Source organism: Ruegeria sp. F11, assembly GCF_056533855.1.
Genome location: NZ_JBQFOW010000017.1, coordinates 1 through 57671, shown reverse-complemented (window position 1 = coordinate 57671; position 57671 = coordinate 1). Strand labels below are relative to the sequence as shown.

Genomic DNA, 57671 nt, shown 5'->3' with positions numbered 1-57671 from the left:
AGTTCCACCTGTTCCAGCACAGTGCCTGACAGATCGACATAGCTGAGGTTTGGGCGCATCGTTGGCAGGTTCAGTTTGGTGCGGCCGCTGTCGGGGTGGGTCTCGATCCCGCCATTGGCGATCACCAGCGTCTGGCCATCGGGCATCAGGCGGATGTCATGGGGACCGATGCCGCCGGAGGAAAACTCGCCCAGACGTTCGAAACTGTTCGCGTCCCAGATGCTGATCAGGCCTTGCCCGGCTTCATAGTCGTTTTCCGTTGCGTAGAACCGGGACCCGTCCGCCGAGAACGTGCCGTGGCCATAGAAATGCCGCCCGGCGGGGGCCTGAAGGCGGGCCAGTTCCGTGCCGTCGGCGCAGTCGATCACGACGGCATAAGTGCCGGGGCGGCGGGCGAAGGCGATGGCTTGAGCCCGGAACGGATGAGCGGCGGCGGCATGTCCACGCGTGGGTAAGGGGAGGGTGAACAGGATATCGCCATGCGGGTCCAGTCCCGCCAATCTATATGTCCCATCGGGGAACAGGGCGGCGGCCAGAAACGCGGGCGCGCCGACGGAGGCCCAGCCCCGCAAGGGTGTCAGGGATGAGGCTGCGAGACCGGCCAGAAAGCTGCGGCGGCTTGTCATGGGTCAGTCCCCGTCCAGCGAGTTGAAGCCCGCGCTGATCCCCAAGGTCGGGCCCAGCTCGATTGCTGTAACCTCGCGGATATCGTTGATCGCCTGTTGCAGCGCTTCGATGCGAAAGCGACTTTGGGGCGAGGCGACCCCGGCCAAAGCAGGATCATCAATTGACCGGGCGCTGTCGACGGCGCGGGCAAACCCCGCATCCAGATCGGCTGCGATCTCTGGGTGGTCTACGGACAGCCGCTCGGCCAGATCGCGCAGCGCAATCAGGGATAACTCCACATGCCGCAGAGACCGCTCGGACCGCCGCGCCTCAGCCCGGTTGGGGCGGGGCCGGTCGAACGTTCCAAGCGGGCGGCCCAACCGGGTTTCGGCGGTGAATTCAAGACCAGTGGACAGGGCCCGGAACAGTTCCTGCATCGCCTCGTCCTGTGTGCGATAGGGGCTGCCCTCGCCCGGTTGCATTAGGGTGGACGCGTAGGATTGCCAATCCACGTGGATGTTACCTGCGTTGCGGTCGATATCGGTGGCAATGGCCTGGATCAGCGCGCAGCGATAATCGGCGTCGCCCTGATCCGCAAAAGCCGGGTCGAACAGCATCCGTTCCAGCGCAAAGAACCCGCGCCCGGCGATGGAGGTCTGGGCGAACGCCTCGGGGTCATCGACCGCCGTATCTTCGGCGGCGATAAGTTGGGACAGGGCTTTCGGCGTGAACCCCTTGGTGTCAGGCCAGAAGGCCAGTGCAAAGGCGCGGTCCTCGGCTTCGGTCGGGCCGAACCTGAGATGGCTGGAGGAAATCCAGGCGTCAAAGGCGGTGCCATAAGCGGTGCGGAGGGTGCCAGACCCGGCCGTGCAATCGGCCTGAGCCGCTGTCACCAGGGTTTCGGTCGCCTGCGCCAGATCGTCGAAGCGGGGCAGGATATGGGCCCCGGTCACATCCGCAAGAACAGTCGTGCGATCCTGTGCCTGTGTGGCCAATGGCAGGAATAGTGCAACGAAAAGAGTGGACAGACGCATAGTTTACAGGCTTTCCAGAAATCGGATCAGGGCATCCCGGTCGGCTTTGGGCATGGAGACGGCCGTATCACGGGCAGGCTGGGCCTCACCCCCGTGCCACAGGATCGCTTCGAGCAGAGTGCGCGCCCGACCGTCATGCAGAAACTGGGTGTGCCCCGAGACGCGTTCGGTCAGGCCAACACCCCAGAGCGGCGGCGTGCGCCATTCCTGGCCGGTTGCGCGGGCCTCGGGGCGGTTGTCGGCCAGACCCTCACCCATGTCATGCAGCAGCAGATCGGTATAGGGCCAGATCAGTTGGAAACTGTGCTCGGGCCGATCCTCCATGCGGTGGGTGACATGGGAGGGCGTGTGACACGCGGCGCAGCCGGTTGTGTGAAAGACTTCTTTGCCCCGCAGCACCTGCGGGTCGTCTATATCGCGGCGACCGGGGACGCCCAGATTGCGGCTGTAAAAGGCGACAAGGTCCATGCCGGTCTGATCGATCTCGAACGCGCGCACGTCGTTGTCCCCATGGGGGGCTTGCAGGCAATTGGCCTGCGCATCGGTGCAATCCCCATGCGGTGCCGGGTAGAGCGGGCTGGAGATGCCTATATCCCCGGCAAAAGCCGCCGAAGATTGCTCCATGATGGTCGGCATACCCGCCTTGTGGCCGAACCGGCCCATCATCGGCACGCCGTATTCAAGCGACCATACGATATTGGCCCGCCCCGAGATGCCATCGCCATCCGCATCATCGGGGTCGGCTCGGGCCAGCAGATCCTCGACCGGGATCGCCTCTAGCAGACCAAGCCCGATCATCTGCGGTGCAACACGCGGGCTGAGCATCGCGTCCGGGTGCAGTGGCCCGTAGCCCAGGTCAGCCGCTTCGTAAGTCGGGCGTCGCAGGGATGCGGTTTCGCCGTCGGAGAGTGCGACAGGTATTTCTTCGTAGGTGATGTCCAGCCGGTATTCCGCCGGGTGCCCGGCCAGCGCGAAATCCTGCATTTGGCCGCCATAGTTTGGCTCGGGCAGGGTGGCGATGTAATCGGCGATTTCTGCGTGCCCGTCCTCGGCTCCGCCGGGAATGGACACCCTAAGAAACATCGAAACCGCGCTATCGCCCGGCCCGTTTGGCGTATGGCCGCGCCCGTCCTTGATGTGGCACCTCTGGCAGGACCGCGCGTTGTACAAAGGGCCCAACCCGTCCGAGGCCAATGTCGAGGACGGGGACGAGACCCAGATTTTCTTGAACAACCCGTTGCCGACTTTGAAATCCAGTTCCTGCTCGAAACTCAGATTGCCCGAGGGCTGCGAGAATGCATCTGCATCATTGCGCACGCGGACGGTTGCGGCCCCGGCGGATAGCTCTTCGAACGGTTGCGGTGCATAGAAGTCCTGCGGCGGCGCGGTCACAGCGGCGATGCGGGCGCGTTCGTCTTCGGTGCGGGGAAGGGAGTTCAGGTGCAGGTCCTGCAGCTCGGCTGACAGGGTGGGGGTGGCCACAAACGCGGCCACCGTCAGGGCGAAGAACCTATTCTTCCCCGTCCATTTTCGATGCATTGAGTTGCGCATAATTGGCTTCGCCAATCCTTTCATACAGGTCGAGCTGCGTTTCGAGGAAGTCGATATGGTCCTCTTCATCGGACATCAACTGTTCAAACAGGCCCATCGAGACGAAATCACCCGCCTCGCGGCAATACTCGCGGGCTTCCTTGTACAGCGCGCGGGCGTCGATCTCGGCGGCCAGATCGCATTCCAGTGTTTCCTTGGGGGTTTGGCCGATGCGCAGCGGGTCCAGTTTCTGCAGGTTGGGATGGCCTTCCAGAAAGATGATACGTTCGATCAGCTTGTCCGCGTGCTCCATCTCTTCGATGGATTCCTCGCGGCTTTTCTTGGCCATATGGCCAAGGCCCCAATCCTCTTGCAGCCGGTAGTGCAGCCAGTACTGGCTGACCGCAGTCAGTTCATGCCGCAGAGATTTGTTGAGATATTCGATGACCTTCGGATCGCCCTTCATCTGACTTCTCCTGTGTTACTCCGGCACGTAAGGCCCGGAGTTGCATTGGGACTTCCAGATTATCGGAAGACCGCATTGTGTCTAGAAAAAGAGGCATGCACCCGCCGCAATCCGCCGATTTTCCAAGGGCATGGTATATCTTGCCGGGGGTGATCACCGCATGCGGATCCGCAGCCCGCATCCAGTCGATCGCCGCGCGAATTTCGTGGTCCGAGATGTGTGTGCAGTGGCAGACAATCATGGTTTTGACCGGTGTTTTTGTTTTCTTAGTTATTTTGTAGGGTATCTATCCCGGATGCGGTTTGGGATGCAACTTCTCAGGGTTAGTAAAGCCAGAGGCATGTTGTCGCGCACGCCTCTGGCCCCGGGGGTCAGAGCCTACTGGAAGACCGCGTTCGGGTTGTCCAGGCTGTCAGAGCCTTCGAATTCGAGCTGGTCGAGTTCCAGTGCCGTCACAATCCGCTCGATGGTCTTGGTCTGGTCAATCAGGCCGTTGACGCCGCCCATGATCAGCAACTCACCACCCTCGTTGCCACGTTCCAGCATCTGGTCATAGGCAAACCCGGCCTCAGCTGTGGATTTGATACGGCCCAGAGCCTGCATCGTGTTTGCCAGCTTGACCTTCATTTCCGCGTCCAGCGCGGGGTCGGTTGCGATGACCAGATCAGCCAGCGATGCGCCGGACACAGGCGTGCCGTCGATGCGGGTATAGCTGCCCAGGTACACGTTCTGGATGCCCAACCCGTCATAATAATGGCTGTTATGGGTGTTGTCCGAGAAGCAGTCATGTTCCTCTTCGGGGTCATTCAGCATCAGGCCAAGGCGCATCCGCTCACCGGCCTGTTCGCCGTAAGAAAGCGAGCCCATGCCGGTCAGGATGGCGCTGACCCCTGCATCCTCGTTCTCGGTCAGGGCCGCGCGGGCTGCGCCGCCTTGTTTCCACTGTTCGGCCATCCATTCCAGATCGCTGACCAGCAGATCGGTCGCGGCGCTCAGATACTGCGCGCGGCGGTCGCAATTGCCGCCAGTGCAGGCATCACCCGACGCATAGTCGCTGGCCGGGCGGTTGCCCGCGCCTGCACCGTGGCCGTTCATGTCCTGACCCCACAGCAGGAATTCGATGGCGTGGTAGCCTGTGGCGACATTGGCCTCGATCCCGTCGGCCTCGTGCAGGGTGTCGCTCAGCAGTTCGGGGGTGATTTCGCTGGCGTCGATAGTATTGCCCGATAGCTCAAAGCTGGGGTTGGCAATAACGTTCAGAACGGCAAATTCGTTTTCGTCGGTCGCACCGCCATAGGCCGCGTCGACATAGTCGATCAGGCCTTCATCCAGCGGCCATGCGTTCACCTTGCCTTCCCAGTCATCGACGATGGCGTTGCCGAACCGGTAAACCTCGGTCTGCTGATAGGGCACGCGCGCCGCAATCCAAGCGGCACGGGCGGCGTTTAGAGTGGCGTCCGACGGGTCGGCGATCAGGGCGTTGACGGCGGCCTGCAGGGATTGGGCGGCGATCAGGCTGTCTTCGAACTTGGCTTCGGCGATATTGGCATAGGTCTCAAGCACATCGGACTTCGCGGGGGCATCGGCGGCGAGGGCCGAGGTGGCAATGCACAAGGTCAGCGTACTGGCGGCGGTAAAGAGCTTGGTCATGGAACGCAGGTCTTTCTTGTCAGGATGGGGGGCTTAGCCCAGGATTTTGATTTGACAGATAACTGAGTGATTTACTCACCTATGTCAATCTGAGTTTTATTGTCGGAAATGCTGATGTTCTCAGACCCGCGAGATTTGGCTAGGCAAATTCCGCCGATACCGGGCAGATGGGTAAAGTTGCATGACTGCCGAATCGGCATAGACTGATATCGATGATTCGTCTTTTGTGGTGACTGGTTAATGAGGAAAGTGTTTCTTGCTTTGGCCCTGTGCGTTTCGGCGCATGCCGTTCAGGCCACGCAAACGGAACCCCAGCATCAACACGGGACCGGCACGCTTCATATCGCCTTTTCCGGGGCTGAATATGCATTGTCGCTGGTTGCTCCGGGATTTGATGTCGTTGGATTTGAACATGCCGCCGCCAATGATGACGACCGCGCATCGGTTGCAGTTGCCATCTCGGACCTTTCGAAACCGCTTGAGCTGTTCCTTGCCCCTGCCGAGGCCGGATGCTTTGCCATGTCCGCGAATGTGACCTTGGTCGCTGACAGCGTGGCCAGCGATGAGGTATCACCCACCCAACAGAGTGATCCGGAAGCCTCGGCTCATTCGGAATTTCAGGCAGACTACGTGATCCAATGTCAGGATATCGGCGCGCTGGACACTATTGAGTTTGCTTATTTTGATCGATTTGAACGTGCGGAAAAACTGGATGTTAGGGTGGAACTGGCTGGCGATGAACAAAGGTTCGAAATGACGCGGGAACGGCGGCTATTGGACGTAGCAGCACTGCGCTGAACATGCTTAGACGGCTGACCTTTGGGGTTGTAAATTAAGCAGAAAACCCTGTTTCGAACCTTAGCGTAACGTCGGCTCGATCCGCTAAAGTAAATAGTTCGCAAGCCCGGTCAGACATGTTAGCGTCTGGGCCGACGGCAAAACCCGGTCTTAATTTGAGACGAGACGGCGATATGGTTGGTGAAGGTACAAAAACGGTAACGGCGTTGTTCGCGGATATCTGCGGTTACACGACCATTATCGAACGCGACGAAGCCAGGGCCGTCCGGCGCACCCAGCGCGCGATCGAACTGATCTCATCCCTGATTGTGGATTACGGTGGGTCGGTCGAACATATCGCCGGCGACGGTGTGCTGGCCTTTTTCGAAAGCGCTGATGACGCTTTGAATCTGGCGGTGTCTGTTCAGCGGGAAATGAGCAATGACAGCGTCTGGAACTGCGGAGAGTCCCCGATTGCTTTTCGCATCGGTTTGAGTTTCGGTGATCTTCTGCAGACCCGAAATGGCTTGCTGGGCCATCAGTTGAACATCGCGGCGCGCCTGCAAAGTCTGGCACCGCCGGGCGGTATTCTGATCAGTGAAGATGTGAAGGCGCAGATCAACGACAGTTCGGATGTTCGGTTGCGCCCGCTGGGTAAAAAGAAGCTGAAGAACCTCAAGCAATTCGTGAATGTTTTCGAGGTCGCGCTGGACGTTCCTGCCACGTCCTCAGGCATTCAGTTGCGGGAATGGGAAAGAAACTCACCACCGCCCTCGCCGAACTCGGTTGCCGTACTGGATCTTCAAAATACATCAGGTGACACCGCGAATATCCATCTCTGTTCGGGCATCACGGCGGATATCATCTCGAACCTGACGCGGTTTCACGACCTGCACGTCATTGCGCATCGGTCTTCGTCTATGTTCGACCAGTCCGCCCAGACCACATCCGAAATCGCCGAAAGCCTGGGCGTCACCTATCTGATCGCTGGCAGCCTGTTGCGCAGTGACCGGCGGATCATGGTGCATGTCGAACTTTTGGACGCCACCACGGGCCAGTCGCTTTGGGGTGAGCGGTTCGATGGTGTGATCGAAGACGTGTTCTCGATCCGCACGGAACTGACCTCGCTTATCGCCGCGCGCCTGTCGCAGGAGGTCACAAGCGCCGAGATACGCCGCTCGGTCAGTGCGGGTGAGGATCAGTTGCAGGCCTATGGTCTGTTGTTGCGTGGCCGGTCGGTCTATGGCCGACCGTCGCGTCTGAACAACGTGCATGCGCGCGGGCTGTTCGAACAGGCGCGCAAGGCCGACCCTACCTTTTCCCGCAGCTATGTCGGTATTTCCCGAACTCTGAACGACGCTTGGCGTTTTCATTGGATTGATCCGCCAGACGCCGCCCTTCGGGACGCGCTGGCTCAGGCGGAGCGCGCCGTGAAGCTGGACCAGACCGATGCAAGAGGGCACGCAGCCGTGGGTAGTGCGCTGATCTACCTGCGCGAATACGACCAGTCACTTGGAGCCTACGAGCGCGCCATCAAATTGAACCCGAACGATGCCGATGTGCTTGCGGAAATGGGGCATTCGGTCTGCGTCTGCGGCAATCCGGACCGGGCTATTGAACTGATCAAAAAGGCGATGTCGCTGAACCCTCATTACCCGGACTGGTATCTGTGGCATTTGGGCGAGGCTCATTTCGACAAATCCGACTATGCCGAGGCGATCCGTATCCTCAGCCAAATGAGCGACCGGACCGAGGCACATCGGATGCTGACCGCAAGCTATGCCTTGATGGGCGAGAACCAGCTTGCGATACGCTCGGCCCGCGAATTGCTGGCCAGTCACCCCGAATTCTCACTCGATCACTGGAGCAAGGTCCCGCCGGACAAAAATCCCGAACCCAGAGAACGTCTTATGGCCGGGCTGAAATTGGCGGGGCTGAAATGAAAACACCTTTTCAAGCCGAGCCCTTTTCGGTGGCGCTCAACAGCCGCGCGGCCTGCGTTGATCTGCGCCCGGGCGCTTTGGCCGACCGCGCCTTTTGTCATCAGTTGTATCTGGCCTGCATGAAGCCGCTGCTGACCGAGTTGGGCGCGTGGGATGCCAAACGGGTCGATGCGACGTTCGACCGGTATTTCGACGCCGAGGAAATCAGCGTCGCCCGTCTGGATTGCAAGGATATCGGGTATTTGCAGGTCACGATTGCAGACGGCGCGATGCATCTGGATCAATTCCACCTGTTGGCACAGTATCACCGCCGCGGCATCGGCACCCGTCTGCTGCGCAATGTGATCGCCGAAGCCCGGACGCGTGCGCTACCGCTTCGACTGGATTTGATCCGTGGAAACCCTGCGCGCAGTCTTTACACGCGCGAAGGGTTTAAGATCACCCATTCGGACGAGACGAAGCATTATATGACTTTGAGTCACGACCTGTGAGGGTGACTAAAGAGAACCGACCGCGCCCGTCAGAAGGGCGGTCTGTTCGAGATTTTGAAGAAAACCGCTTTCTTTGAATCTGGCTTGCCGTTAACGGTCTGCGTGATCTCAAGCTTTAGTTCGCTGTTATCGGTTGCGCCGGTGTCGCTTTTGACCGCTTGTATGTTGCCAATCGTCTCAACCGTGACAATCAGTTGTCCGTCGTCAATCAGTTTGGGATCAATAGTGACCGTGGCCCCGGAGAAATCGGAGTTGTCTTTTCTCAGAATCTTTCCGGTGGTGGTGGAGTCCTCCCTTTGAAAGGCACCTTTGACTGTGTAGTCCCGCACGGTTGCAATTTTCTGGGGGTCGGGTTCGTTTGGGTCGATTATGGAAACCAGACGTTCCAGATTGGGTGGCCGCCGCCGTTTGACTGTCACCGGTTGCAGATTGCGTGAAATCTGCCTGAGGAACATTTCAATGTTTTGAAAAACCTTAACATCCTGAGAGCTTTCCGCTTCCGACGCTGTTTCAGTTGCGCCAGAATCAGGGGTCGGTACGTCAGTATCTGTCATAATAAATCCAACCTGTTTATGAAGTTGAAAAATCTAGCTGGTCATCAAGTTCAGTCGCTGTTTCCGCCGTAGGCCTTGCCGCCGCTATAAGCTTTGCCGCCGCTATAGGCTTTGCCGCCGCTATACGCTTTGCCGCCGCTATAGGCCTTACCACCGCTATACGCTTTGCCGCCGCTATAGGCCTTGCCGCCGCTATAGGCCGAGGCCGGATCGTTTACTTCCGCAGCGAGCAGAATGTCTTCCAGCGGGCCCGCGCTTGGATCAAGGCGGATAGAATAGTCGCCTTTGTCGAAAGCCCAAGCTCTCATGTCATCCGCGAAGGTCCAGCCTCGGGCATCGACACCGGTTCGGTCCACAGGGCCCGAGGTGCGTGCAAAACGGGTTGCTGCGTCGCCTTCGGGGCCTTCGACAAGCGTGCCCTTACCGTGCACCAGGAAAATCTGGGGACGCGCAAGCTCATAAAGGTGCGACTCGTAGCTGTAGCAGTAAATCCGCGCAAATCGCGCAAGCCGCTTGTCCTGCCCGTGATAGCGGAACAACTGTTGGGCCAGAAAACTGTTCCCGCCCAGAAGTGGCGGCTTGCCCTCTTCGTCCAGATCGTCAGGGTGTTGATCGTCATCCAGAGGCTGCTCGGCTATCTTGAACTCAAGGTCGGTAACAACCCGGCCGAACAGGACGACTTTGGAAAGACTAAGTAAGCTCTCGGTCATTGTGATAACCCCCCATTATCAATTTGAAAAAATGTTAACCTTGGTAACAGTGGCGACAGCCTGAGGCAGTTTCGATTCAGAAACAAGGTTTTTCCTGCATTTTCGCCCCTTTAGCCACCGCGCGCCAGCATGTAACGGGTTCGGTAGGGTGTGCATTTATGTGGGCGAAATGATGTATTTTCAGGGACATAGGTTCGGTCGGAAAAGGCGTGGCTTTCTTCGTCGGGCGGCGTCTGCCTTGGGCCAGCAGAAACGATACCGATTCCGCGTCGGGCCATGTTCACTTCGATGATTCGGCCAAAACGGCCCCCCGTCAGCGTTTCATCCGCCCCGGTCATGACGTGCCGGAAATCCGCGTAAGTCGGGACGCCAGGCAGGCGTACCCATGTCAGGGCCAGCACGTGTCCCAGATAGTCCCGCGCGCGGTCCAGAGCCTCGGCAAACCCCTCGGGCGATTTGGCATAGCTGGCGTCGAACATCGGCTGCAAGATCTCGTGATAGTTGGGATCATCCTCAAGCCGGTCCGACAGATCTTCAAGCTCTTCGGCCATCAGACCGGCTGCCAGCAATTCCTCGTGAAACACATCGACGAGAATGTCGAAGAACGCTGCCGTCAAGGGTTGGGACAGGTCATGTTCGCTGGTCCAGCCCTGCTCGAACTGCCACATGTTGGAATCGTTCGACACCAGGCGTAGCTGTTCGAAATCCGAAACCTCGGCAAAGCGATTGAGTTGGTTGAAGGAGTAGAGGTTGCCTTTGCTCTTCTCCAAAAGATCGTCGCGCGCGGATTCGAAATGCATCAGCGCGATCAGAGACACCATGTCTGCCGCAGATTCGTGGAACCCGAACTGTTCGCCATCCATATCCGAGGTGTCGGGCATACCCACGGCGCTGTAGACGATCAGGTGCCCAAGCTCATGCGCGATCACATCGAAGCTAAGCGCGAAATCCATAAAGTCGCCATTCTCGCGCGTGTAGGACCCAAGCTCGATCGAGCCGTACCCGGCATAGGCATTGTCGAGCCCCTTGAGGAGAACGATTTCCAACTGGTCGTATTCCGCGCGGAAGTGAAACGGGATTTGGCCACCGAAATACTCCTCCCAGATGTCCAGCGCGAAGCGGACGCTGCCAAAGGCATGGGCCTGTTCGAATTCGCGTGTTTGAAAGTCAATGTGATCGAAATGCCCCTGCGCGTCCGGCAGGGCGGGTGAATGTGATTGGCCGTCCCATGGGGGTTTGTAATGATCCGGCAGCCCGTTTGGGCCGGGGTAGAAGCCATAGGGCAGTTGCTTGTCGATCGGATAAACGGCGTAGAGCCGGTCATCCGCCGGGCCCGGCCCAACGGAACCCGCGGGCGAGGACACCCAGACCGTTTCGGCGAACCGCCCCTCTTGCGTGGTGGGCAGTTGCGGGAACAGCAGGAAACGCGTGCCGGGATGGTGATCCATTCAATTCAGCCCTTCAATAAAACACGTGCTAAAAATCCTTTGGCGCGGATGTGCTGTCGTCAGTATCTCCGGTTTTGCGCAATTTACGAAACAGAAATTCATCGGCGATCAGTCGGTGCAGTGTTTCAACATCCGGCAGGGCCAGTGCTTTTGCCAGTATTTGAGGCTGTTCCGGGTCGAACGCCGCGCGGGTTTCACGGATGAACCAGTCCAGCAGCATGGCGGGGCCGGGCGCGCTCGCGTGCGTCGATTGATCGGATGCCAAAACCTCGCGTTTTGCCTCAGCGCGCTTTGACAACGCCGCAAATTGGCCTGCGCGTTTTAATTCGCCGATCAGCGCGTCGTCCAGCGCGGTGCCTGCGGCCTCTTCTGCCGCATCCAGTGCGCTGTCGGTGGCCAGCAGCCGTTCCAGCCCGTCCGAGGTCAACGCGTTGACCGCCATCCAGCTTTCCAGCGCGGATAGCGAAAACAACCCCTGTTCCCGGCGCAGTTTGCTGAGCATAGCGGACATATCTCCGCCCGACGTGGACCCGACAGTCGTCCCGTCCGAGGCCAGCACCCGCGCCAGCGCCCGGCGGCGCATGTTTGCGAACCTGTCCGGGGATAGGCGCAGTTCATCCAGAACGCCAGTGTGATCAGTGTGGGTTTCTTCGCGCCATTGCAGCGCTTTGTCCCACATCACGGTCCATTGCATGTGACAATTGGGCTCGCTGACCGCGTCGGCCTGTGTCATCGCCCGCAACATCTCGAATGCGTCGCGTTTCTTTTGGTCGATCTTGTTGTCGGCCAGCCATGTGGACAGGCGCTCGGCTTGGCCGTTTTGGGCGGCGCGGTCCAGCAGGTTTGCCCAGGTACGGTTCGGAAAATGCAGGGCTTTGCAGTCATCGGTCAGCGTCCTCCCGACCTCGGGCGACAGAACACCATCTTCGACCGCTTTGGCGAGCGTCAGCCGGATATTCACCATCGGTTCAGACAAGGACTGGTACCCAAGTTCGGCTGGGCCGTGAACAAGGGCGACCTCGTCATCGTCTTCCAACTCGCCCTCGGCATAGGCCGAAAATATCTCACCCACGCCGATCATGCCGAACTGATACAGCTCGGCGGCGCGCAACGCGCCGATACTGGCCGCGCCGAAAACGGTGACGCCCTGGTCAATCGCCCACAGGACCTCTTTGTGCCAGACCGAGGGCTGGCCTTCGAAATAGCCGTCGATGATGCCGATCCGGGTGAAGCCACGCTTGACCGCCGCGATCACGTCGCCCATCGCGGCGGGGGGCAGCACCTCGGCATCAGACACCGCTGTGATCTCATTGGCGGACAGGGTGGGGCCAGAGAACACACAGGCGGTCATGCCGGTTGCCCCCGTTGGGCCAACGACCGGCGGCCCGGCGTGTAATCGGGGTGGTCATCGGGGCCTTCGAGCCCAGGTATCACGATACGCACCACGCCCAGGCCGAACTCGGGTTTGCTTAGGTCCACGCAGGCGACGCGGTCCAAACCGGCGCCCGAGAGTTGGGCCAGCATGGTCTCAAGGTCCGCGTCCAGCGTGTTGTTCTGCCAGCTTGCAACGGAGCCCAGATCGCGTGGCGCTCTGGTCGGCAGGCTTATCAGCCATTCGGCCCTGTCCCGCTTGGCCTGCTGACTGTCCTGGCCGTATTCGTCAGGCAGTAGATCGTCGCGCGCCCCGGCAATGTAGTTGCAGCGCACCTGAACCGCCTCGGTGATTGCGCGCGCCATTGCGACATCGGCAGAGGTATGGCATCCCGCGCCCGCACCCGAATGCCCGTTGCGGCGCTCAGCATCCACGATCAGGCAGTAAAAGGCCGGAAGCCCTACATCGCTGGTGATGTCCCAGACCGCGACTTTGAAGTTTGCGTCGTGCAGCTTGGCAAGTAGAACCCGACAGGCCTGGTTCTCAACGCTGTTCAGGTCAACACGCGTTGATGCGATCCCGGCATCTGACAGTTGGTTCCACAGCGTCATCGCGTCCCGTTCGACGACTTCCGCGATGCCGTGAATGATGGCCTCGGCCGTGCTGTTGCCCGAGGCGAGGCCGTTGGATGAGGCCACTAGGCATCCGGTCGCCGCCTTGGTCGGCACGGTGTAATTGGTGTGCACAACCTCGAAAGGCATCCAGACTGGGGTTTGGCGGAACAGGTCCATGCCTTCGATCCAGAGCACTTGCTTCTCCGGATCATGCCGCGTGTCCCGCAGTTGCGGCAGGGTTGAGGGCGAAACAACCTGAAACTGCCCCTGCATCTCGCGCTCGGACGCAAGGCGCAGGGGGTGGTCGATATTCTCGGCATGGTGGCTTTCGATGGCCTCCATGATCCCCGAGGCTTTTGCGGCATCTAGATCAAGGCCCTTTCCCTGCGAGACCGACAGCGATCGGGCATTGGGGCGGCTGACCGAAACGACCGGGATTCCGATGCGATCAAGACCGGTGATATTGGCAACCCGCGTGATCCCGGCCTGCGCCAGAAGCGGCATCAGACCGGCCACCGTCTGGGCCGGGGGGCGAATTCTGTGGGTCCCCACGGCATAGCCCTTGCGCTGCCCTGGATCGCGGGTCGTACTGCCGTCGGTCTTTGCTTGATCCATTCTTTGCCCTGAAATGACTGTAATAAAATTCGTAGCCCGAAACCGGATTTGTGTCACATGACTGAATTTCTGCGATAAAACCCAGGACTAATCAATAAATTCTATCCGCTCGAAGCACGGGTTTGGGGCCGGATCGTCTGGCGAACGCAACTCTTCATGATGCGCGCTCCATAGCGGGAAATCGCCGTATTTGGACACGGTCCATTCACACATATTGGCCAGAAACATGTAGTCGGTCGAACCAATTGACCACCCTTCATCCACTTCGGCCTCAAAATCAGGCCAAAGGAACTCCCGCATGAAATAGATCGCCTGAAGAGTGATTTCGGGAAACCGGTTGTACACCTCTTCGGGATAGCATTGTTCGCGCTCAACGCAGTTTGCAATCGTTGTAATTCTGGGCAGCACAACCAGCATCTCACGATCGACATCGGCCTCGCGCCAGAACTTGACGTAGCGCTCGTCCGCGCTGAGGTAGGCGTTCTCGGGGTCTTCGTAGAACTTATAAACCGCCTCGAGTACGGTTGTCAGCGCGTCCGAGAATTTCGGATCGTAGACCCGGTCCACCTCGGTGACGCTGCGTTCGAATTTCTCGTCCCATTCCTCGACGATGTAGATAAACACGCCAAGGCCGAAGGACAGCGTGACAGACACCGCCGAGAGGATCATCGAGTACAGCGACATCCTGCGTTCGCCCCGTTTCCACTCGGCTTCCGCCCTGTTTGCGTCAGGTGGATTGCCCATGGCATTGCTGCCGTTTTCAGTCACGCTCATCTCAAAACCCCCATAGCTGCTGCAAATAAGGGTCGATCATACACGCAGAACCGGGTTTTCGTCGCGGTCTGTGTCGATTTTCCCGAAGAACGGCGTTTGGGTCGGGGTCTCATGAACGTTCTGGCCCCTCGGGTTTGCGCAATTGTTCACCTGCTGTTCTTTGTTGAGCGTGCTGCCTGTCCTGCAGTTACTTTTGATGCCGGATGATCGCACGGATCGGTTGATCACCATTCAAAGACGGTTTTTCTACTGCTTCGGTCATCCGGGGCCCCTTGGCGTCTTAGTCTGATCCGTCAGCGGGACAATGCGGTCGAGGCGTATGACGGGCTGGTGCCGCTGCTGCCCGATGACTGGGGCAGAGCGGATATTGATGGCCATCATCCGCTTGGCAAAAGGCTGTGCCATCCGACCGAGCCGCTCTGTTCTTTGTGCCCGTTGCGCGATCTCTGCGCGTATGGTCAAGCCAAGCCCGACCAGCCCGCTTGTACCGAAAATGCGGCCGGAGAGCGTTTGATAAAGCCCGCGCTCCGGCCACGTAACGCTATTCAATGAACGTGCGGGCGATCCGGTCGCGTAGGGGCTGCGCCAGATAGCTCAGCGCCGTGCGCTCGCCAGTGTTCACGAACAGATCCGCAGGCATGCCGGGCACCAGCTCCAGCGTATCGACGCGGTCTGACTGGCTTTGATCCAGCTTCACCTGTGCCAGATAATAGGGCTGCCCGGTGCGGTCGTCCTCAAGACTGTCGGCTGAGATATCGGTGATCTTGCCGGTGGCCTCGGGCACCTCGCCTTGGTCGAAGGCGGACAGGCGCACGCGGGTGGACTGGCCGACATAGAGCTTTTCGATATCGGCAGTGTTCACCCGCGCCTCAACGATCAGAGGCTGATCGGCAGGTACGATGTCCAGAATGGGCTCGCCGGGCCGGACGACCCCGCCCGAGGTGAAGACCGTCAGGCCTACGACCCGCCCGCTGACCGGAGCCGTGACCGCAACGCGCTTGCGCCGTTCGGCGGCACCGACATATTGCGGCTCGAGCGTGGCCAGCAGCGCCTCGACCTGTGCCAGTTCGGTCGAAACCGCCTCGGCCCGCTGAGTCCGCTGGCCGATGCTGGCCAGTTGCAATTCGCTGATCTGGTTGCGGGCCTGCGCCTCTTGCGTGGTGAGCGACGCATCGACGCCGATCAGACGTTCGATCTCGACCCGGCGGCTGTTGACGCGGTTGGCGGCGACTAGCCCCTTGGCTTGCAACGTTTCGAGATTGCCCAGCTCCTCGCGGGTGATATCCATCTGGCGCGTATTGGCCTGCCGCTGGGCCTGCAGCCCGCTGATCTGGTCCCGCAGGTTGGCGACCTGCTGATCCAGTAGGTTTTGTTCTGCCGCGCGCGTCCGGATTTCGGCGTCGAATAGCAGCTTCTGCGTCAGGTACGCATTGTTCCAGTCGCCTCTGTCCATGTCGACACGCATCATCCCGGCGACATCCGCATGCTCGAAACGATCTTGCTCGCGGATTTGCGCGACAAGACGGGCACGGCGGACGGTCAACTCGCCCAACTGGCTTTTGATCACGTCCAGATTGACGTCCAGATCGGTGCTGTCGAGTTCGACCAGGGTCTGCCCGGCCTCGACCAGATCGCCGTCTGCAACCAGTATGCTCCGCACGATGCCGCCATCCAGATGCTCGACCGTCTTGCGATTGCCCTCGACCACGAAAGAAGCGGGGGCAACGACGGCCCCGTCCAGCTTCGAGGTGGCGGCCCAGTAGACCGAGCCTCCGACAAAACCGGTCACGATCAGCAGGCCGAGTATCACGAAACCCTTGATGCCCGAACCGGCGACTTTCTGTTCAACTCGGTTGAAATCCTCCAAACGCAGAACGCTCTGATCGGGTGCGTTGTAAACTGCAGGTGTCATTGGGCTGCTCCTTTCTGAGCGGGCGGCTGTGCATCACGCGCCGCGATCTGAGGGTTCTTCTGCGGCGGCAGACCGGTCTGCCGGGGGCGCAGCATGTCTTCCTTTTTGCCAAAGCCGGTCTGCGCCCCTTTGCTAAGGGTCAAGACCTTGTTCACAGCCTCCAGCGTGCTGGGGCGATGGGTCATGACAAAGGTGATCGCCCCGCGCGCACTGGCACCCCGGATCGCATTGCGCAGGGCCAGCTCGCCTTGCGCGTCGAGGTCCGAGTTCGGCTCATCCAGCACCAGAATGAAGGGATCCTTGTAAAGCGCACGAGCCAGAGCGATACGCTGACGCTGACCGCCGGACAGGTGGAAGCCATCGCCCAGCTGGGTGTCATAGCCATCGGGCAGGTTGCTGATCAGGCCGTGCACATCGGCGGCGACGGCGGCCTCGAACACCTTAGCGTCGTCGACCGAGGTCGAAAAGCGGGCGATGTTTTCGCGGATGGTGCCGTCGAACAGCTGCACATCCTGCGGCAAGTAACCGATCATGTGCCCCAGATCCTGCGGGTCCCATTTGGCCATGGGCGTGCCGTCCAGACGGATCGCCCCGCGCTGCGGCGTCCAGATACCGGCCAGCATCTTGGCCAGCGTGGTCTTGCCCGAGCCGCTATGGCCGATGACGGCAACCACATCACCGGCAGACAGGGCAAACTCGATCCCGCCGATGGTTGCGTTGCGTGCCAGCGGCGGGCCCGCCTGCGTGATTACCGTGTTGATCGAAAACTGCGGACGCGGCAGCGCCAGGCGTTTGGGTTGCACTGGGAAGGCCTCATCCAAAGCCCGCAAGTTCTTGTAGGATCCGCGCGCCGCCAGAAAACCGCGCCATTGGCCGATCAGCTGATCAATCGGGGCCAGAGCGCGGGCCAGCACGATGGTGGCCGCGATCATCACCCCCGCGGTGGCCTGACCGGTGATGGCCAGCGCCGCGCCCAGACCCAGCATACCCGACTGCAGCGCCATGCGGATCGTCTTGGACAGAACCGAGAAACTGGCGATGCGGTCGGCCACGCGGGTCTTCAGCGTATGGGCATCCTGTTGCAGAGCTGTCCAGCGACGGGCGAGATCACCATTCATCCCCATGGCGTGGACAAGCTCTGCATTTTGCTCACTTGCGGTGAACAAAGCGTCGGACCTGCTGCGCGCGCGGGATGCGTCCTGCATCACCTCAGCCGAGCGCGAATTGTTTATCAGGGCCAGAATTGTAAGGGTCAACGCTCCGGCAAGGCCAAGCGCGCCGAGATAGGGGTGCAGCATGTAAAGCACCGCCAGATAGATCGGGATCCACGGCGCGTCAAAAAACGCGATCAGCGTGGGACCCGAGATGAAATCGCGCAGACCGGTGATGTCTGCGGCCGGGTTATCTGTTGCCGTCGATTTGCCCTGCACCCGACGACGGATCGAGGCCTGCAGCAGCGGCGCGCCGATCTTCAGCTCGAACCGCGCGCCCAGCCGGTTCAGGATGCGCACCCGCATCAGGTCCAGCAGGCCGGTGACGATGAACACACCCCCCAGCAGCAGGGTCAGGGCGATCAGGGTGTCCATGTTCTGGCTGGTCAATACGCGGTCATAGACCTGCAGCATGTAAAGCGGACCGGCAAGCATAAGAAGGTTGAGAACAAGGCTGAAAAAGCCGATTGCGAAAAAGCCGCCCCGCAGTGAGGCCCAGGCTGTTTTGACGGATGATTTTTTCTGAAACATGACGGTGATCTCTTTTCAGGGTGAATGGGTGGCGACCTGCGCCGCCACCCTTTGGCTTTTTGATCAGGCGACGAAGTCGTCGTCTGTCAGGTCGCTGGCATTGACGCCTTCCAGCCGGACCGAGTTGTCCGAGGAGAAGGACAGAACCACGTCGCCGCCATCCTGGCTGACGTTCAGCGGGCCTTCGAAGTCGCCGAATGCCAGCTGGTCGAAGCCAGCCTGGAAGTCCTGAATGACGTCGTTGCCGAAGTCGCCCTCGAAGACGAAGGTGTCGTTGCCTGCGCCACCGACCAGGATGTCATCGCCACCCTCACCGTTCAGCACATCGTCACCCGCCTGACCGTTCAGGGTGTTCGACCCCGAGTTGCCCGACAGAATGTCGTTGCCGCCATTCGGGCTGCCTGCGTTGTTCGAGCCGTTGATGTTCTCGAACCCGAAGACCTGATCCAGCGTGGCCCCATCCGGCGCGTTGACCTGCGCAACACCGTTGCCGTCCTCATCGAGGTCCAGCACAACGCCCGGCCCCGCGGTGAACAGCGCGGTGTCGATGCCTTCGCCGCCGATGATGATGTCGGCCCCACCGAACGAGTGGATCGCATCGTTACCGGCACCGCCGTCGAGCACGTTGAACTCGTTGTTGCCGAGCAGCAGGTCATCGCCGCTGGTGCCGATCACGTTCTCGAAGTCGTCGATTTCGGCAACGATCACGCCGTTCTGGATGATGGCACCGTCCTGCGGACCCTCATCCCCATTACCAGCCGGGTTCGGGGCAGGACCGCTGAGGTCCAGATCAACGGTCACACCGTTGAAGCCCGAAACGTCGATGGTGTCGCTGTCGCCCGAGCCCACAACCCGCTCGATCGAGCTGAGGATGTCGGTCTCGATCTGGTTGTCGATGACGTCCGCTCCGACAACACCCGTGCCGCCTGTGGCGTCAGTGTCCAGCGTCGCACCGGCATCAACCAGCGTGTCCTGAACCACCGGGCCGTTCTGACCGGCAGGTGCGTTATGCAGGTGGATGGCCGAGACAACACCCGGGATCGGGGTCAGCAGATCGGCTTCGTTCAGGCCAGTGACGCTGAGTTCACTGGAATAGGTGACCTCACCGGTTTCCAGGTTCTGAACAACAACCGCCGTCGCAAAACCGGTCGCATCGCTGTCGGATAGGGGCCCGGGTTCCTGCGCCGCATCCAGCGGACCGCTCAGGGTGATGGTGCGAATGCCATCCACGGTTTCGTCGCTGTCGACTAGCAACTGACCGCGAATTTCACCACCCGGAAAGTCGGCTGTGTGGATGTTGAAGTACAGGTTCTCGGCAGCGGCCTGTTCGACAAATGCTGCACCATCTGCAATGGCCGACCCGAACTGACCGGGCGCGGTCACCGCCTGATTGACGACGCTGACGTTGAACCCGGTATCGCGGGTTGCGGTGCCGTTGCCGTTGGCGTCCAGATTGACGGTGATCGCCACATCCAGATCCGAGAAATCGGCGGTGTCAAAGCCTTCGCCACCTTCGATGAAGTCGTTTCCAAGGCCACCGACGATCACGTTGTCACCGTCGCCAGTGATCAGAACGTCATCTCCGGCTCCGCCGTTGACGACACCGTTGATCTGACCGAGGTCCACAACGATGTCGTCTCCGGCACCCAGCAACACGTTACCATTTACCACACCTTCGTCATCGTTAACGAATGTCACTGAGCCTGCCTCGGTCGCGTCAATCGCGTTGACCTGACCCGAGATTTCACCTTCGTTGATGATGGCACCCAGCAGGTTCAGACCACCATCGATGCGGATACCCGCTGCGGCATCGCTGTCTTCCGACCCGGCGATCACACCGCTGTTCTGGACCAGACCGGCAAAGCTGGCGTCTTCGACATTGCTGAACAGGCGCAGGCCGTCGCCAACCTGATTGCCTTCGGTTGCATCGCCTTGGCCCTGAAAGGTGCCTTCGTTGAAGATCGCAGCCGAAACCACATCTCCGTCCACATCACCGGTTTGCAGCGAGACAGCCGAGCCATTGAACCCTTCGCCCGCATCCACCAGACCGGTGTTGGTGAAGGTATAGTTGTCGGCAGTGCCGTCGGCATAAACCGTGCCGTTGCGCTGATTGCCGGTGCCCAGAATGTCGCCTTCGTTGCGCACCTCCAGACCGTCACCATCGATGTTCAGCGCGCGGCTGTCCGAGAGAATGGTGCCGGTGTTCAGGAACGACCCGCCCGAGTGGTCACCGGTTCCGAAATAGACACCGTTCTGAATGCCCTCGATCAGGCCCGCATTGGTCAGCGTTCCCTGGAAGTTCACACCGTTGACGACACGCAGACCGGCAACCGTGCCATTGGCCCCTTCAGACGAAATGGTACCCGTGTTGGTGATCGTGGCATCGGTTGTGCCCGAGTTGCCCACGTTGCCGATGCGCACGCCGTCACCAGCCAGACCCAGCGCAGCGCCCGCGTTGCCGCGACCCTGAATGATGCCGTCATTGTCCAGCGTGAAGGTGTTCGCACCGTCCTCGGCTCCACCGATTTCAACGCCGAAACCCGAGCCCTGATTGTGCTCGCCCGCGTCGATCAGGCCATTGGCCAGATTGCTGACCGAGAAGTCATCCGCCGTGCCGTCGGCATATACCGTGCCATTGCGCTGATCACCAGTGCCCAGAATGTCGCCCCCGTTGACGAGGTTCACGCCGGTTCCGTCGATATTCACCGCGCGGCTGTCGGACTGGATGGTGCCAAAGTTCAGCACATCCAGATCATGCTCGGCCTCACCGATATACAGACCATTGCGCACCCCTTCGATCACACCGGTCGAGGTGTTCAGGATACGGCCCTCAGCCGCTGCACCGTCGGCGATGCGGATACCGCCCGCCGTGCCCTGATCGCTTTCGGATGAAATCAACCCGCTGTTGACGATATCGGTTTCTGAGATCGTACCCTCGGCCCCGTTGTTGATGCGGATGCCGTCACCGGCACCCGGCGTGTTCGAGGCCTCTTGCCCGCGGCCCTGAATGGTCGCGCCGAAGCCGTTGAACAGGGTGTTGGATACCCGGTCGCCGACCTCATCCCCGACCTGAAGCGAAATACCGGCTCCGTTGTTGCCTTCGCCTGCGTCGATGGTGCCGCCCGAGAAGTTCGAGATGCTGACATCTTCGGCGGTCGAGTTGGTGTAGATCGTGCCGTTGCGCTGATCGCCGGTGCCGACGATGTCACCAAAGTTGCGAACGCTGACACCTTCGCCCTGAATATCCACCGCTCGGCTGTCAGACGAAATGACGCCGCCCCGGAAGTTGTCCAGCGTGCCCGAGCTGCCTGCGCCCGCAAACTGAATGCCATTGAACTCACCCGCGATCTCACCAAAGTTGCGGATATCGGCGCTGCCGGTCACCTGAATGCCGGTGGCCAGCGCGTCGGGGCCCGAGTTCGCCTCGATGCTGCCCGAGCGGAAGTTGAACACCTGCGCGTTTTCACCTTCGACCGAAACGGCCGCCACCGCGTTGTTGGTGGTGATCTGGCCAAAGTTCAGAAGGCGAGCAAAGTCATTATCCAGCACAAAGGCCGGTGTGTTGTCGACCACGGTGTTTTGAAAAAAACCGTTGGACAGTGTTTGTCCATCGCGAACGGTTTCCTGCGCCAGTGACGATGTCGTCAGCAATCTGGAGCGTAAACTTGCGAGAAATTCGGATAGCATCGGGTGTCTCCCTGCTTGAGTTAATTTCAGGCGGAGGTCGAACCGGCTGGCCGTCTTTCCGCTGTCTCAACAGGTGCGGAGGGCGCGGGTTATTGGAAATTTTTCCTTTGAATGGGGGGCATAACCAACGCAAATACTCACGTAATTCGCGAGGTTATGAAGGGTAATTATATTGCAATTACAGCTACTTATAGTTTCAAGCTTGTCGCACCGGATCTATTCACTGACGCATCTTCACAAAAAAGTATGGAATTTAGACCGTATTCAGCCCCTCGGGGATCGGCCAAATTCGGGTCGCTGTCGGTAAAGGAACGAAGCCGCGCGGGCAGAGGTTGCCTGAGTCTGTTTCTCAGCCGTCCGTCGAAACGGGTGTCTTCACAAGGCGTGTATTGCGCGACGCAACAGTGCCGCGCGGCGGTGTGGCGCAGATATGATTGCTCATCGCCTCGATGATTTCGGGACTGGGATATTGCGGTCGGGTGATCGCCCCAAGTTCCCGCATATTGCCCTTGTCATCGAACGGAATAAAGCACAGCCCGAATCCGTCGCGCTTGAACTGTTCCGCCGCGATGGCATTCACCATTGTGCAGGCATCGCTTTCCGCCACGTATCTGCACACGGTTTCGAACCGTGCGGTCGTTACGTCAATGCCGGTTTCCTCGGCTCCTGTGCTGGGCGGTTCTGGCAGGTCGCGCTCCAGATCGTAGCCGAAGGATATCGGGAACCGGATCAACTGTGCCGCCGGGACCTCATGCGCCCAGATGCTGGATTTCCGGCTTAGCGGATGATCGGCGCGGACCCCCAGAAACAGCGGTTCCAACCACAAAGAGGTAAAATCCAGCGGCTGCTTGGACCCGCCATAGATACTGTCAAAGCTCTTGCGCGCGATAAAGGCCATATCGACCGCGCGATCCTCGACCATCTTGGCCAACGCGACGGGATATTCCTCGACAATTATGATCTTGCGGTCGGCGACCACCTTGGTGAACAGCTCGCGAAAGTACGAGGACAGGTAGGCAGCCAGAGTCGGCGTCATACCCAACCGGATCGGAGGCAGTTCGGTGGTCTGATGACGCTGCGCGAGATCGCCAATCGTATCGACAATCTCGACGATCTGCGCGGCGTGGGTGATCAGCTCCTGCCCGAAAGCGGTCAGGGAAACACCGTCTTTCCCGCGTTCAAAGATCGAAACCCCCAATTCCGCTTCAAGCTTCTTGATCTGGTTCGAGAGGGCGGGTTGACTGACGGCAACATCCTGTGAGGCACGCGTAAAGTTCCGATGGGCTGCGACAGCAAGGACGTATTGAAGGTCTCTTAGGTTCATATTCAGGCTATGTTCGAATGGTGACGTACCAAACGTGCGCCCTTGCCGAGCATTAGGCAATGCGCTGCGTCCTATGTCTCGCGTTCGTGAAACGTCGTGTGTTTGCGGCGATATCGGGAAAAGATGGCTGGGGTGGTAGGATTCGAACCTACGATACACGGTACCAAAAACCGCTGCCTTACCACTTGGCTACACCCCAACGGTGAGCGGCTGTCTACGATTGTTGCTGGCAGGGTTCAAGGGCTTTTTGGGGAAAAATCTCAGGGTGCTTCGGATTTATTTTGGTCGTCAGCCCGATGGAGACATAAGGGCCGTGCGTCGGCGAAACTGACTCTGGCTGTTGTAGGGTTTTCCCTTGTAAGCGCAGTGCGCGCTGCGGACAATTCCAAGCGTCAAAGGCGGGAACCAACACTGCGACCGAAAGTTCCGTAGCAGGGACCAGCCCGGCGAATTGTCAGGGGGCGGGCCAATGCCATGCTGGTCATGCGTACGCCTTTCGCGTGCACCAAGCGGTTATCAACATATTGAAAAATAGAACGCTTTCATTGCACCTATCCGCCAAAGCCCTTAGATTTCCGCCAACGAAACCAAATTTTGCTTTGGGAGCTGCCGATGAAACTCAACCCCGAACTGGCCGAGGCCCTGAATCGTCAGATCAATAGTGAGCTGTCAGCCTCTCACGCGTATCTGGCAATGGCGGCCTATTTTGAAACCCAGGATTTGCCCGGGTTTGCCCAGTGGTTCCGCGCCCAGTCGGCCGAGGAGGTGACGCACGCGATGCGTCTGTTCGACTTCATGGCAAAGCGCGGGGGGCGAATCGAAATGGCGGGAATCGATCAGCCAAAATCTGACTTTGCCTCTCCGGCGGATGCGTTGGAAACCGCGCTGGGTAATGAGGAAGCGGTGACCGCCCAGATCAACGCGCTGTTCGCATTGGCCCACGAGGTCAAGGATTACGGCACGCAGAATATGCTCAACTGGTTCGTGGAAGAACAGACCGAGGAAGAGGATTTGTTCGGCCAGATTCTCGACCGGACCAAGGCCGCAAACGATGATCGCTGGAACCTGCTGCTGTTGGATCAGGAAATGGGCGCACGGGGCGCTGAACCCCCCGCTGAGGCCTAGCTTGAAACCTCGGCTACTCGCGGATTTCCGATGGATCGACGCCCCACAGGTTCGATTTCAGGGTCCAGCCGCGATAGCCGCCCGCTGATATTTTGCACCAGTCCAACGAGCAGGTGCCCAGACGCGCCACCACTCCGGTTTCGAAATGCGCATTGACGGGCGAGGCCGGATCGGGCCGGGCGTAGACCGGCAACATTTCAGATTCGATCAACACTGTTCGCACGCCTGACAGAAGGGCATAGTGGACCCACCCTCCGGCGCCGTCGCGGTCCCGAACCTTGCGCCAGTTGCCGTATTCCGCCGTGATCTGCAGCGGCATATCGCGCCGCTTGAAAACCCAGTCGATTCGATGGGTCAGCGACGGGCCCCGGCGCACGTTTCCTTCAGCCGCTTTCATCGAGACATAGCGGGGCAGCGGCAGGTTGGTCACCGGGCCGCGCTTGTCCTGTGCCGCGACCGCAACGGGCCCCTGCGCGAACAGGAACGCGGTTAGGATCGCCAAACAAAGGCGCTTTACCGGTAAAAGACCACTCACTGACTGTCTGCTCTTGTGCCTGTTGATCTGCTTGCGAAAAAAGGTCGTCTCAATGCCCATGGGGTTCTTGTGCCCCGCCTTATCCTGCGCCACGATGCCATGGCGCGCGAAGGTTTGCAAAGCAGTGGGAGGGCAGAGGTGCCAAGAGAACGTCTGAGTGTTGTCGTTACGCGACGGTTACCCGAGGCGGTGGAAACCCGGTTGAGCGAGCTGTTTGATGTTCGTTTGCGCACGGATGATACCCCGATGACCCGCGATGAACTGGTCGCAGCGGTCAAAGAGGCCGATGTGCTGGTGCCCACGGTCACGGATACGATTGATGGTGGTCTGCTGGGGCACGCGGGCGAAAAGCTGCGGCTGATCGCCAATTATGGCGCAGGTGTTGACAATATCGACGTGGCGACGGCGCGGCAGCGCGGTGTGCTGGTGTCCAACACCCCCGGTGTTCTGACCGATGACACCGCCGATATGACGATGGCTCTGATCCTGGCCGTCACTCGCCGTATCCCCGAGGGCTTGGGCGTGATGCAAAAGGGGGACTGGGCTGGCTGGGCCCCCACCGCCTATTTGGGCGGCCGGATTGGCGGTCGCCGGTTGGGCATCCTTGGCATGGGCCGCATCGGGCAGGCGGTTGCGCGCCGTGCGGCGGCCTTCGGGATGCAGGTGCACTACCACAACCGCCGCAGGTTGCGCCCCGAAACCGAGCAGGAGCTTGAGGCGACCTATTGGGAAAGTCTGGACCAGATGGTGGCGCGGATGGATGTCATCTCGGTCAACTGCCCGTCGACGCCGTCGACCTTCCATCTGATGAATGCCCGGCGGCTGAAGCTGATGAAGCCCTCGGCGGTGATCGTGAATACCTCGCGCGGGGAAGTGGTCGATGAAAACGCGCTGACGCGGCTGATCCGGTCCGGTGACATCGCCGGGGCGGGGCTGGATGTCTATGAGAACGGCATTAACGTCAATCCGCGCCTGCGGAACCTGCCGAATGTGGTGCTGTTGCCCCATATGGGCTCGGCGACCTTGGAGGGGCGGATCGAGATGGGTGAGAAGGTGATCATCAACATCAAGACCTTCGAGGATGGCCACAGGCCGCCCGATCAAGTTGTTCCTGCGATGTTGTAGGCCGATCGCCACTGCCTTGGCCACAAGGGGACGTTATGGAGAGCTATGAGGGCGGATGCCGCTGCGGTGCCGTGCGGCTGATGGCCTCCGGGCCGCCCCTGCGGGTCGGGATGTGCCATTGCCTCGACTGCCGCAAGCATCATGGCGCTTTGTTCTACGCCGCCGCCGTTTTTCCGAAGGATAAGGTGACCGTCTCGGGCGAGACGCGCAGCTATGCCGGGCGGTTCTTCTGCCCCACATGTGGCTCGCCTGTGTTCGCGCGCTCGGGAGATGAGGTCGAGGTGCATCTTGGCACATTAGACAAGCCAAACCAGTTGCAGCCGACCTACGAAAGCTGGGTGATCCGGCGCGAGGCGTGGTTACCGGAATTTCGTGGATTGAAGCGATATCAAACGGACCGCGACGCGGAAGATGATTAGAGCACATGGGCGCGGTGAACCGGGTTTCGTGTTGCTCTGATCCGGCGCGCCTTATAGCCATGTAGGAAACGACCCGCCAACCGAGTGGGCCGGGGAGGAGACGATGGTCAAGGCAACCGATTTGCCGCGCAACGACGCCGGGATTGAAACCGCGATCGGCATTCTGAAGCAACGGTTCGGCGACCGGCTGCAAACCGGGGAAGCGATCCGCGAGCAGCATGGCCATACCACCACCTGGGTTCCCAACCAAAGCCCGGATGCAGTGGTGTTTCCGCATTCGACGGAAGAGGTCGCCGAGATCGTCAAAACCTGCGCCGCGCATAAAGTGCCGGTGATCCCGTTCGGGACCGGCACCTCGCTGGAGGGGCATGTGAATGCGCCTGCGGGCGGGGTCTCGGTGGACCTGACGCAGATGAACCGGGTGCTGGCGGTGCATGCCGAAGACCTGGATTGTGTCGTGCAACCGGGCGTGACGCGCCAGGACCTGAACACCCATCTGCGCGATCAGGGCCTGTTCTTTCCAATCGATCCGGGGGCCAATGCCTCGCTGGGCGGCATGGCGGCCACGCGGGCCTCGGGCACCAACGCGGTGCGATACGGCACGATGAAGGACAATGTGCTGAGCCTTGAGGCCGTGATGCCCGACGGGCAGATCATCCGCACCGGCAACCGCGCGCGCAAATCCTCGGCAGGGTATGATCTGGCGCGGCTGCTGATCGGGGCCGAGGGCACGCTGGGCATCATCACCGAACTCACCCTGCGCCTGCATGGCATCCCCGAGGCGATCAGTTCCGCCCGCTGTTCCTTCCCTACTGTCGATGCCGCCTGCCGGGCGGTGATGATGACGATCCAGTACGGCATCCCCGTGGCGCGGATCGAATTGCTGGACCAACTCTCGGTTCAGGCCGCCAACGCCTATTCCGGCCTGACCCTGCCCGAAACGCCCCTGTTGTTGCTTGAATTCCATGGCTCGGACGCCGGTGCGGCGGAACAGGCGGAAACCTTCGGGCAGATCGCCGGGGAATTCGGCGGCACCGATTTCGCCGCGACCTCGACGACCGAAGAGCGCAACAAGCTCTGGCAAGCGCGCCATGATATGTACTGGGCCTGCTTGCAGTTGCGCCCCGGCACGCAGGGGGTCTCGACCGATGTCTGCGTCCCGATCTCACGTCTGGCCGAGGCGGTGGGGGCCGCACAGGACAAGGCCGCCGCGCTGGGCCTGATCGCCCCGATGGTGGGGCATGTGGGGGATGGCAACTTTCACACCCTGCCGCTGATCGACATGGAGAACGCGGATGAAATCGCGCGCGCCGATGAATTTGTCGGCTGGCTCAACGATCTGGCCATCTCGATGGAGGGCACCTGCACGGGCGAGCACGGGATCGGGCAGGGCAAACGCCCCTATTTGATCAAGGAACTCGGGGCCGCCACGCATTACATGGCCGCAATCAAAGCAGCGCTGGACCCCGACAACATCATGAATCCGGGCAAGATCCTTTAGCGGCCCCTTCCAACACAAGTCAGCATTTGGCCCTGAAATCGTCCAGTTTTTCTGGTGAATCCAACCGGGACTTAAAGGGATGATGTCATGAGCGCCAAGTATCTTGCTGGATTCGCCGTTGTTTGCGGCCTTGTCGTGGGCGGGCTGGATTACATGCAGCAGGTCAAAAAGGTCGAAGGCGGGTTGAGCGTGCAAGACTATGTCGCATCGGTCCCGTCTCGCATCGGGCTCTCCGGCCCAGTCGCGGCGGCTGAGACTCTGGCGTTTCTGCCCGAAGCCCCCGAAGGCTGGTCGCGCAGCGCGCCATCGGCAGGGGCTGGTGCCTCGGTCTGGGGCGACCTCGACCGTCAGCAGGACGCGGTCGGATGGGTCTACGACAACGGCGCGGAAGTCATCTGGCTTGAGGCCGCACGCCCCGAGTTGCAAAAAACCAAAGGTGTCATGGCCGGAATGGCCGAGATTTCCGAAGGCAAGGTTGCACGTCAGCCGGACTACCTTGGCTACGCGGTCGTGGGCGGAATTGGTTTTGGCCAATTGCAGGAGCCCGCACAGACTGGCTTTCGCACATTCGACGGCTGGGTCGGGTTCGACGACGAAATCCGGATACGCGTCCGCGCCGCCGCGTCGGACGAGGCTATTCTGGCCCTTCTTGAAGACCTCGAATTCGACGGGCTGAACAACGCGCTTGAACACCCCGTCCCGACCATCGGGCAGGCGGTGCAGATCGCACCAGCGCAGCAACCGGACGTCGCCGCGCAGATGATCGCCTTGCGCCGGGCGATGATTCAGGCTCGCGCCGATCTGGCGATCAAACAGGCCCTGAACTCGGAAGACCATATCGCGCTGATCAACAGCTTCGTCGAAGTTATAGCGCCCGGTGCCACGCTTGACGCAACCGGCGGAGAGGTCCCGGATTACGAGACCATCCTGCAGACGACGTATCGCAACGCGCTGGCCTTGATCATCACGCAGTCGAGCGCGGAAACGGCCACCGATGCGGGTGCGTCAGGCCCATCCAAACTGACCTGCGCCAAGACCGGGATCAGCACGCGCTGCCGCTCGGGCGGCTGAACCAGCCACAGAAACCGGCGGATTCGCGACCTGCATCCCGCGTTCGGGTCGTTTTTTTCATATCACTGGTCGGATGAATGTCGCGTTTGCGCCCCGAAGTGCGCCATATGGTGTCAACTTAATTCAAGGGGGAGACACCCGGCTATGAAAACCCAAGTCAAAGCACTGGTCGTTGGCGGCGGCGCCGTTGGGACCTCGATTGCCTATCACCTGGCCAAGGCGGGCTGGGACGATGTGATGCTGATCGAACGGGACGAACTGACCTCGGGCTCCACCTGGCATGCAGCGGGCCTGTTGCCGCTGTTCAACATGTCCTATGCGACGACCCACATCCACAAGTACTCGGTTGATTTCTACAAGACGCTTGAAGAAGAAACCGGCTTGAACGCGGGCTTCGCCGTCGTCGGCAACTTGCGCATGGCGCAGACGCAAGAGCGTATGGATGAATACATGCTCTATGCCTCGACCGCCGAGACCTGTGACGTTGCCTATGAATGGCTGACCCCCGAGCAGATCAAGGAACGCTGGCCGCTGATCGAAACCTCGGACCTGAATGGCGCGATCTACCATACTGAGGATGGCTACATTAACCCGGCCGATGTGACCCAGGCGATGGCCAAAGGGGCCCGCCAGCGCGGTGTCGAGATCGTCCGCAAGATGCAGGCCGATGCTTTCCATTGGACCGGGACCCATTGGGAAGTGACCTGCACCAAGATGGTCGAAAAGGGCGGGAACCTTGTCGAGAGCGACGAACAGGTGGTGATCACCGCCGAGCATGTTGTGACCGCATCAGGCAACCACGCACAGCGCACCGCCAAGATGCTGGGCATCAAGATGCCCGCGATCCCAGTCGAACACACATTCATCGTGATGGACAAGGACCCAGAGCTGGTCAAATGGCGCGAAGCGGGCAACCCCGAGCACCCGGTTGTTAGGGATGCGGACAATGAATCCTATGCGCGCGAAGAACGCGGCGGCTGGATTCTGGGTATTTATGAACACGGTGCGCCTGCGCGGTTCGAACATGGCGTGCCGGACAGCTTCCGCGCCGACCTGTTTCCGCTGGATCTGGACCGCATTGCAGATCAGTACATGGCGATGGCCGAGCGCGTGCCCTCCTGCGCCGAATCCGGCCTTAAGGACGATTTCAACGGACCGATCTGCTATACGCCTGATGGCAACCCGCTGGTTGGCCCGGCTCCGGGCCTGCGCAATATGTGGCTGGCCGAAGGGTTTTCGTTCGGGATCACCGCTGCGGGCGGCACCGGTTATTATCTGGCGCAGATGATGGTCGATGGCGAAGCCGAGATCGATATGGCCTCGCTGGATCCCAAGCGGTATTCGTCGAACTGGATGACCACCGAGTTCGCGGCGCGCAAGAACGAAGAATGCTATGAGCATGTCTACATCCTGCACCACCCCGACGAAGAACGTGAAGCCTGCCGTCCGCTGCGCACCGTTCCGGCCTATGACCGTCAGAAAGCGCGCGGGGCTCAGTTCGGCTGGGTCAACGGCTGGGAACGCCCGAACTATTTCGGCCCCGTCGATGCACCTGACAACTTCGACAAGGAAAGCCGTTCGTTCCGCCGTGGCGGCTGGTGGCAGTACGCTGTCGAAGAGGCCAAGGCGATCCGCGAAGGCGTTGGCCTGATCGACGCATCGGCCTTCACCAAGCATGTCGTCAAAGGCCCCGGTGCCACCCAGTTCCTGGATTGGTTCACCTGCAACAAGCTGCCCAAGGTCGGTCGTATCAACCTGACCTACGCACTGACCTCGCACGGGACCACCCGCACCGAATACACCATCGTCCGCAACGGCGAGAACAACTATTACATCGTCTCTGCCGGTGCCTGGACCGAATATGACGCCGACTATCTGCGCAAGGCGGCCGAGGACAAGATGGAGGAGTTCGGCTATATCGAGATCCAAAACGTGACCACGCAGTGGGGCGTCTTCGCCATCGCCGGGCCCAAGTCGCGCGACGTTCTGAAAGAGGTCATCAAAGACGCCGAACCGGAAACCGCGCTGTCCAACAAGCGCTTCCCGTGGTTGTCGGCGCGTCAGATCGAACTGGGCATGTGCCCGGTCAACGCGATCCGCGTGGCCTATACCGGTGAGCTGGGCTGGGAACTGCACCACCCGATCGAGATGCAAAACTACCTGTTCGATCTGCTGGAAAAGGCGGGTGAGAAACATCGCATGAAGCTGGTCGGTGCCCGCGCCCAGAACTGGCTGCGTCAGGAGAAATCCTATCGCGCCTTCGGCACTGAATTAGGTCGCGATGCGACCCCGCTTGAGGCTGACCTGCCGCGCTTTGTCGACCTGTCCAAGGATTTCCATGGCAAGGCCAAGCTGGAAGATACTGGCGTTCGAGTTAAATGCTGCACTGTGCTTATCGACGGACCGGATGATGCCGATCCATGGGGCCGCGAGGCGCTGTATACACCCGAAGGCGAGCGCGTGGGTCGTCTGACTTCGGGCGGGTACTCGGTGGCGTTCGAGAAATCCATTGGTATGGGCTATGTGAAGCCCGAACTGGCGGTCGAAGGCACCAAGCTGCAGGTCAAGATTCAGGATAAGCTGTGGGATGCCGTCGTCACCTGCGACAGCCCCTACGACCCGAAGAACGAGACCATCCGTAAGGACGGCTAACTTAGGATAAGGCGATGGCGGCACACCGGGAATGCGCCGCCTGTGGCGGCACATGCCTCCGGCGGAAGTATTTATAAACAGAAGAAGCGGGGGCTGGGGATAAGATCCAGCCCCCCTGCTTTTGGCAAGGGGGGCCTTCTCCTGTTACGGCCATCGGCGCCTCCGCCTGTACCGCATGGGCATCGTGCTACGAAGAAGGTTAAGAAACTGTTTCTTCTTCTGTTCAAAAATACCTCCGCCGGAGGCAAGCCTGCGTGAGCAGGCTTTCAAGGGTTCAGGCGCTGAACTCGTCGAAACACTCCAGTGCCTTGGCGGCATACATCATCGAGGGACCCCCGCCCATCTGGATGGCCATGGCCAGCACATCCGAGACCTCGTCCCGGGTGGCTCCGGCCTTGACCAGCGCTTCGGTGTGCAGCGTGATGCAGGGCTCGCACCGGATGGCGATGGACATGCCTAGGGCGATGTATTCTTTTGTCTTGTAGTCCAGCGTCCCGCCTTCTTTGACCGACTTTCCCAGCGCGCCAAAGGCGCGGGTGGTATCGGGAAGCGCGCCGTTGAGGTTGCGCAGCCCCTTGCGGGTATTCTTCAGAGCGTCCTGCCAGGTCATGGTCCTGTCCCTTTCAATACATATCGTTAATTGCATATGATGGAGGGGGCGCTGAATCGGCTTTGATCTCGATCAGGTGCCGGGTCGTTTCGCGATAAAGGCCAGATTATTCGCGGGCATCTCGGCGATTTCGACAAGCTCAAGGCCGCTATCTCGCAGCAGCGCATGCATGTAGGTGTCGTCCTTGTAGCCGATCTCAGGGTCCTGCTGGATCAGGGCTTCGTGAAAGCGCTGATCACCGTCACTGGTCAGGCGCCCCGCGCGTTTGAACGGGCCGTACAGAACCAGCCGCCCGTCCGGGTTCAGGGCCTGTGCGGCTTCGTGGACCAGAACCTCTGCTTCGGGCCATGAAATCAGGTGGAGCAGGTTGATTAGGACGATCAGGTCCTGCCTTTCGAACAGGGCGGACCAGCCGGTGGATACAGCGTTCAGTTTCACCGCCTTGGCGACGTTGGGCAGCCCCGACGAATAGGCATCAATGCTGGCTCGGCGTTCGGGGTCAATCTCAGTCGGTTGCCAGGAGAGGCTCGGCAATCGCCGGGCAAAGGCGGCGACGTGTTGGCCGGTTCCGCTGGCGATTTCGAGCGCCTTGCCGGTGGTGGGAGCCGTCCTTTCCAACAACTTGCACAGCGCGTCACTGTTTCGCGTGGCCGCTGGCGTGACCAGACGCGCGCCCTCTGCCTGAATGGCGCTGCCCGCGCGAGGAGGCAAAGGCCGCTTGCTCATGCCCGCAACCTGTCCGGGCGCAACGCGGAAACCACGTTGGGGGCTAGGCCCGTCGTACGCCCGGTAACCAGCGCGGCCACCAACGCCGAGGCTGCCGGGGCGGTCTGAAACCCGTAACCGCCTTGTCCTGCCGACCAGATGAATGTGGGCTCAGCCGGGTCGGGCCCGAGAACCAGAGTCCCATCCGGGGCAAAGCTGCGCAGACCGGCCCAGTTCGCCTCAACGCGCGTTACCGGTTCGGTAACGATGTCTTCGTATCGGGCCAGACCCTCGGCCAGAACCATATCGTCGGCATAAGCGTCGTGAGGTGGCACGGGATGCGCCTCGGACGGGGACACCAGCAGCTTTCCAGCGTCCGGTTTCGCATACCACGCCTCGCCCGCGCCCAGCATCATCGGCCATTTGGTCGTGTCATGCCCGCCCGGAGCCGGGATGCGGGCCATGGACCGGCGGCGCGGCGAGATCCCGATGGGCTTGATGCCCGCCAAGGTGGCGATTTCGTCGACCCATGCCCCGGCGGCGTTGATCAGATGTCGGGTCTCATAAGTCTCACCCGCTTCGACCAGCCACTGTGCGGCCTTGCGTATTGCACTGACCTTGCGCTTGGTCAGAACCTGACCGCCATTCCGGCGGATGGTGCGGGCGAAATCCTGCAGCAGCCGGTCGGTATCGATGTCAAAGGCCGCCTCGCTGACGGCGGCAAATCCAAGCCGTTCAGGGTGCAGGATCGGAACCCGATCAATAGCGTGATCGGTCGGGATATCTTGCAGGTTCAGGTCGGCGCAGTCTTTCGCGAAGACCTCGGCCTGTTCTTTAGAGCCTACCAGCATCAGCCCACGCGGGCTCAGATAGCCGCCGTTTTCCGACCTCAGATATTCTGCACCCGCCTTGCTCAGTTCTACCACCGATGCCGGACCATAGTTTTTCTCAAACAGCGCCGCAGACCGGCCCGAGGCGTGATAGCCAAGCGCGTCTTCCGCCTCGAGCACGGCCACGTGGCCATGATCCGACAGGCGCGCACCTGCGCTTAGCCCTGCGATGCCGCCGCCAATGACAAGAAAATCAATCATGGCGTTCCGCGCAGTTGGTGGGTTGTGCCCCGGCAAAAACGGATGAGAAATGGAAAAACATCGGGACCGCGTAACGTTAATGAAGGTTCTGACAAGCCTGCGCCAAACTATAAGCAGGCTTGAATTTGTCTATCAACCCATCCAAACATGGACGCATCATAAGCAGGAGGGCAGGGTGAGCACCGCAGATTTACACCCGATGGCCACAGGACATATTCCGTCCTATGTGACCCAGGCGGACGGAAGTGATTTTCTTTTTACATTCATGCTCATATTCACGGTCATCGTGATCGTGCTGATTGGGGTGGGGTACTTCACCCTGCATTCGATCCCGGAAAAGATCGCGCATGAATCCAACCACCCTCAGTTCCAACTGGTCGGGATATTGGCGCTTTTGGCCCTGTTCACCCATAACGGCCTGTTCTGGGTTGCGGCCATTCTGGTGGCCGGGTTCCAGTTTCCTGACTTTGCCGCCCCATTGCGGGGCATAGCCGACGCGATCCGATCTTTGGGACCGCAACGAGAGGCACAACCGCCTGCGGATTTGCCCGACCCCGAACCCACCGCGCCGCAGGAGCACTGAGACATGCTTGAAACACTGATGTGCGCGCTGGTTACCGTGCTGCCAGACTACCTGTTCCGCCGCTTCGTTCAGGGCAAGCGGATCGGGCATGAAATCACTTTGTTTACAATGTGGTACGAGCTGCGATGGGGTCTGACGACCTGTGCCATTCTGGCGCTGACCGTGATCACCACGCTGTTCTATTTCCACCCCTCCAGCAGCACGGCTGCTTCCTATTTCCGGACCGTGACGATTCTGCCCCAACTGGGCGGACGGGTGTCCGAGGTGTATGTCCGCAACAACGAACTGGTCACTGCGGGCCAGCCGATTTTTCGGATCGAGGATTTCACCCAAACCGCTCAGGTCGAGGCAGCGCATGCCCAGATTGCGCAGGTTCAGGCATCATTGAAAGTGGCTGAGACCGATTTGGCCGAGGCCGATGCCGGGATCGCCGGGGCCCGTGCGGCGCTGGATCAGTCGCTTGAGGATCTGGAACGCAACACCACCCTGCGCGACGAAGGGTCCAGCGCGGTGCGTCTGGCCGAGATCGAGCGGCTGGAAAACCTTGTCGAAGAGCGCGAGGCGCAGGTGGTCGCGGCCCAGTCACAGAAGGCCGCCGTTGTCCAGCAGATTGAGGAGTTGATCCCCGCCCAACTGGCCAGCGCGAACGCGCAACTGGACGCCGCCCTGACCGAGTTGGACAAGACGGTCATCAATGCCGGTGTGACGGGCCGGGTCGAACAGTTCGGCCTGCAGGTGGGCGACTATGTTAGCCCGCTGCTGCGCCCGGCGGGTATTTTGGTGCCCTCGAACCTGGGGCGTGACCGATTTCAGGCGGCATTCAACCAACTGTCTGCGCAGGTCATCAAACCCGGCATGATCGGAGAGCTGGGGTGCATGACCAAGCCCTTCACCGTGATCCCAATGGTCGTGGTCGAGGTGCAGGACGTGATCCCCTCGGGCCAGTTCCGGCCCTCGGACGAATTGCGGGATGTGCAGAACAACACGGTTCCGGGCTCGATCCTTGTCTATATGGAGCCGCTCTACAAAGGCATGGCCGACAAGGTTCCGCCGGGCAGCAACTGTCTGGCGAATGTCTACACCGACAACCACGAACGGCTCGAGCACGAAGACCTGGGCTTCTGGGAAAGCACGTTCCTGCACGTGGTCGATACCATCGGCGTGGTCCACGCGGCGGGCCTGCGCCTGCGTCTTATCTTGATGCCGGTTAATACGCTGGTGCTGAGCGGGCATTGAGGCTGCAATACGCCATCAAGCGGTGGGTCGTGCCCACGGCTTGATGGCTACCCACCCCATACCCCTTAGAGAGGAGCCTGCCGTCGCGTGTTAGGCTCGGGCGCGGGTCGTCTCGTTCGGACCTTGACGGTTCGTGCGCGGCGCGGCGGCAAAAGGCCGGATCGCGCGGCGTGCCGTTGAGCTCACAAACCTGACGCAGGGACTGTGTTTCAGGCGCTGCCAGAATTTGCCCATCCGGGCGGTTTGGTTGTGGAGGTCTAGATTATTGCGCCAGTTTGAATTCCACAAGATCATCCAGCTTGCATCCATGGTTCAACAGTGCCTCCGTCAGAAGAAACGGAAGTTGACGCAGTGCCGGAAAATGCTCGCACATGTCATCCAGCGCGTTACTTTGCGCGATTGTCCTGAGTTGTTGCAGGTCAACTTGCTTTACCCTGAAGCCCAAAAAGTTGTGCAGGTGCCAAGCGGCCAGACGATCAGTAGCAAGCGGTTCGCCGTCCGCCCCTCTTTCTTTCCCTGAAAAAGGTGCTCGCGTCGTTTCTGCGACCACAACGAATTGATCTCTGCCTTGTTGGTGGACCGAGATCCGGCATGCCGTGACTTGGCACTGCTGAGGAACCTTGGATCGCTGAAATCTCTCGCGCAGGATCAGTTTACCTTCAACGAGAATAAACTGCCTCGGTTCCTGCGATGTTGAGGCGGTTTGATACAGTTTGAATGGGACGCGGCGCAGCAAGTCACCGTAGAGTTCAAGTAGCGGCTTTATCTGGTTCTTTTTGGCCAGTCTTTCACCGTTTTTCCATTTGCTGACCTGACTTTGACTTGTGCGGCACAGGCGGCGGATCTGGTCCTGCGTCATGCCGTCGTTCAGCGCAATTCGGATCAAGTCCTTGGTCTGAGGAAATAGTTCTTGTTCTTTTTTGGTGCTCATCACTCAACCTTAAATGGGCCGGGCGCACAAAAGCGCCCGCCGGTGCTTCATGATTTCTTGGAATTGGTCGATTTGCGGTTTGGATTCATCTGCGCACCCCGGTTCCCCTGATTTTTTGCATGCGTTTTGTTTTGCCCCGGATTGCCCTTGTTCGCGTTCTTCATGTCAGCGTTGTGGTTTGGTTTTTTCATGTCATTCTCCTTTTGATCTGACATGAACTTTTTAGGTTCGGCAATATCGTCTCTGTAAGGGTTGCAAATGGAATAGTTCGGAATATCCCGGAATATCTGACATTTCGCAGTTTTTGGGGACAAGAAAAAAGCCCGCCGATGTGGCGGGCTTTCCTTCAGGACAATGGCGCAACTTACTGCGGAATCTCGCCTTCCAGCCCTTCGACATAGAAGTTCATGCCTGCAAGTGTGCCGTCATCAGCGGTTTCACCTTCACCCAGCCAGTCGCTGCCGTCCTGCTTTTTCAGCGGACCGGTGAAGGGGTGGTACTCGCCCGCAGCCATGGCCGCCTTCATGGCCAGGGCCTCTTCTTTCACATCCGCCGGAACGCGGTCGGAAATCTCACCGATTTCAACCATGCCTTCGCGAATACCGTCCCAGGTGTTCACGGTCTCCCAAGAGCCATCCATGACCGCCTGAGTGCGCGCGATGTAGTAGGGGGCCCAGTTGTCGATGATCGATGACACACGCGGGAAGGGGGCGTATTCGCTCATGTCCGAGGCCTGACCGAAGGTGACAACGTTGCCCGCCTCCTGCGCGGCCGCCTGCGGCGCGGTCGAGTCGGTGTGCTGCAGGATCACGTCCGCGCCCTGTTCGATCAGAACGGTCGCGGCGTCGGCTTCTTTCGCCGGATCGAACCAGGTGTAGGCCCAGACGATCTTGAACTCGACATCCGGGTTCACCTTCTTGGCGTGGATATAGGCCGAGTTGATGCCACGGATCACTTCGGGGATCGGGTAGGACCCGATATAGCCGATGATGTTCGATTCCGTCATCTTACCGGCGATGTGGCCCTGAACGGCGCGACCTTCGTAGAAACGGGCCGAATAGACCGACACGTTCGGCGCGGTCTTATACCCGGTTGCGTGTTCGAACTTCACGTTCGGGAACTTCTTGGCCACGTTGATGGTCGGGTCCATGTATCCGAACGAGGTGGTGAAGATCAGATCAGCCCCTTCCAGCGCCATCTGAGTCATGACACGCTCAGCATCCGGGCCTTCGGGCACGGATTCGACAAAGACGGTTTCGACCTTGTCGCCGAACTCTTCCTCGACGGCCAAACGGCCCTTGTTGTGCTCATAGGTCCAGCCGCCGTCGCCCACCGGGCCGACATAGACGAAACCGACCTTGGTCTTGTCCTCGGCCATGGCCCCCGAGGCCAGCCCCAGCGCCATTGCAGCGCTCGTCAATAGAGTGGTGAATTTCATGTAGTTACTCCCCAAGTTGGTTCAGTTGGCCCCTAGTGCGAGGCATGGAAGGTCCGGCCCAATGCGGCAGGTGCGCTGCTCTTGTCGGCCGAAAGGATCACGAGCACAAGGATCGTGATGATGTAGGGCGACATTGCCAGATACTCGACTGGAATGGCAACGCCCGCCGCCTGCAAATTAAGCTGCAATACGGTGATGCCGCCGAACAAATAGGCACCCAGCAAGGCCCGCCATGGTTTCCAGCTGGCGAACACCACCAGCGCCAGCGCGATCCAGCCCACACCGGCGGTCATGCCCTCGGTCCATTGGGGCACGCGGATCAGGCTGATATACGCGCCGCCCATACCCGCGCAGGCCCCGCCAAACAGGATCGCCATGATGCGGATTTTGATCACTTTGTAGCCCAACGCATGCGCCGCATCGTGGTTTTCGCCAACCGCGCGCAGGATCAGGCCGACGCGGGTGTATTTCAGCGTGGCCCAGACCGCCGCCGTCAGCGCGATCCCGACATATAGGATCGGGTCATGCTGAAACAGGATCGGGCCGATCACCGGAATGTCGCTGATCACGGGGATGTGGATTTCACCCATATCGGGCGGTTTTACCCCCACATAGCTCTGCCCCATCAGCGCGCTGAACCCCAGACCAAACAGCGTCAGGGCGAGACCACTGGCGACCTGATTGGCCAGCGCCACCTGCGTCAGCAGCACGAACAACAGCGACAGCACCGCGCCGCCAATGGCCGCCGCGATAAAGCCCAGCCAGGGGGAGCCGGTCTCAACCGAGATCGCAAAGCCGCTGATTGCGCCCACGATCATCATCCCCTCGACGCCGAGGTTCAGAACGCCTGCTTTCTCGACGACCAGTTCTCCGATCGCGGCCAGCAGCAGGGGGGTTGCGGCCACCATCAGCGAGGCGACCAGAAGGACGGGGTTAATTTCACCAAGGTCCATGTCACGCTACCTCGCTACGGGCCGCACGGATGCGGTAGTTTGTCAGAAGATCGAAGGCCAGCAGGAAGAACAGGAGCATCCCCTGAAATACCTGAATAGCAGCGGCAGGCAGACCCAATTGGGACTGCGCGATTTCTCCGCCAATGTAGGTCAACGCCATCAGGCCACCGGCCAGCAGGATGCCCACGGGATGCAGGCGGCCAAGGAATGCCACGATGATCGCGGTAAAGCCGTAGCCCACGTTAAAGTCGATGCTGACCACGCCCGAGGGGCCAGACACTTCGAACATTCCCGCAAGCCCCGCCAGCGCCCCGGACAGGCCCAGACAGAACAGGATCAGCCGCGCCGGGTTCACACCTGCGAACTTGGCAGCGCGGGGCGCTTCACCCGTCAGGCGGATGTGAAAGCCCAACATATGTCGGTTCAGCAGGACATAGGCAAAGATCACAGCGATCAGAGCCGTCACGACGCCCCAATGCATCCCGGACCCGGCAATCAGCTCTGCATTATGCGCGCTGTCGTAGGATTGCAGGTTGCGCGAGCCGGGAAATCCAAACCCCTCGGGGTTTTTCAGCAACCCCAGCGAGACTGAGGCCAGCATTTGCTCGGCCACATAGACCAGCATCAGCGACACAAGGATTTCGTTGGTCCCGAACCGCACCTTCAGAAAGGCGGGGATCATCGCCCACAGCCAACCACCAAAGGCCCCCGCAATCACCATGATCGGAAAGATGTACCACGCATCCAGCGGGTAGAAGGCCAGCCCGGCACCAGCGCCAAAAATGGCGCCCATGATGTACTGTCCCTCGGCCCCGATGTTCCAGATGCCGGCGCGAAAACCCAGCGACAGACCAATGGCGATCAACACCAGCGGCGCGCCTTTCACCAGCAATTGCGGGCGGTAGTAAAAGGAAAACTCACCGAACAGAGGCTCCCAGAAAATCGTACCGATGGCCTCGACCGGGTTCTTGCCCAGAATGGCGAACAGAATCCCGCCAAACACCATCGTCGCGATCACCGCGACCAGAGGGGTGGCATAAGACCACGCCTTGGACGGCTGAGGCCGCTTCTCCAACACAATCATCTGCTCACATCCCTCATGTCTTCTTCTCGTTCAAAATACGGCCGCCGGAGGCGGTTCAACGCGTCACACATGCGCCACCTCCATCCCATGGGCCCCACCCATCATCAGACCGATCTCATCAACCGTCAGTCCCATAGTCGAACGCGGCGCGCTCAGCCGCCCTTCGTTCAACGCGGCAAAGCTGTCCGAGATTTCCATCAGCTCATCGAGGTCCTGCGAAATGCAGATGACTGCCGTCCCCTTGGCCGCCAGATCCAGAATGGCCTGCCGGATCGAGGCTGCGGCGGCGGCATCCACGCCCCATGTGGGCTGGTTCACCACCAGCACATCAGGGTTCTGCAACACTTCGCGCCCAATCACGAATTTCTGCAAGTTCCCGCCCGACAGCGAGCGCGCTGCGTTCTCAGGCCCCGGCGTGCGGACGTCAAAAGCGCTGATGATCTTCTCAGCAAAGCTCTTGGTTTCGGCCCATTTTAGGAATCCGTTGCTTTCCAGGCCTTCGCGAACCGATCCGGTGAGCAGGGCGTTTTCTGTCAGACTCATGTCCGGCGCGGCGGCGTGGCCCAGCCGTTCTTCGGGTGCGGTCAACACGCCCAGCTTGCGGCGCGCGGTGGGTCCGAGTTTCCCGATCGGCTGGCCGTTGAACTTGATCGCATCGGCCGCCGTCGTGATTTCACCGGACAACACGCCCAACAATTCGTCCTGCCCGTTCCCGGCGACGCCACCGATGCCCAGAACCTCTCCTTTCCGGACCGTCATGTGGACGTTCTTCAGGGCCGTCCCGAACTCTGATGGCGAGGGCACCGACAATCCGCTGACATCCAGTGCGATTTCTCCGAATTCACGGCCCGAGCGTTCAGGCGTCTGCAGGGTCGATCCCACCATCATCTCGGCCATATCCCGCGCCGAGGTCTCGGCCGGAACACATTCGCCCACATTCTTGCCCAGACGCAGGATCGTGGCGTGATCGCACAGCGTCCGGATCTCTTCCAGCTTGTGTGAGATATAGAGGATCGAGGTCCCCTCGGATCGCAGTTTGTTCAGCGTCTCGAACAGGATATCGACCTCCTGAGGTGTCAGAACGCTCGTTGGTTCATCCATGATCAACAGCTTGGGGTCCTGCAGCAGGCAACGAATGATCTCGACCCGCTGCCGCTCGCCCGCCGACAGATCACCAACGGTGCGATAGGGATCCAGCGGCAGGCCGTAGGTCTCGGACACTTCGCGAATACGCGAGGCCAGATCGCCCATCGGAGGTGGGTTCTCCATCCCCAACGCGATGTTCTCGGCCACATTCAACGCGTCGAACAGCGAGAAATGCTGGAATACCATCGCAATCCCGTCACCACGCGCCGCGCGCGGTTCTGGCGGTGCAAAAGGCTGGCCGCGCAGCAGCATGGTGCCGCTGTCCGGTTTGACCAGACCATAGATCATCTTCACCAGCGTGGATTTGCCCGCGCCGTTTTCGCCCAGCAGGGCGTGTACCTCGCCTTCACCGATGTCGAAAGACACCTGATCATTGGCCACGACGCCGGGATAGGCCTTGGTCAGCCCTTGAAGGCTCAAAAGTGGAGTGGTCACGCGCTCAGGTCCTTCTTCAACTCGGTCTGTCGGGCCGGGCGCAAAAGCTGCGCGGCGACGCCGACGGCGATCATTTGTGGGTGCTTACCCAGACCGGGATCGCCGATCGGGCAGGTGATCCGGCTGATCCGCTCAGGCGAGTGCCCAAGGGCGGCCAGCCGCGACCGGAATCGCGCCCATTTCGTAGCCGAGCCAATCAGCCCCGCAAAGCGGAAATCATGCGAAAGCAGCCGGTTACACAGCTCAAGGTCCAGATTGTGTGAATACGTCAGCACCAGATGCTCGGCATTATGCGGGGCGTGGCGGACCAGTTCCGCCGGTTTTGCTGTTGGGACGGCAGTGACGTCTGACGGAACATCCTGCGGAAACCGCTCGGGGCCCGTATCCACCCATGTGATGGCCAGATCGGGCAGGGGTGAAAGAACGTCGACCAGCGCCCGGCCCACATGCCCCGCGCCCCAAATCCAGAGGTTGCGCGCAGGCTTGTGCACCGGTTCCACCATCCAGCCATCGACCAACTGCGGTTCAGGCGCGATTCCCTGACCCCGCGCGGCGGCCAGCAGGCGCTTGACCGACAGGGGCATATCCCCATCTGTCGCCGAACGCGCAATCACCGTGTCGTCCAAAGCATTCAGGGTATCGAGGTCATAGACCTCGCTCAGCAAAGACACCGCCCCGCCGCAGCATTGCCCCATCTCAGGGCCAAGTGCGTGATGAGTCAGGCGGGCGGGGGCGGTCTGCGACCGCGCGGCCTGCGCCGCCTGAAATTCCAGTGTACCGCCGCCGATAGTGCCGCTTTGGCCATCTTTCCAAACCAGCATCGCAGCGCCAACTTCGCGGGGGGACGATCCCTTGATCCCGGCGATGACGACGCGGACAACACGCCCATGGGTTTTGACCGCCTCCCTCAAAGCCTCCAGATCAAATCCCATCAGATGTCTCCCTTCATCCTTTGGACGCCGCGCCAGACCTCTTCAGCCGTGGCAGGAGCATCCAGCGCAGGGTAGGTAGTGCCGCAGGCGGCGACCGCATTCGACAAAGCCAACCACGCCGAGATACCCAGCATGAAGGGAGGCTCGCCCACCGCTTTCGAGCGATAGATCGTATCCTCGCGGTTCTCGCCATCCCAAAGCGCGACATTGAAGATGTCGGGCCGGTCCGAGCAGGCGGGGATTTTATAGGTCGAGGGCGCATGTGTGCGCAGATTGCCCTTGCCGTCCCATACCAATTCTTCTGTCGTCAGCCAGCCTGCGCCTTGCACGTAACCGCCTTCGACCTGCCCGATATCCAGCGCGGGGTTCAGCGATGCGCCTGCGTCATGCAGGATGTCGGTGCGCAGAATGCGGTTTTCGCCGGTTAGCGTGTCGATGGCCACTTCGGTGACGGACGCCCCATAGGCAAAGTAGAAAAACGGGCGACCGCGTCCGGCGATCCGGTCCCATTCGATCTTGGGGGTCTTGTAGAACCCGGTCGCCGACAGGCTGATACGGCCCTGATAGGCCAGCGCGGCGGCTTCGGCGAAGGTATAGCGCTCTTCACCAATTGAAACGTGGCCATCCGCGAATGTGACTGCCGATGGATCGGCCTGATGCCGCTCGGCCAGATAGTCGGCCATCCGGTCGCGGATCGTGTCGCAGGCGGCTTTCACCGCCATGCCGTTCAGGTCGCTACCCGATGACGCCGCCGTGGCCGACGTGTTGGGCACTTTGGCGGTGTCGGTGGCGGTGATCTTGACCATCTCCAATGGGATGCCGAACCGCGCGGCCGCGACTTGGGCGACCTTCTGGAACAGGCCTTGTCCCATCTCGGTGCCGCCATGGTTCAGATGGACCGAGCCGTCCTGATAGACATGCACCAGAGCGCCTGCCTGATTGAGGTGAGTCAGCGTAAAGGAAATCCCGAATTTGACCGGAGAGAAAGCGATGCCCTTCTTGATCACGCTGTTCTCGGCATTCCATTTCGCGATGGCGGCTTTCCGTGCGGCATAGTCGCTGGAGTCCAGCAGCGCTTGGGTCATGCCATGCAGTTCGAAATCGCTAACCTCCATGCCATAGGGCGTGGTGTTGCCGCCTGCGGGCAGAGGGCGCACGGGCGCGTCGCCCATCTCAACTGCGCCGCGGCTTGTCAGGTCTTCATGTGGGTCGGGATGACCTAGTGGTTTCTCCGCCGGTGCAGCCTCAGCAATCTTGTGAGCAGGCTCATAGTAGTTGCGGCGACGCAGTTCGACCGGGTCCAGCCCCAGCGTATGTGCGGCGTGGTCCATCACGCGTTCGATGCCGACCATGCCCTGAGGGCCGCCGAACCCGCGATAGGCGGTGGCGGATTGGGTGTTGGTCTTCAGCCGGTGGCTCTCGATCCGCGCGTTGGGCAGCAGATAGGCGTTGTCCGAATGCAGCATCGCGCGGTCGGCGACGGGCAGGGACAGGTCCTGCGCCCAGCCGCAGATCGCGTGGTGCAGGAAAGAGACACCCTGAATATGCCCGTTCTCATCGAACCCAGCCTTGTAGGAAATCCGGAACGCGTGGCGCTTGCCGGTGATGATCATGTCATCATCGCGGTCATAGCGCATCTTGCAGGCTTTGCCGGTGGCGCGGGCAGCAATGGCGCAGGCAACGGCCAAAGCGTTGCCCTGACTTTCCTTGCCGCCAAAACCTCCGCCCATGCGGCGGGTTTCGACCCGGAGGGCGTGCATTGGCACGCCCAACGCATCGGCCACTTTGTGCTGTATCTCGGTCGGGTGCTGGGTCGAGCTGTGCACCAGCATATCCGCGCCCTCATTCGGCACGGCCAGAGCGGCCTGACCTTCCAGATAGAAGTGCTCCTGCCCGCCAAGCTCGAAGCTTCCTTCGATGACGTGGGCCGCGCTGGCGATGGCAGCGTCGGCGTCGCCCTTGGCATAGATGCGGGGGCCGTCTTCGAACCGGCTTTCGGCGGCCAAAGCGTCTTCGACGGTCAGGATCGGCGTCTCTTCGACATAGTCGATCTTGCCCAGCCGCGCGGCCTTGCGGGCGGCCAGATGGCTGGTGGCGATGACCAGAAATACTGGCTGGCCGACATAGTGGACGGTTCCGTCCGATAGCAGGGGCTCATCGTGGATGGACGGGGAAACGTCATTGGCAAAGGGCAGGTCGTCCGCCGTCATCACCATCACCACCCCATCGGTGGCTGTTACAGCCGACAGATCCATCGCGGTGATCTTGCCTTTGGCAATCGGGCTCAGGCCAAAGGCCAGATGCAGCGAACCCTTTGGTGTGGGGATATCGTCTACATACCGCGCAGAGCCGGAGACATGCAGCGGGGCCGCGTCGTGGGGGAGGGGTTTGGACACGCTCATGCGGACACCTCCAGCACGTTGGTCACCTCGCCCTGATCCTCGAGGAAATACCGTTCCAGCATCGCTTTGGCCGTTTCCAGACGATAGGTGGCCGAGGCGCGCATGTCCGTGAGTGGGGTGTAGTCGTCGGCAAAGGCGGGCAGCGCGGCGTCGATTGTCTCGCGCGTCCAGGGTTTGCCGATCAGTGCGGCCTCGACGTTGGTTGCCCGTTTCGGAATGCCCGCCATGCCGCCAAACGCGATGCGCGCCTGTGTGACGATGCCGTCCGAGACGGTGATGTTGAAGCAGCCGCAGACGGCTGAGATGTCCTGATCAAACCGTTTGCTGAGCTTGTAGACCTTCAGCCTGTCCGGTTGACGGGGAAAGCTGACGGCCTCGACGAATTCACCGGGCGTGCGATCCTGTTTGCCGTAGTCGATGAAGAAGTCTTCCAGCGGAACCTGTCGCCGTTCGCCACCCTTGCGCAGATGCAGAGTCGCGCCCAGCGCGATCAGCGCGGGCGGGTTGTCTCCGATCGGTGAGCCATTGGCGATGTTTCCGCCCACGGTGGCCGCATGACGGACCTGAACGCTGGCATAACGCCGGATCATCTCGGCGTAAGAAGGATGCAGGTCCGCCAGCGCCGCACCCATGCGGTTCATGTCGACCATGGCACCGAAGCGGATTTCGGTGTCGGTGATGGTGATCTGTTTCAGATCCTCGCAGCGGCTTAGGAAAATCACCGGGTCGAGGTCGCGCAGTTGCTTGGTGACCCAGAGGCCGACATCCGTCGCTCCGGCGATCAGGATGGCGTCGGGGTGTTCGGCATAAAGTGCGGCAAGTTCGTCGGCGGTTTCGGGCAGGTAGGGGGGCTCTCCCCCCCGGCCTGCGGCCTCCCCCCGAGGTATTTTTGAACAAGAGAAGGATTGGTCGTTGGTGACCCATTTGGGGACGGTGTGGGGTTCGGCGGCTTTGGCGGCGCGTATGATGGGGGCGTAGCCGGTGCAGCGGCACAGGTTGCCTGCAAGCTGGGTGTCGTGATCGGTTGCGCCATTGGCGTGGCCTGCGACCATCGACATCACGAAGCCGGGGGTGCAGAAGCCGCATTGCGAGCCGTGCAGGTCGACCATCGCCTGTTGCACCGGGTGTGGTTCCTGATCGGGGCCGCTTGCGCCCTCGACCGTGCGGACCGCTTTGCCGTGCAGTTGCGGCAGGAAGAGGACGCAGGAATTCAGCGCTTTGGCCGTACCGTCTTCGGTGACCATGACCGTGCAGGCCCCGCAATCGCCTTCGTTGCAGCCTTCCTTGGTACCGGTCAGTCCGCGGTCTTCGCGCAGCCAGTCCAGCAGGGTGGCCGTCGGATCGACATCCGCCAGCTCCACTGTCTCTCCGTTTAGAAGAAACGTGATATTCATTCGAGAAACCCGTCGCGTTACCCTGTTGCGCCCGTTGGGCCCTCCTTCGATGCGACGTAGAAAGAGTGGCGGGCGGAGTGCTTGCCGGTTGATGTTAGAAACAGCGCGGCTGATCTGGCAAGAAAAACTGCTTGCGCGATGTATCATTAGACCTTGTTGGGGGTGATGTTCTGTGTGTGTGGAACTTTTAGCGGCTTGAAACTAAAGCACTTTTTTTCTACGCGCTCAGTGTCCCCCGAAGCACCTTCTGAAAAATCCGAATAATCCGCGCTGATTTTTTAGGCATCCCAAAGCGTCGGTTCCGGCTTTTGCGCGACGGCTGGCTGCGATAGCTTGGTCCGCATGAGCAGTACCCCTCGATTCATTCACCTCCGCGTTCACACTGAATATTCACTGCTGGAAGGCGCTGTGCGGCTGAAAAAGCTGCCGGGGTTTTGCGAGAAGGCAGAGATGCCCGCCGTTGCGGTGACCGACACCAATTCGATGTTCTCGGCGTTGGAATTCTCGGTGACGGCCAGCGGTGCCGGTATTCAGCCGATCATGGGCTGTCAGGTTGATCTGACCTATGTGCAGGCGCAGCCGGGGGAGAAGCCCAAAGCGCCCGCGCCTTTGGTTCTGCTGGCGCAGTCCGAGGTGGGTTATGAGAACCTGATGAAGCTGAGCTCGTGCCTTTACGTGGACAAGGGCGGGCAGTTGCCGCAGGTCACGTTTGATGAGCTGGCCGAGCGGTCGGATGGCCTGATCTGTCTGACTGGCGGGCCGGATGGGCCGGTGGGGATGTTGCTGCAACAGGGGCAGCGCCCTGCGGCTGAGGCTTTGGTGGATCGTCTGGCGGCGATGTTTGCGGATCGCTTGTATATCGAATTGCAGCGCCATCCGGGTGAGGATGGTCAGCCCGAGGCCGAGCGCCTGACCGAGCGTGGGCATGTTGAGATGGCCTATGCCAAGAACCTGCCCTTGGTCGCCACCAACGATGTCTACTTCCCGACCTCGGATATGTATGAAGCGCATGATGCGCTGATCTGTATCGCAGAAGGCGCTTATGTCGATCAGCAGGAAGGCCGCCGTCGTCTGACCGCGCAGCATTATTTCAAGTCGCAGCAGGAAATGGTGACGCTGTTTGCCGATCTGCCCGAGGCAATTGAGAACACGGTGGAAATCGCGCGGCGTTGCGCTTTCATGGCTTATCGTCGTGATCCGATCTTGCCGAAATTCGCCGATGATGAGGTGGCCGAGCTGCGTCGGATTGCGAATGACGGGTTGCAGAAACGTCTGGCCGTGATCCCCCATGCAGTCACGCCCGAGGAGTATCAGGAGCGGCTGGATTTCGAACTTGGCATCATCGAAGGGATGGGGTTTCCTGGCTATTTCCTGATCGTTGCCGACTTTATCCAATGGGCCAAGGATCACGACATTCCGGTGGGGCCGGGGCGGGGCTCGGGCGCGGGGTCTTTGGTGGCCTATGCGCTGACGATCACCGACCTTGACCCGCTGCGCTATTCGCTGCTGTTCGAACGGTTCCTGAACCCCGAACGGGTTTCGATGCCCGACTTTGATATCGACTTCTGCATGGATCGCCGGGAAGAGGTGATCCGCTATGTGCAGCAGAAATACGGGCGGGATAAGGTGGGGCAGATCATCACCTTTGGTGCCTTGCTGTCGAAGGCTGCCGTGCGCGATATCGGGCGGGTGCTACAGATGCCCTATGGGCAGGTGGATCGCCTGTCCAAGATGATCCCGGTTGAGGGGGTTAAACCCGTCTCCATCGAAAAGGCGCTGAAAGACGAACCGCGCCTGCGCGAAGAGGCGCGCAGCGAAGAGGTTGTGGACCGGCTGCTGAACTATGGCCAGCAGGTCGAAGGATTGCTGCGAAATGCATCGACCCACGCGGCGGGGGTTGTGATTGGCGACCGGCCTCTGGACGCGCTCGTCCCGATCTATCAGGACCCTCGGTCCGATATGCCGGCGACACAGTTCAATATGAAATGGGTGGAACAGGCCGGGCTGGTGAAATTCGACTTTCTGGGCCTGAAGACGCTGACCGTGATCCAGAACGCGATGGACCTGATCTTCAAATCCGGGCGGCCCTTGCACTTGGCCGCCGATGGCACCGAACTCTATGAACCCGCCGACGGGGCCGAGAACCAGATCAACGCCATCCCGCTGGATGATGAGGCGACGTACAAACTCTATTCAGCCGCCAAGACCGTGGCGGTGTTCCAGGTGGAATCCTCGGGCATGATGGATGCGCTCAAGCGGATGAAGCCGGACTGTATCGAAGATATTATCGCCCTCGTCGCGCTCTATCGACCCGGCCCGATGGAGAACATCCCGAAGTTCTGCGAGGTCAAGAACAAGCTCAGCGAGCGGGACAAGCTGCATCCGTCCATCGACCATATTCTGGACGAGACGCAGGGCATCATCGTTTATCAGGAACAGGTGATGCAGATCGCGCAGGAAATGGCGGGCTACAGCCTTGGCGGCGCGGACCTGCTGCGCCGCGCGATGGGTAAGAAAATCCAGGAGGCGATGGATGCCGAGCGGCCCAAATTCCTCAAAGGCGCTGCCGAAAACGACGTGGACGAGCCCAAGGCGACCGAGGTCTGGAACCTGCTGGATAAGTTCGCCAACTACGGCTTCAACAAATCCCACGCGGCGGCCTATGCGGTGGTCAGCTATCAGACCGGCTGGCTGAAAGCGAACCATCCGGTCGAGTTCATGGCGGGGGTCATGAATTGCGATATCCATCTGACGGACAAGCTGGCAGTTTACTTCGAAGAGGTCCGCAAAGGGCTGGAACTGCCCTACGTGCCGCCTTGCGTGAACCGGTCTCAGGCGACGTTTGACGTGGTCGACAAGTATCTGGTCTACGCGCTGGGCGCGTTGAAAAACGTGGGCGTCGAGGCGATGAATCTGGTTGTCGCAGGCCGCGCGGATAAGCCCTTTGTCAACCTGTTCGACTTCGCCCGCCGAGTCGATCTGAAGAAAGTTGGCAAGCGCCCCCTGGAGATGCTGGCGCGGGCCGGGGCCTTTGACGAGCTCGACAAGAACCGCCGTCGGGTGTTCGAAAGCCTCGACCCGCTGGTGCAGTATTCGGCGGCCATTCACGACCAGAAGAACTCGAACCAGGTGTCTCTGTTTGGCGAGGCGGGTGATGACCTGCCCGAACCGCGCCTGTCGCCCTCGCCTGACTGGCTGCCTGCGGAACGGCTGAGCGAAGAGTTCAAGGCCATCGGCTTTTATCTCTCTGGCCACCCGGTGGACGACTACATGCCTGCGCTGAAACGCAAGCAGGTGCTGACACTGGATGAGGTGACGGAAAAGGCCCGCTCGGGCCCGCTGATCGCCAAGATGGCGGGCGTTGTCGCCGGTCGGCAGGAGCGGAAATCGGCGCGCGGCAACCGCTTTGCCTTTGCGCAACTGTCCGACCCGACAGGGGCCTATGAGGTCACGTTGTTCTCGGAAACGCTTGAGAAAAGCCGTGAATTTCTGGAAACCGGTGCGCAGGTGGTGTTGACCGTCGAGGCAACGATGGAGGCGGATCAGCTCAAGCTTTTGGGCCGATCTGTCGGGCCAGTGGATTCGGTCGTGGCCGAGGCCGGAGCGACTGGCTTACGCATCTTTCTGGACGAAGCGCAGGCGCTGCCCACCGTTGCCAAGGTTCTGGCGGATGCGGCGGAGGCGGCCAAGAACGCCTCGCGCGGGCCGATCCAGTTGTTGCTGATTGCACCGGGTCTGCCTGGCGAGGTCGAGATGGATCTAGGCCACGACTTCCCGATCAACCCGCAGATCAAGGGGGCGATCAAGTCTCTGGAAGGCGTAATCTCGGTCGAAGAAATCTGACGCCGGGCTTTGTTGCCAGACGGTTAGCACCCCGCTAGGCTGGGTGCAGACGGATTGATTGGGCATAGCCACGGGAGGGTGTTCACATGACGATTTCAGGTCTCGGGTTCAGAACGGTTGCGATGGCGGCTGTCGCGTCGCTTGCTTTGGCATCGGCCGGTTTGGCGGATGACAAAAAGAAGAAAAACACCATAGAAGGCGCTTTGATCGGCGCTGGTGTCGGTGCCCTGATCGGCGACGGCAAGGGCGCGGCCATCGGTGGCGTGGCCGGGGCGATTATCGGACATAACTGGAAATGAGCGCGATGATGTATGCACTACGACTCGTATTCGCTGCCCTTTGCGTATCCCTGCCGGGTGCGGTTTTGGCCGACGAGGCTGCCGAACAAATGGTTCAGGATGCTTTGCCCGTGATGCACTACACATGCGCCTCGATTGCAGAAGAGGCGGACGGGGATGAGGCCTTTGTGGTGGAGGTTGTCGGAAAGATGACCGCCCTGTCGCTGTATAACCGCCAGATCAACATCGAAGATCACGCGACCACGGACGAGGAAAAAGCCCAACTGCGCGAAGCCTTCATCTCCGCTCTGTCCGAGGGCTGCGCGGCGGACAAGGATGCTCTTTTGGGCGGCGTGGTCGATGACGCGGTGAAATCGACGCTGGGGTTGTAAGCGCTCAGTAATGCGGCGGGCGTTCGTCGCCGTAGACGATCCCGCCGGACCCTTCCTGCGCCCGTTCGGCCTCACGCTGAAACAGCATCTCGACCCGGCGGGTCAGGCGGTCGATCTCGTCCTGTTGCTGGGTGACGACCGCGTTCAGGTCCTCGACGGTGCGGGTCAGGTGGGCGATCTGTTCTTCCAGATGCTGCATGGGGCACTCCTTTGCGGGTGGTCATACCGGCGCGCGCCGGGCAAAGCCAGTGAAACCCTGCCTTGCCCCGATGCAGGCCATGGGATAGACCGCGCGCGGAAGATGACCGCGAAGGACGCCCCACATGGCCAAGCCCAAGAAACAGCCCCGCCCCAAGGCCGTCACGCCGAAAGGGTTCCGCGACTATTTCGGCCAGGAAGTCTCGCAGCGCACCGAGATGCTGCGGACAATTGCGGGCGTCTATCATCGCTATGGGTTCGACGCCTTGGAAAGCAGCGCGGTCGAGACGGTCGAGGCGCTGGGGAAGTTCCTTCCGGATGTGGACCGCCCGAACGAGGGCGTCTTTGCATGGCAGGAATTCGACGACGGCGGCAACGGTGATTGGATGGCTCTGCGCTATGACCTGACCGCGCCTCTGGCCCGCGTCTATGCGCAGCACCGTAACGACCTGCCGACGCCTTATCGCCGCTATGCGATGGGTCCGGTCTGGAGGAATGAAAAGCCGGGTCCGGGGCGGTATCGTCAGTTTTATCAGTGTGATGCGGATACGGTCGGCACTGCTTCGATGGCTGCGGATGCCGAGATCTGCGCGATGCTGTCGGACACGCTTGAGACCGTGGGCATCCCGCGCGGTGATTATCTGGTGCGGGTCAATAACCGCAAGGTTCTGAATGGCGTGCTCGAGGCGATGGGGCTGGGCGAAGACCTCGCTGCCCGTGACAATGTCCTGCGCACCATCGACAAGTTCGACAAGGTGGGCGAAGCCGGTGTGCGCGAACTGCTGACCAAGGGCCGACTGGATGCCTCGGGCGCGTTTATCGATGGTGTGGGGCTGAGCGAGGATCAGGCTGAACCGGTGATTGCTTTCCTGACCTCCAAGGCTGCGGATACCGCCGGGACGCTGGCCAATCTGCGTGCTGCGGTGGGCGACAGCAAGATCGGCGCGGATGGCATTGCCGAGTTGGAACAGATCGGTGCTTTGCTGGATGCGGGCGGTTATGGCTCGGATCGGATCGAGATTGATCCCTCGGTTGTGCGTGGCCTCGGTTACTATACCGGACCGGTTTATGAGGCTGAGCTGACGTTTGAAATATTCGATGAGAAAGGCCGCAAACGGCAGTTTGGATCGGTGTCAGGCGGTGGTCGCTATGACGATCTGGTCAAGCGGTTCACCGGGCAGGAAGTCCCTGCGACCGGCATCTCAATTGGCGTGGACCGCCTGCTGGCCGCCTTGCGTGAGAAGGGCCGGATAACCGCGCAGGCGACGGGCCCTGTGGTCGTCACGGTGATGGATCGAGACCGGATGGCTGACTATCAGGCGATGGTGGCCGAGCTGCGCAATGCCGGTATCCGGGCCGAGGTTTATCTGGGCAACCCCAAGAACTTCGGCAATCAGCTGAAATATGCGGACAAGCGGAACTCGCCCATTGCGGTGATCGAAGGTGGCGACGAGAAGGCGGGTGGCATCGTGCAGATCAAGGACCTGATCCTTGGCGCGAAGATCGCCGAAAGCGCCACGCTGGAGGAATGGAAAGAACGACCCAGCCAGTTCGAAGTGCCGCGCGGTGATCTGGTCGCCAAGGTGCGCGAAATTCTGGACAGTCAGGACTGAGCCATGCCCAATCGTTCCCAGATACAGGCCCGCGCCGCGATGATGCGGGTCCGGTTCGAGGCGGCGGGGGCGCAGGTGGTCGACACGCCTCTGCTGCAACCTGCAGGCACCCTGCTGGACCTCTACGGCGAGGATATCCGCGCGCGCGCCTACGTGACCTCGGACGCGTTGCGCGGCGAGCAGATGTTGCGCCCCGATTTCACCCTGCCCGTGGTGCAGATGCATATGCGCGAGGGGGCCGAGCCCGCGCGCTACACCTATTCGGGTGAGGTCTTCCGGCGGCAGGAACACGACCCGGATCGCTCGAACGAGTACATTCAGGTGGGTTACGAGGTCTTTGATCGCGACGATCCCGCCGGGGCGGATGCCGAGGTCTTCTCGCTGTTTGCGCTGCAACTGCGCGGGCTGCCGCTGCGGGCTGCGACCGGCGATATTGGCATTCTGACGGCGGCGGTGGCGGGCCTGAAAACGACCGAACGGCGTAAGGAGGCGTTGATGCGGCACCTGTGGCGTCCGCGCCGCTTCCGGCTGCTGCTGGATCGTTTCGCGGGGCGCAAAACCGCGTCCGAGGGGCGCGATGCCCTGCTGGACGCCGCCGACCCGATGGGTTTCGATTTCCCGATGATCGGCAAGCGCCGCGCGCCCGAGATCGCAGCGCGGATCGAGGCGCTGCGCGAAGACCGCGACACGCCTGCGATTTCCGACAACGAACTGGCGGGGCTCGAGACGCTGCTCAACGTCCGTGAAACCATGCCTTTCGCGCTGGAGCACTTGCGGGACGTGGCCGTGGACCTGCCCCAGATCACCCCTGCGCTGGACCGGCTTGAGGCGCGGATTGCCGCGTTGCAGGCGCGGGGCGTCGATGTGGACCGTCTGGATTTCGAAGCCTCTTACGGCCGCACCTCGATGGAATATTACGATGGCTTCGTCTTCGGCTTCTACGCCGAGCGCCGCCCCGATCTGCCGCCGATCGCCACCGGCGGGCGCTATGACGCGCTGACCCGGCAGTTGGGCGAGGGCGCCGAGATTCCCGCCATCGGCGGCGTGATACGCCCGGACCTGATGCTCGAGATCGAGGAGGACGCGCGATGAGCCTGAAACTGGGCGTGCCCTCAAAAGGCCGGTTGATGGAGAAAACCTTCGCCTGGTTCGAAAAGCGCGGCATCACCCTGTCGCGCAGCGGATCGGACCGGGAATATGCGGGGCGGGTCGAAGGGATCGACGGCGTTTCGCTGATCCTGTTGTCCGCAGGGGAAATCCCGCGCGAACTGGCGGCGGGCCGCATTCATCTGGGTGTGACCGGCATTGATCTTGTGCACGAAAAACTGCCGCGCTGGGAGCAGCAGGTCGAAGAAATCTCGCAACTTGGGTTTGGCAAGGCCGATCTGATCATCGCCACGCCCGCCTGCTGGGTCGATGTGGATACGCTGGACGATCTGGATGCGGCGGCGGCGGCCTTTCGCAAGACCCACGGTCACCGGATGCGGATCGCCACCAAATACCACCGGCTGGTGCGCGAGTTCCTGACCGATGCGGGCGTCGCCGATTACACTCTGGTCGACAGTCAGGGCGCGACCGAAGGCACCGTGATGAACGAAACCGCCGAGGCGATTGCCGACATCACCTCGACCGGGGAAACCCTGCGCGCGAACCACCTGAAAATCCTGTCGGACGGGCTGATCCTGCAATCGCAGGCAACGCTGTGGCGCAGTAGGGTGGCGAAATGTGATCCGGCAGAGAAGACGGTTCTGAACCAATTGCTGGATCGGTTGAGCTAAAGCACCCCGATCTCGGCCAGCGCGCGGTTCAGATCGTCGGGCAGGGCATCGTCTTGCGCGCGGCCCTTGGGCAGATCGGCGGGGGTATCCTCGGGTTTCAGATAACGCCAGCCTTGGAACGGGCGTTTCAGGGCGGTCTGGGTGCGATGCAATTCGGGGTCCAGCACGATGGCGCAGCGGCGGATGCCGTCCTCGCCGCGCACTTCGTCCAGCCGCAGGATGCGCTGGCGGCATTGGACCACGCCCTTGATCACCCAATAAATTGATCCGCCGTTCAGAATCTCGGCCTCGCGCTTGGGCCACATGCGGGTGACATGGCGCGGGCAGCCGTCCTCGTACAGCGGTCTGCGGCTATCCTGCCACGCCATCAACGTCTCGACGCTTTCCGAGCCGACCGACAGTTTGATGACGTTTACGTACTTATCCACAGCTTTCCCACAGAGTCGTCCCAAGGCCCTGCTTGATATTGTAGCTCGGTATTCACTTTCATCAAGGTGTAGTGGGTGCTAGGCTGGCGATCTCATTCAGCACAGGGAATCACCAATGAGCCGCTTTGCCGCCCCCATCGCCGAGCAGATCTGGGACATGAAGTACCGCTTCAAGCAGGCGGATGGCACGCCCATCGACCAGACGGTCGAGGATAGCTGGCGGCGCATCGCCCGTGATCTGGCACGGGTTGAGGATGATCCGGCGCATTGGGAAGAAAAGTTCTATGCGGCGCTGGAAGATTTCAAATACCTGCCCGCCGGGCGCATCACCGCAGGCGCAGGCACCGCGCGTCAGGTGACCCTGTTCAACTGTTTCGTCATGGGCACCGTGCCCGACAGCATGGGCGGCATTTTCGACATGCTGAAAGAGGCCGCGCTGACCATGCAGCAAGGCGGCGGGATCGGCTATGATTTCTCGACCATCCGTCCGCGCGGCGCGGATGTGAAAGGGGTCGCGGCGGATGCCTCGGGGCCGTTGTCATTCATGGATGTGTGGGACGCGATGTGCCGCACGATCATGTCCGCAGGTTCGCGCCGGGGGGCGATGATGGCGACCATGCGCTGCGATCACCCGGATATCGAGCAATTCATCACCGCCAAATCCGACCCCGCCCGTCTGCGCATGTTCAATATGTCGGTGCTGGTGACCGATCCGTTCATGGAGGCGGTCAAGGCCGATGGCCCGTGGGAACTGGTGTTCGGCGACAAGGTCTATCACACCGTGCAGGCCCGCGATCTGTGGAACAAGATCATGCAGGCCACCTATGACTATGCCGAGCCGGGCGTGATCTTCATCGACAGGATCAATGCGGCCAACAACCTGAGCTATGTCGAGACCATTGCGGCCACGAACCCCTGTGGTGAGCAGCCTCTGCCGCCTTACGGTGCCTGTCTGCTGGGCTCGATCAATCTGGCGCGTCTGGTGGCCGAACCGTTCGAGGACGCCGCGCATCTGGATGAGGACGCGCTGCAGGAATTGGTCGCAACCTCTGTCCGCATGATGGACAACGTGGTAGACGCGTCGAAATTCCCGCTTGTCGAGCAAGAGGCCGAAGCGCAGGACAAGCGCCGCATCGGGTTAGGTGTCACTGGCCTGGCGGATGCTCTGCTGATGCTGGGCCTGCGCTATGGCTCGGACGAAGCGGCGCGTCAGACCGAGCGCTGGTTGCACGCAATCGCCCGCGCCGCGTATCTGGCGTCGGTCGATTTGGCGAAGGAAAAAGGGGCGTTCCCTCTGTTCGACGCCGAGAAATATCTGGCCAGCGGCACCATGCAGCAGATGGATGACGATGTGCGCGACGCGATCCGCGAACACGGTATCCGCAACGCGCTGCTGACCTCGATTGCGCCGACGGGGACGATTTCCTTGTACGCGGGCAACGTGTCTTCGGGGATCGAGCCGGTCTTTGCCTATGCCTACACGCGCAAGGTGCTGCAAAAGGATGGCTCGCGCACGGAGGAAGAGGTGGTCGACTATGCCGTGCAAATGTGGCGCGACAAGTTCGGCGATGTCGAGTTGCCGGACTTTTTCGTCAATGCGCAAACGCTGTCCCCCTCTGACCATGTGAAGATGCAGGCGGCGGCGCAGAAATGGATCGACAGTTCGATTTCCAAGACGATCAACTGCCCCGAGGATATCAGTTTCGACGCCTTCAAGGATGTCTACATTCAGGCCTGGGATCAGGGCTGCAAAGGCTGCACCACATACCGTCCCAACGATGTAACCGGCTCGGTCCTGACAGTCTCGGAAAGCGATGACAAAGCGCCGGGTGAAAGCGCCGATGCCCCGCATCAGGTCGATGGCGGTGAGGTTGTCTATATGTCCGAGCCACTGGACCGCCCGCAGGCGCTTGAGGGCTCGACCTACAAGCTGAAATGGCCGGACAGTGAACACGCCATCTATCTGACGATCAACGATATCGTCCACGGAGGTCGCCGCCGCCCGTTCGAGGTGTTCATCAACTCGAAAAACATGGAGCATTACGCCTGGACGCTGGCGCTGACCCGGATGATCTCGGCCGTGTTCCGGCGGGGCGGGGATGTGTCCTTTGTGGTTGAGGAATTGAAAGCCGTGTTCGACCCGCGCGGCGGGGCTTGGGTCAAGGGCAAGTATATCCCCTCGATCCTGGCCGCGATTGGCGGCGTGATCGAGCAGCACATGATCAGCATCGGCTTTCTGGAAGGGGAGGGCATGGGCCTGAAATCCGACCCGCAGGCGCAGGTGGTCAACATGGACGCCCCGCGCGGCAAGGCGTGCCCGTCCTGCGGCCAGTTTGACATGGTGATGATCGAGGGCTGCATGACCTGCCGCAGTTGTGGGCATTCGAAATGCGGTTAGGGCGGTAGCTCAAAAAACAGTGTGTAGGTGGGCATTGTTTGACGTCAGCGCCAATGGGACAGTTTAGGGTGATTTGATAAGAGAGGGTTTCTGGCACATCGTAACCACCGAGGAGTGGAGATGAGA

General features: G+C 60.6%; 49 protein-coding genes and 1 tRNA gene (1 of these 50 running past the window's edge). 18 read left to right on the top strand and 32 right to left on the bottom strand.

The annotated features are described in order from the left end of the window. The 6 genes from ACR0NJ_RS18970 to ACR0NJ_RS18945 form a co-directional block, all read right to left on the bottom strand. Positions 1 to 626 carry the 5' portion of a DUF1513 domain-containing protein gene (locus ACR0NJ_RS18970; protein ID WP_480818662.1) on the bottom strand. 460 nt of this gene lie to the left of the window's left edge, so 626 of the gene's 1086 nt are visible here — the first part of the coding sequence; it begins with the start codon at positions 624 to 626; its stop codon lies beyond the left edge, outside the window. Positions 627 to 629: 3 nt separating this feature from the next. Beyond that, positions 630 to 1640: an imelysin family protein gene (locus ACR0NJ_RS18965; RefSeq protein WP_480818661.1), complete on the bottom strand. Its 1011-nt coding sequence runs from the start codon at positions 1638 to 1640 to the stop codon at positions 630 to 632. A gap of 3 nt (positions 1641 to 1643) precedes the next feature. Continuing rightward, on the bottom strand, positions 1644 to 3179 hold the full coding sequence (locus ACR0NJ_RS18960) for a di-heme oxidoreductase family protein (RefSeq protein ID WP_480818660.1): 1536 nt from the start codon (positions 3177 to 3179) through the stop codon (positions 1644 to 1646). Further along, positions 3151 to 3636 carry a bacterioferritin gene (gene bfr, locus ACR0NJ_RS18955; protein WP_480818659.1) on the bottom strand — a complete coding sequence of 162 codons (486 nt, stop codon included), beginning with the start codon at positions 3634 to 3636 and terminating at the stop codon, positions 3151 to 3153. The genes ACR0NJ_RS18960 and bfr overlap by 29 nt, the downstream gene beginning before the upstream one ends. After that, positions 3584 to 3877 (bottom strand): (2Fe-2S)-binding protein, encoded by a 294-nt coding sequence (locus ACR0NJ_RS18950; protein ID WP_480818658.1) that lies wholly within the window; start codon positions 3875 to 3877, stop codon positions 3584 to 3586. The genes bfr and ACR0NJ_RS18950 overlap by 53 nt, the downstream gene beginning before the upstream one ends. A gap of 137 nt (positions 3878 to 4014) precedes the next feature. Further along, positions 4015 to 5286, bottom strand: coding sequence for an imelysin family protein (locus ACR0NJ_RS18945; RefSeq protein WP_480818657.1), 1272 nt, complete (start codon positions 5284 to 5286; stop codon positions 4015 to 4017). Positions 5287 to 5526: 240 nt separating this feature from the next. On the opposite strand from ACR0NJ_RS18945, the gene ACR0NJ_RS18940 reads away from it, so the two are divergent. From ACR0NJ_RS18940 to ACR0NJ_RS18930, 3 genes are all read left to right on the top strand, one after another. Beyond that, positions 5527 to 6084: a ZrgA family zinc uptake protein gene (locus ACR0NJ_RS18940; RefSeq protein WP_480818656.1), complete on the top strand. Its 558-nt coding sequence runs from the start codon at positions 5527 to 5529 to the stop codon at positions 6082 to 6084. Positions 6085 to 6257: 173 nt separating this feature from the next. Next, positions 6258 to 8006 (top strand): tetratricopeptide repeat protein, encoded by a 1749-nt coding sequence (locus ACR0NJ_RS18935; protein ID WP_480818655.1) that lies wholly within the window; start codon positions 6258 to 6260, stop codon positions 8004 to 8006. Beyond that, positions 8003 to 8497, top strand: a complete 495-nt coding sequence (locus tag ACR0NJ_RS18930; protein ID WP_480818654.1) for a GNAT family N-acetyltransferase — start codon at positions 8003 to 8005, stop codon at positions 8495 to 8497. Before ACR0NJ_RS18935 ends, ACR0NJ_RS18930 begins: the two co-directional genes overlap by 4 nt. Positions 8498 to 8526: 29 nt before the next feature. On the opposite strand, the gene ACR0NJ_RS18925 is transcribed toward ACR0NJ_RS18930, so the two are convergent. The 12 genes from ACR0NJ_RS18925 to ACR0NJ_RS18870 all read right to left on the bottom strand — a co-directional run bounded on the left by ACR0NJ_RS18925 (position 8527) and on the right by ACR0NJ_RS18870 (position 23448). Then, complete coding sequence (locus tag ACR0NJ_RS18925; RefSeq protein ID WP_480818653.1) at positions 8527 to 9051, bottom strand: hypothetical protein; 525 nt, start codon at positions 9049 to 9051, stop codon at positions 8527 to 8529. A gap of 50 nt (positions 9052 to 9101) precedes the next feature. Further along, the gene (locus ACR0NJ_RS18920) at positions 9102 to 9761 is read right to left on the bottom strand and encodes a hypothetical protein (protein WP_480818652.1); all 660 of its coding nucleotides are present in this window, start codon (positions 9759 to 9761) and stop codon (positions 9102 to 9104) included. A gap of 110 nt (positions 9762 to 9871) precedes the next feature. Then, the gene (locus ACR0NJ_RS18915) at positions 9872 to 11209 is read right to left on the bottom strand and encodes a gluzincin family metallopeptidase (RefSeq protein WP_480818651.1); all 1338 of its coding nucleotides are present in this window, start codon (positions 11207 to 11209) and stop codon (positions 9872 to 9874) included. A gap of 28 nt (positions 11210 to 11237) precedes the next feature. After that, complete coding sequence (locus ACR0NJ_RS18910; protein ID WP_480818650.1) at positions 11238 to 12560, bottom strand: TfuA-like protein; 1323 nt, start codon at positions 12558 to 12560, stop codon at positions 11238 to 11240. Continuing rightward, a complete protein-coding gene (locus ACR0NJ_RS18905; RefSeq protein WP_480818649.1) occupies positions 12557 to 13810 on the bottom strand; it encodes a YcaO-like family protein in 1254 nt (417 codons plus the stop codon). Before ACR0NJ_RS18905 ends, ACR0NJ_RS18910 begins: the two co-directional genes overlap by 4 nt. A gap of 87 nt (positions 13811 to 13897) precedes the next feature. Beyond that, a complete protein-coding gene (locus ACR0NJ_RS18900; RefSeq protein ID WP_480818648.1) occupies positions 13898 to 14584 on the bottom strand; it encodes a hypothetical protein in 687 nt (228 codons plus the stop codon). Between the two features lie 258 nt (positions 14585 to 14842). Continuing rightward, a complete protein-coding gene (locus ACR0NJ_RS18895) occupies positions 14843 to 14989 on the bottom strand; it encodes a hypothetical protein (protein ID WP_480818647.1) in 147 nt (48 codons plus the stop codon). A gap of 136 nt (positions 14990 to 15125) precedes the next feature. Then, the gene (locus ACR0NJ_RS18890; protein WP_480818646.1) at positions 15126 to 16496 is read right to left on the bottom strand and encodes an HlyD family type I secretion periplasmic adaptor subunit; all 1371 of its coding nucleotides are present in this window, start codon (positions 16494 to 16496) and stop codon (positions 15126 to 15128) included. Continuing rightward, a complete protein-coding gene (locus ACR0NJ_RS18885) occupies positions 16493 to 18238 on the bottom strand; it encodes a type I secretion system permease/ATPase (RefSeq protein WP_480818645.1) in 1746 nt (581 codons plus the stop codon). The genes ACR0NJ_RS18890 and ACR0NJ_RS18885 overlap by 4 nt, the downstream gene beginning before the upstream one ends. A 63-nt stretch (positions 18239 to 18301) precedes the next feature. Then, positions 18302 to 21925, bottom strand: coding sequence for a beta strand repeat-containing protein (locus ACR0NJ_RS18880; protein ID WP_480818644.1), 3624 nt, complete (start codon positions 21923 to 21925; stop codon positions 18302 to 18304). 349 nt (positions 21926 to 22274) lie between these two features. Beyond that, positions 22275 to 23249 (bottom strand): LysR family transcriptional regulator, encoded by a 975-nt coding sequence (locus tag ACR0NJ_RS18875; protein ID WP_480818643.1) that lies wholly within the window; start codon positions 23247 to 23249, stop codon positions 22275 to 22277. A 124-nt stretch (positions 23250 to 23373) separates the two neighbouring features. After that, a tRNA-Gln gene (locus ACR0NJ_RS18870) sits at positions 23374 to 23448 on the bottom strand. A gap of 413 nt (positions 23449 to 23861) precedes the next feature. Here ACR0NJ_RS18870 and ACR0NJ_RS18865 point away from each other — a divergent pair. Continuing rightward, entirely contained in the window at positions 23862 to 24374 is a 513-nt protein-coding gene (locus ACR0NJ_RS18865; RefSeq protein WP_480818642.1) for a ferritin, read from the top strand. Positions 24375 to 24387: 13 nt separating this feature from the next. Here ACR0NJ_RS18865 and ACR0NJ_RS18860 read toward each other — a convergent pair whose 3' ends face one another. Next, complete coding sequence (locus ACR0NJ_RS18860; RefSeq protein ID WP_480818641.1) at positions 24388 to 24876, bottom strand: SH3 domain-containing protein; 489 nt, start codon at positions 24874 to 24876, stop codon at positions 24388 to 24390. Positions 24877 to 25047: 171 nt separating this feature from the next. Between ACR0NJ_RS18860 and ACR0NJ_RS18855 the strand changes: the two genes are divergently transcribed. The 5 genes from ACR0NJ_RS18855 (at position 25048) to ACR0NJ_RS18835 (ending at position 31677) form a co-directional block, all read left to right on the top strand. Continuing rightward, the gene (locus tag ACR0NJ_RS18855; protein ID WP_480818666.1) at positions 25048 to 26034 is read left to right on the top strand and encodes a 2-hydroxyacid dehydrogenase; all 987 of its coding nucleotides are present in this window, start codon (positions 25048 to 25050) and stop codon (positions 26032 to 26034) included. A 35-nt stretch (positions 26035 to 26069) separates the two neighbouring features. Beyond that, complete coding sequence (locus ACR0NJ_RS18850) at positions 26070 to 26453, top strand: GFA family protein (protein WP_480818640.1); 384 nt, start codon at positions 26070 to 26072, stop codon at positions 26451 to 26453. 103 nt (positions 26454 to 26556) lie between these two features. Then, on the top strand, positions 26557 to 27954 hold the full coding sequence (locus tag ACR0NJ_RS18845; protein WP_480818639.1) for an FAD-binding oxidoreductase: 1398 nt from the start codon (positions 26557 to 26559) through the stop codon (positions 27952 to 27954). 87 nt (positions 27955 to 28041) lie between these two features. After that, entirely contained in the window at positions 28042 to 29025 is a 984-nt protein-coding gene (locus ACR0NJ_RS18840) for a hypothetical protein (RefSeq protein WP_480818638.1), read from the top strand. A 144-nt stretch (positions 29026 to 29169) separates the two neighbouring features. After that, a complete protein-coding gene (locus ACR0NJ_RS18835; RefSeq protein WP_480818637.1) occupies positions 29170 to 31677 on the top strand; it encodes a GcvT family protein in 2508 nt (835 codons plus the stop codon). Between the two features lie 274 nt (positions 31678 to 31951). Here the strand turns inward: ACR0NJ_RS18835 and ACR0NJ_RS18830 are convergent, their stop codons facing one another. From ACR0NJ_RS18830 to ACR0NJ_RS18820, 3 genes are all read right to left on the bottom strand, one after another. Further along, positions 31952 to 32287 carry a carboxymuconolactone decarboxylase family protein gene (locus ACR0NJ_RS18830; RefSeq protein WP_480818636.1) on the bottom strand — a complete coding sequence of 112 codons (336 nt, stop codon included), beginning with the start codon at positions 32285 to 32287 and terminating at the stop codon, positions 31952 to 31954. 72 nt (positions 32288 to 32359) lie between these two features. Then, on the bottom strand, positions 32360 to 33013 hold the full coding sequence (locus tag ACR0NJ_RS18825; protein ID WP_480818635.1) for a DUF938 domain-containing protein: 654 nt from the start codon (positions 33011 to 33013) through the stop codon (positions 32360 to 32362). Further along, positions 33010 to 34083, bottom strand: a complete 1074-nt coding sequence (locus tag ACR0NJ_RS18820) for an NAD(P)/FAD-dependent oxidoreductase (protein ID WP_480818634.1) — start codon at positions 34081 to 34083, stop codon at positions 33010 to 33012. Before ACR0NJ_RS18820 ends, ACR0NJ_RS18825 begins: the two co-directional genes overlap by 4 nt. 199 nt (positions 34084 to 34282) lie before the next feature. Between ACR0NJ_RS18820 and ACR0NJ_RS18815 the strand changes: the two genes are divergently transcribed. Together ACR0NJ_RS18815 and ACR0NJ_RS18810 are read left to right on the top strand one after the other, a co-directional pair. Further along, positions 34283 to 34666 (top strand): hypothetical protein, encoded by a 384-nt coding sequence (locus tag ACR0NJ_RS18815; RefSeq protein WP_480818665.1) that lies wholly within the window; start codon positions 34283 to 34285, stop codon positions 34664 to 34666. A 3-nt stretch (positions 34667 to 34669) separates the two neighbouring features. Next, on the top strand, positions 34670 to 35902 hold the full coding sequence (locus tag ACR0NJ_RS18810; protein WP_480818633.1) for an HlyD family secretion protein: 1233 nt from the start codon (positions 34670 to 34672) through the stop codon (positions 35900 to 35902). 262 nt (positions 35903 to 36164) lie between these two features. On the opposite strand, the gene ACR0NJ_RS18805 is transcribed toward ACR0NJ_RS18810, so the two are convergent. The 8 genes from ACR0NJ_RS18805 to xdhA form a co-directional block, all read right to left on the bottom strand. After that, complete coding sequence (locus ACR0NJ_RS18805) at positions 36165 to 36833, bottom strand: hypothetical protein (protein WP_480818632.1); 669 nt, start codon at positions 36831 to 36833, stop codon at positions 36165 to 36167. Between the two features lie 364 nt (positions 36834 to 37197). Continuing rightward, entirely contained in the window at positions 37198 to 38271 is a 1074-nt protein-coding gene (locus tag ACR0NJ_RS18800; RefSeq protein ID WP_480818631.1) for a BMP family ABC transporter substrate-binding protein, read from the bottom strand. A 32-nt stretch (positions 38272 to 38303) separates the two neighbouring features. Next, positions 38304 to 39224, bottom strand: a complete 921-nt coding sequence (locus ACR0NJ_RS18795; protein WP_480818630.1) for an ABC transporter permease — start codon at positions 39222 to 39224, stop codon at positions 38304 to 38306. 1 nt (position 39225) lies between these two features. Continuing rightward, a complete protein-coding gene (locus tag ACR0NJ_RS18790) occupies positions 39226 to 40308 on the bottom strand; it encodes an ABC transporter permease (RefSeq protein WP_480818629.1) in 1083 nt (360 codons plus the stop codon). Between the two features lie 63 nt (positions 40309 to 40371). After that, positions 40372 to 41889 (bottom strand): ABC transporter ATP-binding protein, encoded by a 1518-nt coding sequence (locus tag ACR0NJ_RS18785; RefSeq protein ID WP_480818628.1) that lies wholly within the window; start codon positions 41887 to 41889, stop codon positions 40372 to 40374. Continuing rightward, the gene (gene xdhC / locus ACR0NJ_RS18780) at positions 41886 to 42821 is read right to left on the bottom strand and encodes a xanthine dehydrogenase accessory protein XdhC (protein WP_480818627.1); all 936 of its coding nucleotides are present in this window, start codon (positions 42819 to 42821) and stop codon (positions 41886 to 41888) included. The genes ACR0NJ_RS18785 and xdhC overlap by 4 nt, the downstream gene beginning before the upstream one ends. After that, a complete protein-coding gene (gene xdhB, locus ACR0NJ_RS18775; RefSeq protein WP_480818626.1) occupies positions 42821 to 45223 on the bottom strand; it encodes a xanthine dehydrogenase molybdopterin binding subunit in 2403 nt (800 codons plus the stop codon). The genes xdhC and xdhB overlap by 1 nt, the downstream gene beginning before the upstream one ends. After that, a complete protein-coding gene (gene xdhA / locus ACR0NJ_RS18770) occupies positions 45220 to 46617 on the bottom strand; it encodes a xanthine dehydrogenase small subunit (protein ID WP_480818625.1) in 1398 nt (465 codons plus the stop codon). The genes xdhB and xdhA overlap by 4 nt, the downstream gene beginning before the upstream one ends. A 342-nt stretch (positions 46618 to 46959) precedes the next feature. Here xdhA and dnaE point away from each other — a divergent pair, with 342 nt between their 5' ends. From dnaE to ACR0NJ_RS18755, 3 genes are all read left to right on the top strand, one after another. Beyond that, positions 46960 to 50460 carry a DNA polymerase III subunit alpha gene (gene dnaE / locus ACR0NJ_RS18765; RefSeq protein ID WP_480818624.1) on the top strand — a complete coding sequence of 1167 codons (3501 nt, stop codon included), beginning with the start codon at positions 46960 to 46962 and terminating at the stop codon, positions 50458 to 50460. A gap of 86 nt (positions 50461 to 50546) precedes the next feature. Next, positions 50547 to 50759 carry a YMGG-like glycine zipper-containing protein gene (locus ACR0NJ_RS18760; protein ID WP_480818623.1) on the top strand — a complete coding sequence of 71 codons (213 nt, stop codon included), beginning with the start codon at positions 50547 to 50549 and terminating at the stop codon, positions 50757 to 50759. Between the two features lie 8 nt (positions 50760 to 50767). Beyond that, complete coding sequence (locus ACR0NJ_RS18755) at positions 50768 to 51130, top strand: hypothetical protein (protein ID WP_480818622.1); 363 nt, start codon at positions 50768 to 50770, stop codon at positions 51128 to 51130. 4 nt (positions 51131 to 51134) lie between these two features. On the opposite strand, the gene ACR0NJ_RS18750 is transcribed toward ACR0NJ_RS18755, so the two are convergent. Next, complete coding sequence (locus tag ACR0NJ_RS18750) at positions 51135 to 51329, bottom strand: SlyX family protein (RefSeq protein ID WP_480818621.1); 195 nt, start codon at positions 51327 to 51329, stop codon at positions 51135 to 51137. A gap of 124 nt (positions 51330 to 51453) precedes the next feature. Here ACR0NJ_RS18750 and hisS point away from each other — a divergent pair, with 124 nt between their 5' ends. From hisS to hisG, 3 genes are read left to right on the top strand one after another with little or no spacing between them, the layout of a single operon-like run. Next, positions 51454 to 52941 (top strand): histidine--tRNA ligase, encoded by a 1488-nt coding sequence (gene hisS / locus ACR0NJ_RS18745; protein WP_480818620.1) that lies wholly within the window; start codon positions 51454 to 51456, stop codon positions 52939 to 52941. Between the two features lie 3 nt (positions 52942 to 52944). Continuing rightward, positions 52945 to 54033: an ATP phosphoribosyltransferase regulatory subunit gene (locus tag ACR0NJ_RS18740; protein WP_480818619.1), complete on the top strand. Its 1089-nt coding sequence runs from the start codon at positions 52945 to 52947 to the stop codon at positions 54031 to 54033. Continuing rightward, positions 54030 to 54719: an ATP phosphoribosyltransferase gene (gene hisG / locus ACR0NJ_RS18735; RefSeq protein ID WP_480818618.1), complete on the top strand. Its 690-nt coding sequence runs from the start codon at positions 54030 to 54032 to the stop codon at positions 54717 to 54719. Before ACR0NJ_RS18740 ends, hisG begins: the two co-directional genes overlap by 4 nt. Here hisG and ACR0NJ_RS18730 read toward each other — a convergent pair. Beyond that, positions 54716 to 55147, bottom strand: coding sequence for a DUF1489 family protein (locus ACR0NJ_RS18730; protein WP_480818617.1), 432 nt, complete (start codon positions 55145 to 55147; stop codon positions 54716 to 54718). The genes hisG and ACR0NJ_RS18730 overlap by 4 nt on opposite strands. A 115-nt stretch (positions 55148 to 55262) precedes the next feature. Between ACR0NJ_RS18730 and ACR0NJ_RS18725 the strand changes: the two genes are divergently transcribed. Next, a complete protein-coding gene (locus tag ACR0NJ_RS18725; RefSeq protein ID WP_480818616.1) occupies positions 55263 to 57545 on the top strand; it encodes an adenosylcobalamin-dependent ribonucleoside-diphosphate reductase in 2283 nt (760 codons plus the stop codon). Positions 57546 to 57671: the final 126 nt, after the last annotated feature.

Coding starts and splice junctions, on each gene's coding strand:
- ACR0NJ_RS18885 (WP_480818645.1), bottom strand. CDS start 18,238: ATGTTTCAGAAAAAATCATCCGTCAAAACAGCCTGGGCCTCACTGCGG.
- dnaE (WP_480818624.1), top strand. CDS start 46,960: ATGAGCAGTACCCCTCGATTCATTCACCTCCGCGTTCACACTGAATAT.
- ACR0NJ_RS18925 (WP_480818653.1), bottom strand. CDS start 9,051: ATGACAGATACTGACGTACCGACCCCTGATTCTGGCGCAACTGAAACA.
- ACR0NJ_RS18725 (WP_480818616.1), top strand. CDS start 55,263: ATGAGCCGCTTTGCCGCCCCCATCGCCGAGCAGATCTGGGACATGAAG.
- ACR0NJ_RS18820 (WP_480818634.1), bottom strand. CDS start 34,083: ATGATTGATTTTCTTGTCATTGGCGGCGGCATCGCAGGGCTAAGCGCA.
- ACR0NJ_RS18850 (WP_480818640.1), top strand. CDS start 26,070: ATGGAGAGCTATGAGGGCGGATGCCGCTGCGGTGCCGTGCGGCTGATG.
- ACR0NJ_RS18960 (WP_480818660.1), bottom strand. CDS start 3,179: ATGCATCGAAAATGGACGGGGAAGAATAGGTTCTTCGCCCTGACGGTG.
- ACR0NJ_RS18865 (WP_480818642.1), top strand. CDS start 23,862: ATGAAACTCAACCCCGAACTGGCCGAGGCCCTGAATCGTCAGATCAAT.
- ACR0NJ_RS18920 (WP_480818652.1), bottom strand. CDS start 9,761: ATGACCGAGAGCTTACTTAGTCTTTCCAAAGTCGTCCTGTTCGGCCGG.
- ACR0NJ_RS18965 (WP_480818661.1), bottom strand. CDS start 1,640: ATGCGTCTGTCCACTCTTTTCGTTGCACTATTCCTGCCATTGGCCACA.
- ACR0NJ_RS18905 (WP_480818649.1), bottom strand. CDS start 13,810: ATGGATCAAGCAAAGACCGACGGCAGTACGACCCGCGATCCAGGGCAG.
- ACR0NJ_RS18815 (WP_480818665.1), top strand. CDS start 34,283: ATGGCCACAGGACATATTCCGTCCTATGTGACCCAGGCGGACGGAAGT.
- ACR0NJ_RS18825 (WP_480818635.1), bottom strand. CDS start 33,013: ATGAGCAAGCGGCCTTTGCCTCCTCGCGCGGGCAGCGCCATTCAGGCA.
- ACR0NJ_RS18740 (WP_480818619.1), top strand. CDS start 52,945: ATGCCCAATCGTTCCCAGATACAGGCCCGCGCCGCGATGATGCGGGTC.
- xdhC (WP_480818627.1), bottom strand. CDS start 42,821: ATGGGATTTGATCTGGAGGCTTTGAGGGAGGCGGTCAAAACCCATGGG.
- ACR0NJ_RS18900 (WP_480818648.1), bottom strand. CDS start 14,584: ATGAGCGTGACTGAAAACGGCAGCAATGCCATGGGCAATCCACCTGAC.
- hisG (WP_480818618.1), top strand. CDS start 54,030: ATGAGCCTGAAACTGGGCGTGCCCTCAAAAGGCCGGTTGATGGAGAAA.
- ACR0NJ_RS18830 (WP_480818636.1), bottom strand. CDS start 32,287: ATGACCTGGCAGGACGCTCTGAAGAATACCCGCAAGGGGCTGCGCAAC.
- ACR0NJ_RS18805 (WP_480818632.1), bottom strand. CDS start 36,833: ATGAGCACCAAAAAAGAACAAGAACTATTTCCTCAGACCAAGGACTTG.
- ACR0NJ_RS18910 (WP_480818650.1), bottom strand. CDS start 12,560: ATGACCGCCTGTGTGTTCTCTGGCCCCACCCTGTCCGCCAATGAGATC.
- hisS (WP_480818620.1), top strand. CDS start 51,454: ATGGCCAAGCCCAAGAAACAGCCCCGCCCCAAGGCCGTCACGCCGAAA.
- ACR0NJ_RS18800 (WP_480818631.1), bottom strand. CDS start 38,271: ATGAAATTCACCACTCTATTGACGAGCGCTGCAATGGCGCTGGGGCTG.
- ACR0NJ_RS18890 (WP_480818646.1), bottom strand. CDS start 16,496: ATGACACCTGCAGTTTACAACGCACCCGATCAGAGCGTTCTGCGTTTG.
- ACR0NJ_RS18935 (WP_480818655.1), top strand. CDS start 6,258: ATGGTTGGTGAAGGTACAAAAACGGTAACGGCGTTGTTCGCGGATATC.
- ACR0NJ_RS18810 (WP_480818633.1), top strand. CDS start 34,670: ATGCTTGAAACACTGATGTGCGCGCTGGTTACCGTGCTGCCAGACTAC.
- ACR0NJ_RS18875 (WP_480818643.1), bottom strand. CDS start 23,249: ATGAACCTAAGAGACCTTCAATACGTCCTTGCTGTCGCAGCCCATCGG.
- ACR0NJ_RS18750 (WP_480818621.1), bottom strand. CDS start 51,329: ATGCAGCATCTGGAAGAACAGATCGCCCACCTGACCCGCACCGTCGAG.
- ACR0NJ_RS18930 (WP_480818654.1), top strand. CDS start 8,003: ATGAAAACACCTTTTCAAGCCGAGCCCTTTTCGGTGGCGCTCAACAGC.
- ACR0NJ_RS18760 (WP_480818623.1), top strand. CDS start 50,547: ATGACGATTTCAGGTCTCGGGTTCAGAACGGTTGCGATGGCGGCTGTC.
- ACR0NJ_RS18840 (WP_480818638.1), top strand. CDS start 28,042: ATGAGCGCCAAGTATCTTGCTGGATTCGCCGTTGTTTGCGGCCTTGTC.
- xdhA (WP_480818625.1), bottom strand. CDS start 46,617: ATGAATATCACGTTTCTTCTAAACGGAGAGACAGTGGAGCTGGCGGAT.
- ACR0NJ_RS18755 (WP_480818622.1), top strand. CDS start 50,768: ATGTATGCACTACGACTCGTATTCGCTGCCCTTTGCGTATCCCTGCCG.
- ACR0NJ_RS18945 (WP_480818657.1), bottom strand. CDS start 5,286: ATGACCAAGCTCTTTACCGCCGCCAGTACGCTGACCTTGTGCATTGCC.
- ACR0NJ_RS18795 (WP_480818630.1), bottom strand. CDS start 39,224: ATGGACCTTGGTGAAATTAACCCCGTCCTTCTGGTCGCCTCGCTGATG.
- ACR0NJ_RS18880 (WP_480818644.1), bottom strand. CDS start 21,925: ATGCTATCCGAATTTCTCGCAAGTTTACGCTCCAGATTGCTGACGACA.
- ACR0NJ_RS18845 (WP_480818639.1), top strand. CDS start 26,557: ATGGTCAAGGCAACCGATTTGCCGCGCAACGACGCCGGGATTGAAACC.
- ACR0NJ_RS18950 (WP_480818658.1), bottom strand. CDS start 3,877: ATGATTGTCTGCCACTGCACACACATCTCGGACCACGAAATTCGCGCG.
- ACR0NJ_RS18895 (WP_480818647.1), bottom strand. CDS start 14,989: ATGGCACAGCCTTTTGCCAAGCGGATGATGGCCATCAATATCCGCTCT.
- ACR0NJ_RS18915 (WP_480818651.1), bottom strand. CDS start 11,209: ATGGATCACCATCCCGGCACGCGTTTCCTGCTGTTCCCGCAACTGCCC.
- ACR0NJ_RS18835 (WP_480818637.1), top strand. CDS start 29,170: ATGAAAACCCAAGTCAAAGCACTGGTCGTTGGCGGCGGCGCCGTTGGG.
- ACR0NJ_RS18790 (WP_480818629.1), bottom strand. CDS start 40,308: ATGATTGTGTTGGAGAAGCGGCCTCAGCCGTCCAAGGCGTGGTCTTAT.
- xdhB (WP_480818626.1), bottom strand. CDS start 45,223: ATGAGCGTGTCCAAACCCCTCCCCCACGACGCGGCCCCGCTGCATGTC.
- bfr (WP_480818659.1), bottom strand. CDS start 3,636: ATGAAGGGCGATCCGAAGGTCATCGAATATCTCAACAAATCTCTGCGG.
- ACR0NJ_RS18940 (WP_480818656.1), top strand. CDS start 5,527: ATGAGGAAAGTGTTTCTTGCTTTGGCCCTGTGCGTTTCGGCGCATGCC.